We start from the raw sequence: 57,671 nt of genomic DNA, 5'->3' as shown, positions 1-57,671 counted from the left end.
GGATTGGCGGTCTCGGGTCGCCCATTACTTGGGAGTGGACGGTGGCGGACTTGGCAGCCGCTTGGAAGTTGCCCATTGTCTTGGTGGCAACGGTGCGCTTGGGGGCGATCGCCCAAATTGTGGCCAATATTGCCCTTGCGCGGCAGTATAAGCTGGACATTCGCGGTCTGATTCTCAACTGTGTCACCCCCTGTAGCGACACGGATATTGCGCAGTGGACACCACCAGACTTTCTCAGCCGTTTTACCCAAGTGCCCGTGCTGGGGGTGCTGCCCTGTGGTCAACACTCCAATGAGGAGTTGGCGGAAATGGTCGCCGAATGGCCGCTGCATCTGCTTTGGCGTTGAGGACGGTGAGGCAAGCAATCATTTTGAGGCCGATCAAAGCGCATAATAAAAGTGACTTAGATCGAATTGACACACAGATCGCTGAACTGACCTATGCTTAAGCTCTATGGCGGTGCCAAATCCCGCGCCAGTATTGTTCGCTGGTATTTAGAAGAACTGGGAATTCCCTATGAATTTGTGCTGATGGATCTGCAAGCTGGGGAGCAACATCAGCCCGACTTTCTCAAACTCAACCCCATGGGTAAAGTGCCCGTGATCGTGGATGGTGATGTCGTGCTCTGGGAATCGGGGGCGATTTTACTCTATCTTGCCCAAGTCCACGGCAAATTGCCCAAGGATGCGGCTGCCGCTGCCCAAGTTTACCAGTGGGTGCTGTTTGCCAATTCCACCCTGACACAGGCGCTGTTTCCACCTGAAACGCGCGATCGCCAGCTTCCACGACTACTCAAGGGCATTGAGACCGCCCTGATGGGGCAATCCTACATTCTTGGCAATGACTTTTCCGTTGCCGATGTCGCCCTCGGGTCAGTGCTGGCCTATCTCCAGATGCTCTTTCAGGTAGATCTGAGTCCCTATCCTGCGGTGGCAGACTACGTGGCTCGCTTGCAACAACGGCCTGCATTCCAGAAGGGCTTACTGGGGGCTGGAGCATGAATGTCATCTTTCGCGAAGTGGATCCCTTTGATTTATGGATTTGGGTGGAATTTGCCGCACCGCCTTCGTCCGTTGAGCAGCAATACCTTGAGGAAGTCTTTAACTCGTGGTTTTTCCTCGGGAAGTTGGGGGGATTCAACGCTGAGAATCTCCAAGTCCAAGAAACGGGGTTAGACCTCAGTCACCTAGAGTACGATCGCGCCCAAGCCGACAGTTCAATGATGGCCGTGATGCACAACATGGGCGAGTTTGAATACAACGATCGCTGGGCACGCTGCTGGTTTGACTTGGGCACTAGTGACGCTCTCGCCTTGGATGTTCTGATTAATGCCCTCAATCAGTTTAGTGAGGACTATGTGCCCCTAGAAACCCTCGTGATTGGCGGTGACAACCCCGAATGGCCGATCGCCACCAGTGAACAGCGGGAAATGATTGAACAATCGGCGTGGAACTAAGTGCGCGGCGTCTTGCCCTCGATGCCCTAGAACGGGTGGCCAAGGGAGCCTATGCCGATGTGGCGCTCCATCAGGTGTTGCAGCAGCAGTCCCTCAAGGAAGGCGATCGCGCCCTGATTACTGAACTGGTCTATGGGACTATCCGCCAACAGCGCACCTTAGATACCCTGATTCAGGGGTTTTGTCAGCAACTGCCGCCCTTGAAGGTACAGTTAGTGCTGCGTTTAGGCCTCTACCAACTGCGCTATCTGGATCGCGTTCCCCCCCATGCCGCAGTCCACAGCAGCGTTGAACTGGTCAAAGAGATCGGTTTAGGTGGCTTTGCCAAACTGGTGAATGGGGTCTTGCGCCGTTACACCCGCTCCACCACCGATCCCCTCGAGGCTTTCATTGCCCACCTGCCCTTGGTCTCTCAACTAGGGTGTCGCTATAGCTTTCCCGATGAACTGGTTCGCGCTTGGTTGGAGCGTTTAGGAGAGCAGGAGTGTATGGCCCTCTGTCAGTGGTTTAATCACCCCCCCCGCCTCGATTTGCGCCTCAATCCCCTGCGGACAACGGCTGATCAACTGATGGCGGATTTTCAGACAGCAGGCTATGGATTGCAACCCATTCCCCCCTTACCCCAAGGACTGGTTCTGCCCCACTGTGGCCAAGCTATGCCATCACTCCCCGGCTATGCCGAAGGTCACTGGTCGGTTCAGGATCGGGCAGCGCAATGGGTCAGTCATTTGCTGGATCCGCAGCCCGGTGAAGTGGTGATTGATGCCTGTGCAGCACCGGGGGGCAAAACCACGCATATTGCTGAGTTGATGGCCGATCAAGGCCGCGTCATTGCCTGCGATCGCACCCCCAGTCGCCTGCGGAAGTTAGCACAAAATCGCGATCGCCTCGGCCTAAAGAGCATTGAAATTCACACCCTTGATAGTGCGACAGCAGGGGATTTTGCAGCGATGGGCGATCGCGTTCTTTTGGATGTGCCCTGCTCCGGTACAGGTACCCTGCATCGCCATGCCGATAGCCGCTGGCAACCCCTGAGCACGCGCTTAGCTGAACTGGTGCCCCTGCAAGCTCAACTCTTGGCCAATGTTTGCCAGTGGGTGAAACCCCAAGGTCTGCTTGTTTATGCCACCTGTAGCCTAGAGCCAACTGAAAATGAAGCCCAGATTCAGCACTTTCTGGTTCACCATCCCCAGTGGTACATTGAACCACCCCCCGCAGACTTTCCCCTCAAAGCAACTCCCGCAGGCTGGATCACCGTCTGGCCGCAACGGGACGATATGGATGGCTTTTTTATGGTGCGGTTGCGACGCGGTAGCTAAGCCCCAAAGCGACCAAAATTAAAATACCTACTCCCATCAGGCCAGCGATCGGATTGCCATTGATGCCCGTGAGCCACTCTGGCGCTATTCCCGTATAGCTGACTAACTTGCCCACATTCACACCAAAATACGCCCAGACCAAGCCGCCATGAAGTCCCATGGGAAAGCCCAAACGTCCCCCAAAGACCCATTTACTTAAACCAAGAATCCAGCCCAACAGTGCCAAGCCGAAAAACTGCGGCCACGTGGCCAAAATGACCTCCAAGGGATGTAGATAGTGCAAGGCTGCAAAGATCAGGCCATTGAGCACCAAGGCAAACCACGGTTGGTACTCTAGCTCTAGCTCCTGCAACAGCCAGCCACGAAACAACAATTCCTCAGCAAACCCCACAGCGACACCGGTGAGAACGCCATCCAACAGTAGCAGCCCAAAGCCCTCCGGTAGCCCCTGCCAGCTTACCCAACCCAAGAGTCCCTCGATGACAAATAGCAGCGCCACCAAAAACACACCCGCCAGCCACCCCAGCAGGGCATCGCGACCAAAGTTCCAACCACCCTTAAGGCCATAAAACACTAGGGGCGATCGCTGTTGGTGTACCCGCCGTCCCCAGACTCGCAGCAAGAGAATAAAGATGAGGTACAACAGCCCCATATTGACAAAGCTAGCGGCACCGCCCTCTCCCCAGAGAAAATAGATACTTAGGCCAATGGGCAGCCAGAGCAGCACCAGCGTCAGGGCAAAACTAAAGATGCGAATCCAGAAGGGGCGGCGGATCATTTGCCGCCACAATTGAGCGAAAAGTGGCTTATTCAGTGGGTTCAATGGTACTCGTCAGCCCTGCCATTTTCAGGCCTTCACAATAAAATTCAGCATGCTCAAGGGCACAGGTGATCACCAAGGCCACCCCCGTCATGTGTGCCTCCATCATGATATCCACGGCTTGGGGTTGGGTGAGGCTCGGCACAGTCTTCAGCAATACCTCCACCACATACTCCATGGAATTGACATTGTCATTATGAAGGAGCACACGATAGCGGGGCGCCAACTTGCGAACGGTTGCTGGTTTTTCAATGGTTTGCACTGACATTGTTGGCCATGCCTCCATTCAGTGGACATTCAGTATTAGGAATTCAGCAAATATGCTTAAGATTTTAGCAAACGGATCAAACTTGACCACTCGCCGATTCAGGACGCAACAGCGGGAAGGCAATCACATCGCGAATACTCGGCGAATCCGTTAGCAACATCACCAAGCGGTCAATACCAATCCCTAAGCCGCCTGTGGGTGGCATGCCGTGTTCTAAGGCGGTGAGGAAATCTTCATCAACACTGTGGGCTTCCAAATCCCCAGCCGCTTTCCGCCGTGCCTGTTCCTCCAAGCGTTGCCGTTGATCCAAGGGATCCGTTAACTCCGAAAAACTATTGGCGTGTTCGCGACCCACGATAAATAATTCAAATCTCTCCACCAGTCCCGGTTGGCTGCGGTGGGGCTTGGCTAAGGGGGAAATTTCCACAGGATAGTCGAGAACCAATGTCGGTTGAATCAATGTCGGTTCAACAGTCTGCTCAAAGACTTCGTTGAGCACGCGGCCAATCGTGTCACAGGTGTCTAAGTCTTTTACCCCTCCTTTTTCGGCTGCTTGCTTTGCCGCTGCTAGATCGCTCAATTGGCGAAAATCAATCCCAGTGGCTTGCAACACTGCATCGTGCATGGTCACCCGTCGCCATGGGGGCGTCAGATCAATCGTTTCCCCCTGATAGGTGATCTTGAGCGTGCCCAACACCTCCATTGCCGCTGTGGTAATAATCGCCTCCGTCAGCGTCATCATATCGTTGTAATCAGCGTAGGCCTGATAGACCTCAATGGACGTAAATTCAGGGTTGTGCTTAGTTGAGATGCCCTCATTGCGAAAGATGCGCCCCAGTTCATAGACCTTCTCAAAACCACCGACAATGAGGCGCTTCAGGTGCAGTTCTGTAGCAATGCGCAAATAAAGCTGCATCTCCAGTGTGTTGTGGTAGGTAATGAAAGGACGCGCCTCGGCTCCCCCAGCTTCCGCCTGTAACACTGGCGTTTCAATTTCAATAAAGCCTTGCTCATTGAGGTAGCGGCGAATGGCTGCGGTGATCAGTGCCCGCTTGCGGAACGTATCGCGTACGTGGGGGTTGACGATGAGATCCACATAGCGCTGACGATAGCGTTTTTCCACATCCGTGAGGCCGTGCCACTTGTCCGGCAGGGGCAGCAATGACTTCGTGAGCATGGTGTAGGATTCCACCACAACCGAGAGTTCGCCCTTTTCGGTGCGCTTGAGGGTGCCCACAGCGCCAAGGATATCGCCGACATCCGTCAGGTGTTTCAAATCGGCAAAGGCGGCTTCCCCCATGCCTTGGCTAATGGTTTGCTTATCGAGGTAAAGCTGAATTGTGCCGCTGTCATCCTGAAGTGTAAAAAAGGCCAGCTTGCCAAAGACGCGCCGCGCCATAATTCGACCGGCCACACTGACGCGATCGCCCACCGCTTCGCCAGCGGCCAAGTGCGCATATTTTTCTTGCAAAACTGCCGCAGTATGGGTGCGCTCCCAACGATAGGCATAGGGGTTCATGCCCTGTGCTTGCAATGTTTTTGCTTTCTCAATCCGTGTTGCCCGAATTTCGGCTCCCGTTGCCCCCACGTCGGCCATATTGGTAGAAACTCTCCACGATTAGCAAACCTTAACCTTCTCATTGTACGCTCTGGAATCGGTACCAATGCTGCAAAAGGGGAATCGAGTACAGTGGAAGCTAGTGTGACCAATGAACAAGAACAAACGGCTATGCCCCCTGCGAAGTCCCCTCGCCGTAAAGCTCCTGAACCCATTGATCTGCATGACCCGCAATACTACTTCAATCGCTCTTTAAGTTGGCTGGAATTTAATAAGCGGGTACTCCACGAGGCCTATGACCCCCGCACCCCGCTACTGGAGCGGCTCAAATTTATGGCCATTTTCAGTTCCAACTTGGATGAATTTTTCATGGTGCGGGTGGCCGGTCTAAAACAGCAAGTGGAAAGTGGCATTGTTCAAGGGGGAGCCGATGGCATGCCCCCAGCGGAGCAATTACAAGCAGTGCGGCAATATCTGCTACCAATTGTGACTGAGCAACACCGCTATTTCGACCAAGAACTGCGTGCCCTCTTGGCCAAGGAAGCCATTTTCCTCACCCGCTTTAATGAGTTGACCCCTGAGCAGCAGGCCTACCTCAACGACTACTTCCAAGCGCAAGTTTTTCCGGTGCTCACCCCCTTAGCAGTCGATCCGGCACACCCCTTTCCCTATATCTCTAGCCTTAGCCTTAACCTTGCGGTTCTGATCCGTGATCCCGAATCTGGCCAAGAGCGACTGGCACGGGTGAAGGTACCGAATCGGTTTCCCCGCTTTGTTGCCCTGCCCCAACATTTGCACTCGCCCCAAGGTGCCCATTGGCTAGGCGTTCCCCTCGAAGAAATTATTGCCCACAACCTCAGTGCCCTCTTTCCGGGAATGGAGATTCAGGCCTACTTTGCCTTTCGCATTACCCGTAGTGCTGACCTCGAACTAGAAACGGATAAAGCCGATGATTTACTGATTGCCATTGAGCAGGAAATTCGTAAACGGCGCTTTGGCTCTGTGGTGCGTCTAGAGGTGCAGCGGGGCATTCCACCGCTTCTGAGGCAAACCCTGATGGAAGAGATGGATCTCGAGGAGATTGATGTCTATGAACTCGATGGTCTGTTGTGCTTGAATGATTTGTTTGCCTTTATGGGCTTGCCCTTGCCCCAGTTCAAGGATCCGGAGTGGCAACCCCAAGTTCCCCCCAGTTTCCAGCGGGTAGAGGAACGGGAATCGATGTTTGACACCAGCAGCGAAATTACCACCCTCGGCACTGACTATTGGGAAGCCGTGGCCAACGAACTCTTTAGTCTGATTCGCGAGGGGGATATTATCGTTCACCATCCCTACCATTCCTTTGCAGCAACAGTACAGCGCTTTATTACCTTGGCGGCCCATGATCCACAGGTACTGGCAATTAAGATGACCCTCTATCGCACATCGGGTGACTCGCCGATTGTCAGTGCTCTGATTAAGGCCGCAGAGAATGGCAAACAGGTGGCGGTTTTGGTGGAACTGAAGGCGCGCTTTGATGAGGAGAACAATATCCTCTGGGCACGGAAGCTGGAGAAAGTGGGTGTCCACGTGGTCTATGGTGTACCGGGTCTAAAGACCCACACGAAAACGGTTCTGGTGGTGCGCCAAGAGGCGGGACAAATTCGCCGCTATGTCCACATTGGCACGGGCAATTACAACCCCAAAACTGCTGGCCTCTATGAGGACTTGGGGCTATTTTCCTGCCGTGAGGAATTGGGCGCGGATCTTTCGGAACTCTTTAATGTGCTCACGGGCTATTCCCGCCAACGGGATTATCGCAAGCTTCTCGTTGCGCCAACAACAATGCGCGATCGCACGCTGCAATTGATTTACCGTGAGATTGAACACGCCCGTAATGGTCAACCGGGGCGGATTATTGCCAAGATGAATGCGATTACAGATACGCAAGTGATTCGTGCCCTCTATGAGGCGTCCCAAGCAGGGGTAGAAATTGATTTGATTATTCGCGGCATGTGCTGTCTGCGGCCGGGGGTGCCGGGAGTGAGCGATCGCATTCGGGTGATTAGTATCATTGGCCGCTTTTTGGAGCACTCACGGATTTTCTACTTTGGCAACAATGGCGAGCCAGAGTACTACATTGGCAGTGCCGACTGGCGATCGCGCAACTTAGACCGCCGCGTTGAGGCCATTACCCCCATTCAAGATCCAACCATTCAACTGGAACTCAAAGAGCTGCTTGAAATTATGTTGGCAGACAATCGCCAAGCGTGGGAGCTGCAACCCGATGGCACCTACCAGCAACGACAACCAGCCCCCGGTGAACCCGAACGCGGTACCCACAGTGTTTTAATGGCACGTACCCTCAAGGAAGTAGAAGCGAGCCGCTAGGTAGCCCCTGCATACCCTTGTGCCATGGCGCGAAAGTCTGGACTGTTTTGCAGGAGTTCTTGGTAGCTCCCGACAGCCGCCACTTGGCCATTGGCCATTAGGTACAGGCGATCGCACTCCATAACGGTGCTGAGGCGGTGGGCAATCATGATAATCGTTTTCTCGCCACTTAGGGCTTGAATCGCATCCATGACCCCTGCTTCCGTTTGGTTGTCGAGAGCCGCTGTCGCTTCATCCATGATCAGCACTGAGGGGTTGTGATAGAGGGCACGGGCAATGCCAATTCGCTGCCGCTGGCCCCCCGAAAGACGCACCCCCCGTTCACCGACAACGGTATCTAGTCCCTCAGGTAGGGTACGGACAAAGGTGGATAACTGAGCTGCTTCTACCGCCGCCCACACAGCCGTTTCATCAATGGCCTCATCCGGTAAGCCAAAGGCAATGTTGCGCCGCAGTGTGTCATCACAAAGATAAATGGTTTGTGGGATATAGCCAATCTGCCGTTGCCACTGGGGCAGGTTCTGGTAAATACTCTCACCATCCACACGAATATCCCCTTGGCTAGGTTCTAGGAGTCCCAAAATGAGATCGACAATGGTGGTTTTCCCTGCCCCTGAGGAGCCAACAAAGCCAACCATTTCTCCCTGTTTGATGGTGAGAGAAACCCCACAAAGAGCAGGCCGAGAGGCATTGGGATAGGTGTAGTGCAGATCAATCAGTTCGAGGCGATCGCGAAAGAGCTTGATAGCAACAGGTTCTGCCTGCTGAATTTCTAGCGATCGCGCCTCTAAAATGTCATCGTAAATAATATCTACAGAAGCAGAGTAAAAAATGACACTATTCAAACTCACCATCAAGCGGTTAGCCGAGGGCAAAAGTCGAAACGCAGCGGCAGCAAATAGAGAGATGAGGGGCAGAACCTGAGCCATTGACCCCCGCTGAATCAGTGTCAGAATGATGATTAGAATAATGGCTGTAACCGCAAGGGTTTCAAAATAGGAGCGGGGCAGTTGGTTAATAAAATTCAAGAAGAAGTTAGCCTTGCGATCTTCAATCAGATTTTCTTCATAGACATCGAGAAAGACCTGCTCACGCCCCAAAACCTTGACTTCCTTAATACCCCCTAAGCCTTGGTTAATACTTTGCACCACTTTTTGGGCATAGTGAACCCGTTGGGTACCGATTTCCTTGAGCTTTTTACGAAAGAATCTAAAGAAGAGATAGGATAGAATCGCTAGAACTGCAATCACAACTAAGGAAATAAATGGATTGCTCAAGATAATCACGGTAAAGACAGCAAAAACAATCAAAGATTCTGAAATGATAATTAGTAAGGGTAGTAAGTAGCTATTAAAAATGTTAGTGGTTTCATTATTGGCATTTTGAATCAGTTTTGCCGTATTATTTTGCAGGTGAAAAGTATAGGGCTTAAAGAGATAGCTGCGCAGGAGCATCACTGAAAATTTGCGCTGTTTTTCATTCAAAAACTTAAACTGAAGATAGTTGCTCCCTGCAATAAATAGGTTCTTGCAAATAAAGAGGATAGCGAAGCTAATGCTGAGAATGAGCAGCCATTGATACTCTTCCTGTGGGGTCAAAGGAATTGCACTGTGACGCCAAAACAGAAGATCATTGAGGCGACTGGGCTTTTCAATAATGGCGATAAAAGGCAGCACCAAGCCCACCCCCAAGGCTTCCCAAATACTGCCAATGACCATCAAGACACCAATGCCTGCCAGTTGCCAGCGATCGCCCCGATCCAGTAGGCGCCAAATTTTGCCAAGGGAGCGCAGTGCAGGGTGCTTTAACATTCCGTTTTAGAGGTCACAACGCTTTAATCTTAGGCTAGTTATGCCCAAGTCGTGCTTCCCAAATCTGGCGGAATATCTTGCCAGCGACCTTGACCGACCGCGCGAACCGCTTCCCGCAAATCCACTGCCTTGGTATAGAGTGCTTTACCGACGATCGCCCCCGATAGCCCTTGGGGACTGAGGGCAAAGAGACTGAGAATATCCGTGAGGGAACTCACGCCACCCGATGCAATGACCGGGCGATCGGTTGCTGCCAATAACTGCCGCAGTGCTGGAATATTCGGCCCTTGGAGAGTACCATCCCGCTGAATATCGGTGTAAACAAACCCCGCCACCCCCATGGCTGCCATTTTTTGGGCGAGATCTGTTGCCAAAATTGTTGAGGTTTCTAGCCAACCCCGCGTTGCCACATAGCCATTGCGAGCATCCAGCCCTACCCAAATGCGTCCGGGATATTCTGCGGCCAAACTAGCTACTAGCTCTGGATCCTCAAGAGCCACGGTCCCCAAAATGGCACGATTGACGCCTTGGAGAAAGAGATCAGCCACTGCTTGGCGCGATCGCAAGCCACCCCCCACCTGCACAGGAATTTCAAGGGATGCGACAATTGTGGCGATGAGGTCGTAGTTTCGCGGTTCTCCTGTTTTAGCGGCATCCAAGTCAACGACATGCAAACGGGGAGCACCCAACCGCTGCCAGTAGAGGGCGACTTTTAGAGGATCATCATGAAAAACCTTGACCTTACCATAGTCCCCTTGCATTAGGCGCACACATTTGCCGTCAAGTAAATCAATGGCGGGGATAACATCCATTGGCGTCAGAAATCCTTATTGAAAAATTGAAAATTTGAGCGTAACTCCCATCCTAGCAGTCACAAGGGGTTAGGGGTAGAAGCCAAGCTCGAACAATGCATCAATGCGGTAGAGGCCAAGCTGGAGCAACGTATTAGTGCTGTACAAACGCAATTGGGTCAGAGGATTGAGACGGTAGAAGCTACATTACAGGATATTTCTAAGCAGCAAGCTAGAACGGATGCACGACTATGGGGATTCTTGGTCGCCTTTTTGGTAGCTACCCTTGGATTGCTGACCAAAAAAATGGGTACAAGCCCCGCCTTGCTACGCGCGACCTAGCGGTCTATAAGGCGGCTTTTTACTATCATTAATTATAGTCAAAAACAAAGACTATCGTCGGGATAGGGCATTGCCAGACGTTAAAATGAGCATGGAGGAGCGATCGCTCCGTTTTAGGCGGGGGAGTATGTCAAAAAACTCTTATTCTTTGATCTGCCGCTTCCATAACGCTTTTTGAGAGCGGACGATGGGACTCGAACCCACGACGTTCAGCTTGGGAAGCTTGTTGTCTATCAAGCTGAAACCCTGACTGTAAGCAAGTTTCAGGATGAGACTGAAAATCTTTACCCACAATTTACCCACTAACTTACCGTTTGCGGTTTGCATTGTCAGGGTTCGCTTCAAACGATTAACGCCACCTAGGGTGGGTAGGTGGCGCGTTTCGTTTTGGTGTCTGGAACTATTCTACTAGGCAATTAGGGACAATTGGCCATCGGTTCTGTGGTGATGCCCCAGATAATCACTGAATACCGACACCCGTTCAGCTAAATCCTCTAGGTAGTAGTCGGGGTTATAGGGCTTAGTGTTGGTGACCCCATTGCACCCAATCCAGTAGGTGACTTTATCGCCTTCCTTCCCTAGGGCAAGTAACGCTTTTTCACCCTTCCTGATTTTGCGGGTGATAGCTAATTGCTCAACGGCTATTTCCCGTCGCTTGAGTTTGCGGCAAACGCCTTCATAGTAGGCAATGGCGGCTTCTGCACCCTCAAGGGCAAGCCGTTTCAGGAATTCAAGGGTGAATTCCGTTTCCAGTGCGTAGCGATCGCGCTTCCTGAAAACGCCCTTGATGGTGGTTTTGCCGTCGGCTTCCAGCAAAATATACGACTTCGCTTTTGGAGCGAACAATATCGCGTCACGGGTTTCCAGTTCTACCTTGATGCCCGACGGTAAAGCGTTCTGAACGGCTTCTAAAACCGCTTCAGGGTTCTGATGACTGAAAAATATCCCGTCGGTGTCAACCTCGATCAAAGTGCCGCCATTTTCAGCGACAACGCCCATCATTAAATCCAAAATCTTACGGCCATAAGCCGTCACAAGCGACGCCGCGATAAAGTCGTTAAATCCGTACGCCGCTGTTCCTAAAAACCCGTAGGAACCGTTTATCAGTACTTTAAGGGCTTTTTCCTGAAATGCGGCATCGCGATCGCCTTCCTTGGCACGTGCTTTAAGCTCAAGCCGCAATTCAGTTAACCGCTTCAAAACCCCCAAGAATAGCTTGTGGGGGTCTTTTTGGGAGCAAATGCCATATCGCAGCATCACACTTGGGTATAGGCTGGCAACGTCTATTTTGGCGACGTTGCGGTGAATTCCCGCAGCAAACAGTTTGCAGGTACCACCCTCATATTCGAGTTTTTTATCGGCTTGTGGGCAAACTTGAGGGTAAAGCATCTCGTGGATAGCTTGGGCTTTTTTGGCAGGGGACGCGACGGCAATTTCTTGGAAACTTAGTGGCACGTATCGTTTCTGATACCAAACAACTGGCAACAGATAATCGGCCAATAACTGAGTATCTTTCAAGTCGTGCTCCAAGTACTGCTGAATGGTCGCTAAATCGCCACATTCCCACATTTCAGTTATCTGGGAATTACTTAATTCCAAACGTCGCTCCGTTCTTAACCCAAGGGCGATTACTGAATCCTTTAAGCCGTAGCTTTTGAGTTTGGCAGCAGACTTATCCCAGATGGCTATTTGGTGGAAGGTATCGATTATTTCCACCCCACGCCAATAGACGGGATAAAACTTGATGGGTTCACCGTTCAAGCTGGCGGAAGTGATTGTCTTTACTTTTTCAGCTATCTTAAACGGGTGCCGCAAACCGTGAATTTCACAACGTTTGGCTAGGAAGGGCAAATCAAAGTTAAAGAGATTATGCCCGATTAAAACTTCTGGTTTTGACTGAATTTGCTCAAGAAACTTCCCAAGCAATTGGGCTTCATCCTGTTCGGTCAAAATCGTGGTGCTTTTCCCGTCGCTCAAGCCGACCATTAACACGCGATCGCTATCGGGGTTCAATCCAGACGTTTCAATATCGAGATACAGTTTTCGCAGTTCACCGTAGGGCTTTATCTGCAATTCATCGCCCCATTCAGGTATCTCAGCAGGTTCACTGAATAAATCAAGCTGTTGCAGATTGACTTCAATTTTCCCGTCGGTGACTTGAACCGCTTCCCGTGGGTTTTGAACGGTTTTGGTTTTGTTAAACCCTTCAATAAGCCGCTGATAGGTTTCCTGTGGGTTCTTTTCGACTTGGATCAGCAGGGTTCCTTCCTTGCCCGCGATCGCTAACTTATCCCCACGAACTTCAACAGTCTCCGGGGTGAAGCTAAGCTGTTCGGAAACGGTTTGCCAGTCAGCATTTAATTCGGGTATCGCCACTAGTGGGGGCATCGCATTTCCTCTATTAGAAGTGTGCGATTCCTGATTATCTGGCAAGTCTTGTGTGGGTTCGGTTTGCTCAATTTCTGGGGGTGAGGGTTCGGGTGAATCGCCACCACCATCGCCATCACCGCCATCAGGTTTTGGCAATTGGATTTTGATGCTGAAGGGTTTTGGTCGCGACACCGCGAACCCAAGGGCGACTATTTTCTCTAGGAAACTTCTAGCTTCTTTGGCGGTTTTGAATTGCCGTGCATTCCACCTAGAAACTTCTCTGGGGGTTACCCACCCTGAATCTTTGAAGCGGTCAATAAATCGGGCAATTTGGGACGCCTCGGCATTTTCAGCTATCCCTAGTTCCTGATAGACTTTTAAGTTCTCGCGCAACAACCAATAACCGAACTGGATTGCCCGTTCCATTAAATTTTCGTCGATTACTGAAACCCCGTGGATAGCCGCCAAGACAAGGGCAATTCTTGCTACTCTGTCCTTCGCCTTAGGATAAATGGCGGCAATACCCTCACAGGGTTCTTTCAAACGTTTTTCCTCACAAAAATCTTGCCAATTATTCCACGCTTCTAGGGCTTCTTTTGTGACGGGAATTGTGGCCGCAGTTCGCTCACTGAGCGACTTATAGAGGTTTTCGATTGCTGAAAAGTTAATTAGTTCTGAACTTATTGGTGGCAATTTGCGATTGGGAATTTTCAGAAAACTAAAGCGGGCAAATAAGCCGTCAATCTCATCAAAATCGCCCAAGGTTCTTTTCAGTACTGAAGGTTGAATGCCACCAATAATAGAGAAGCTTGAGTTTTTCAGGAATAAATCCTCTCTAGTGACGCGAACTATTGCACCCCCATCACCGTTATAAAATTCAAGCCACTTTTGGCGATCGCTACCATTGCCGCGCTTATATTGGTTTAGCCCATTAAAAAACCCCACAAGCTCATCAACAGCAATTAGAATCCCGTTATTCTCTTGTCGAGATTGCACCAAAGTGACTGCTTCAGTAGTAAAGTCAGTTATCCGATAAAACCGTTTAGCGGGTGGTTTGGGCTTTTTGCCGCGATCTTTTTTGGGTGTATTTTCCCATTTCTGAAGTGCGGTTTCGTACGCTTCCTGCTGCTGTTTGAATTGCTCAAAAGCCGCCAATTCTAAGGGCTTCAGCGGTTTAGTGACTGAATTCATCAGTGGGCTTTTTGCGCTACCAGAAACCCCCACCAAAGAAAACCAAAGTATTGGTGGAACGAAAAAATCCCCGCCCAAAAATAAACGGGTTTCTGTGGGCAATAGGGAAGCGCACACCGCTAAGAAAATCGCGGCGATCGCACCCTGCGGACAGTTCAAACTTTTCGCCTTGGCGGCCAAGGGCTTGGCAATTTCAGCGGGCAAAATTTCAGTAATCGGAAAGTCTGTACTTTCCTCTGACAGTAGATTAAGAACGGAATCTCGTAAATCGTCCTCTAGGGTGGGGATGACTGAAATGCGGTTTTGCGAACCCCGCCACCCGTGTTCCTTGGCGATCGCCCCAAGGGTTGCGACGGTGATGTTGCGATTTTTGTCGTTCTTGATATAGTTCCAAACCTGATTAAAGCCCTTGTCAGTATGCTTCTCACTTGATTTGCTCCACACTAGGGCAATCTCGCGTTCCACCCCGGCGTGGTGTAAGGCGAACAGAACTGTGGAATAGTCGTGCCAATCGAGATCGACGTTCTTAACTGAATTCAGGTAACTTAAAGCCCAATCGCGATCGCCCCACTCGCGACGGTTGGGCTTGGCGGCACTTTCAAAATTTAGGCATTCCCGCAGCGCCCAATAAGGTATTGGCGCGATCGCCACTTCTGAGGGTGGGTTCACCCACCTATAAGAACCCGTCTCCGGGTGCTCACCCGTGAAAATCGAACACTTCCCATTCCACCTAAACTCAAGCTGTTCGCCCTTGGTTTTGGCGGCAATCACCCGACTTCTTAAGTAAGGGTGGAATTCCTGTGGAACGCTGTAAAAAGCCTGCCAATGGCCGATTTTTCCGCTTGTAACGCTTACGGTTTTGGGTAGAGCTTGATGCAACGGCATGCCCGCAATTTCAGTTATTAGGGCTTCCGCCGATTGCCCATCGCAATCCACCGCCAAAATTCCTGAAAATTCTCCCGTCAGTAGGGCAAGGGCTTTTGCCCTTCTTTCCACCCGTCTTAATTGCTCCGTGGTTAGGGGGTTTTTCGCCCAATTTAAGCCGTCGGGGTGGAAGGGCGTCTTATTGGCACCAATCGCGCATATCGGCCAATTTGCAGGAATTTGCTCAATCATCACGAACCCACCTATTTCTTAATCGCCTTCAGAAATTTCTCGCACTTCCTTAGGTGGGCTTGGATATCACGGTTTACCAAGAAATCCACCAATAATTCAGCGTTATAAAGGATTTTTCTTTGGTTAATCCTAAAATAGTGAACGCCTTCTATTAACTTCTTTTCGCGGCGATACTTCTTAAGAGTCTCGCGGCTTAAACCCGCCAGTGAAGCGGCTTCTCGGCAATTCAGCAAATCAATTTTGGGCATGGATTCCTCCTCTAAAACCCCTAAGAAAAGATTAGCTTGACGGCTTCCAAACCGTATCCCTAGGCATTTATTCCTAGAGCAAAATTTATAAGCCGTTTTGTCTAAAAATGGTTTTATTTTTTGTAAAGAATAATTAGCTATAAGTTTGGGTTATTGAATTACTGAAAAGCATTAGAAAAGCAAAACCCGCCAATAAAGGCGGGTTCATTTGAATAGTGGGTTTTTAGAGGAGATATTCCAAGGATACCACGGTATTCAGTCATAATCGTATTAAAGCGTTTGAAGGATTGTAGCCAATGAAAAAGCTCCTTAAGGAAACCAAGCGCGATAGTCGTGCTTTACAGGTTTACGAATATCGTTTGCAGGGTTTTACCCTGAAGGATATTTCAGAGATTATGGGCATCAGCGCGGCCACAGTTCACCGTGATTTAGTGCGGGTGCTGGACAAACTCAGTAAGCACAACATTACTGAAATGGAGAAATTGCGGCAAATTGAATTGGAGCGCCTTGATGCTGCTCAAGTGGCCATCTGGGAACGGGTTCAGCGGGGTGACCTAGATGCCATTGACGTGTTTCTTGGCATCTCAGACCGTCGGTGTCGCCTATTAGGTTTGTATTTGGACACCCGTGTTCAGAAAATGGTTGAGGAAAACATCGATGACTTCATTAGTGCGGTCAAAGGCGTGATGCCACCAGAAGTCTTTCAACGGGTTCTCGCGATCGCAAATGAATTCCGTTCATAATTGGATTGAATTAGTTAGGAGAACGCAATGACTGAATTTCTGGAACCGTTTTATACCAATGAGAACGGGGTGCAGTTCTTTGATGTCACCAAACTTCAGCAGGAATTAAACACTCATCGTTTTAGTGCTGAACGCGCTAAAGCCTACGATGAATGTGTTAGCACTGGAAAATGGGTGTTCATTAAACCGCCACAGGATTACGGTGAACTGGACAAATACCGCCCTAGCAATCGAACCTACTACGGGATGCCGTTGAATGAATACAAGCGTGCTCTAAGCCGATAGCCCACCATTCAGCTAAACATTCAGCTAAACGACGCCGCCACCCAATGGGTGGCATTTTTGTTTTGTATTACTGATGAGGAATGCAATTTTTTAGCGTGCTGTTAGCACAGTACTTTCTTGCATTCCTTGTTAGTAATATATTCAAATGGCCTTGGAATGATACACTTTACTTCTTTTCAAACAAGTGCTCTAGTGTGGCGATTTTGAGCGATCGCCATCGTTCAATTGCCAGTTTGGGACTATCGCAGTTCATGACCGCAAATGCCCGCCTATTGGCCGCAGAATCGGCCAATTCATCGTCGGTATAGATCGGCGTTCCATCATGAGTAACGTGCCACATAAGGCCATTCTAGGGCACGTTTTGGAATCAACCTATAGCCACTATTTGAACCCCGTGGATTACTGAATTAGGGCGATTTGTCATGCGGTGTCGTGCATGCCCTAAAACTGCATGACACTCTCAACGTCGCTCCCAGACTGCATTTCAGCAATACTGTCATGCATAAGTATTTATGCGCATGACACTTTGAAAGTCGCTCCACAAGGGCGTTTTGGGGCATTTGTCATGCAAAACGCCAAAACATAGGTAGTAAGTAGTGCAAAGTCTGGATAGCTGAAATTGGGGGTGGGAATTTGTCATGCAGTCATGCAGATAGTTGTTTTGACACAAATAGTGCATGACACTCTGAAACCCTCACCCAGACTGCATTTCAGCAATACTGTCATGCAACGTCAAAACACCACAAAATGCGCATGACACCCTCAAACGCTCTCTACATCAGGGTTTCAGCAATACTGTCATGCAAAACGTCAAAACATAGGTAGTAAATAGTGCAAAGTCTGGATAGCTGAATTGGGTGCGGTCATAGCCCACCACACTGTCATGCGGCGTCAAAACACCACAAAATGTGCATGACACTCTCAAAGTCTCTCTACATCAGCGTTTCACGGCATTTGTCATGCGGTGTCATGCAAGCCCAAAAAGCGCATGACACTTTCAAAGTCGCTCCACAAGCGCGTTTCAAGCCTAGTGTCATGCAAAACTTCAAAACATAGGTAGTAAGTAGTGCAAAGTCTGGATAGCTGAAATTGGGGGTGGGAATTTGTCGTGCGGTGTCATGCAAGGGCAAAAAGTGCATGACACTTTGAAAGTCTCTCTACATCAGGGTTTCAGCAACACTGTCATGCGGTGTCAAAACACCACAAAATGCGCATGACACTTTGAAAGTCGCTCCACAAGCGAGTTTTGGGGCATTTGTCATGCAAACCATCAAAACCTAAGTATGTATTACTGAAATACCCACCCCACCCCATTTCAGTAATGGATATTATTTTTTGAGAGAAAAAATAGCATTCTATAAGTACTTATACCTACTGAATACCATTTTTCTTTCCAGAGAGAATATCTATTCAGTAATGCCCCATATGGCGGATTTACTACTTATGTTTTGCCAGTTTGCATGACAAACGTTCTGAAACGTGCTCTACAAGCGGGTTCTAGGGTGTCATGCAGATTTAGGGGTGTTTTGACATTGCATGACACTTTGCTTGAAACGTGCTCTACAAGCGGGTTCTAGGGTGTCATGCAGTTTTAGGGCTTAAATCCAAGTGCATGACACTTTGCTGAATTCAGGTATCCACGGTGTTGATGAATTTACTACTTAGGGATTCAGCGGTTTGCATGACAGTAGGCTTGAAACGTGCTCTATGACTGGGTTTAGAAGTGTCATGCAGATTTTGCCCCAAAATTCAAGTGCATGACACCGTGCTTGAAACGCGCTCCCAGACTGCATTTCAGAGTGTCATGCGGTTTTGGGGCTTGCATGACAGATTGCTGAAGTTATGGGTAGATGATGGCGTGATCTTGGGCGAATACCGTGCCACGATTTTGGTCATCAATCTGGAACAGCTTGGTGGGGATAGGCACGAGTTTTGCCCCATTCTCTTGCAAGCTATTCAGTGATTGCAGGTATTCCTCTAACGAGTCATAGGGGATGTCCATGCCGCGATCTGCTGCGGACAGCACCCGTGTTACTTTGACGGTTCGATATTCCAGCATGTTGTCTTTTGCACCGGTCAAGTCAAGGGTGGCACCATTAACTTGAATCATGAATCCATCGTCGTGTTGGTAGATGGTGACGGTGATTTTGCCATTACTGAATTGCATAATGGTTCTCCATTAAATGGGAAACCCACCCCGGAAGGGTGGGTATGGGACATCTGACTGTTTTGTAACCTATTTGTTTATCCTGTAGCGATCGCGCGATTATGCAACGGGTTTAATGGGGTTCCGTTTGAAGTCGGCATAATGTCGCTGGATCATTTCCACAGAAGTATCGCACCATTGGGCGATGACCATTTCAGGAATGTTGTTGATGATTTGCAGGGTGATAAACGTATCACGGCATGAGTAAGGCGTCGTGTTGGGCTTGATTGGGTCAACAACGGTTTGCCATGCCCGACGGGCAAAATTCCCGTAGTTGATGAATCCACCATTGGGCGATGGGAACACAAGGTCATCAGGTTGGGCGTTCTCAGGTTTGATTGACCGCAACAGATTGGCCAAGCGATCGCTGGTGGGAAACCGACGACACTTGTTATTCTTGGAACCCTGAACACGGATCGGTTTGCTTGTGTTGGTATTAGTCACGCTTCCAGTGAAGTCAACATAGCTGAAGTCTTGGGCAACGTTTTTCCATTGCAAGCCGATCGCTTCGCTTGGGCGACACCCCGTAAGGAACCAAAATTCCACCAAGGGCGCATAGTAGCTATAAGAATGCCCGATGAAGCTACGGCCATTCCAATTGCCCTTATGGTTGCGGAATGCTTCAATCACCCGTTCCCGTTCCTCAAGGGTGAAGGCGTCGGGTTTGGGGTTCGTTTCATAACGAAACTTGGGCATCATGTCCACAATCGCTTCATAGGGGTTATCCTCAAGCATTTTCTGGGAGATTGCCCATTTGCAAGCGGCGTTCAATTGCATCATCACCCGTTTCGTTTGGTGAATCGTGGTGATTTTCTCTAACTTCTGCTTTACTGCAACGGCATCCTCAACGGGCATATCCCCTAGCTTTTTCAGTAATGGAATGAACGTCGTTGTGTGGTATGCCGTTGTTGTCGGCTTCCACGATGATTTTTTGAATTCAAAGTATTTCTGGTACAGCGTTAGCGGCGTTAAATCGCTACCCTTGGGCTTGGCCGCTTCACCCTTATACTTGGCTAGCGTCGTGTCAAAATTGCCGCTGGCAATATCCAGTTCAATTTGCCGCGCCCTCATTTCAGCAATACGCCGCGCGGGTTCCGTATCGTCAAGCCCTAGGGATAAATAATGCCGTTGCCCTTGATAGCTGAAATAAAGCTGCAATCGGCCATTGGAAACTTTTATGGATACGGAACCCTTGGAAGCGCGCTTGCTTTTGTGGGTAAAAAGATTCATGTTCATAGGACACCAAAACGAAACTGAATGTCTACCTACAGTTTACCCACAAAGTGTACCCAAACATACCCAAAAATACCCGTCTCAAAGTCTCAAATGCGACAATTAAAGGGCATCCCAGAATCTCTGAAATGCCCGAAAGTACGTAGTTTTGAGGGTTTTTAGAGGAAGCGGACGATGGGATTCGAACCCACGTCGTTCAGCTTGGGAAGCTGACATTCTACCACTGAATTACGTCCGCAGTCTTGCAATCTATGATTTTAGCACGAATTGTCCGGCTGGCGATGGTGTTCGACTGTAATAACGGTATGCACATTGCCACGGGGGGCAAAGTCCCCTTTGATTTTCATGTAGAGGGGGTCGCAGGCGGCCACAAGATCATCGAGGACTTGATTGACAGCTTCTTCGTGGGAAATGTAGCGATCGCGATAACTGTTGATGTAAAGCTTAATGGCTTTCAGTTCCACCACCTTCTCATAGGGAGTATAGCTAACGTAAAGCGTGGCAAAGTCAGGATAGCCAGAAAATGGACACTTACAGGTAAACTCCGGCAGGGTAATCTCAATGGTGTATTGCCGACCGGGACGCGGATTGGGAAATGTAATCAGTTGCCCTTCTTGAATGGCGCGTTCGCCGTACTTCATTTCTGATACTTGCATTGTTTGGTTCCAACAGCTTGAGAACGACTCGGAGATTCTCTTTAGACCATAACTAAAGTTTATCAAGATTTAAGTTCTTAGCCCCTCGATACCAACGTTGCAGGGTGAGAATAGGGTAGAGAGGTTGTTGAGGCGAGAGTGCCATGGAACGTTATCAGCCAAATGGAACCCCTCTCTCAGAGGCCGATAAAGCAGAACTAGCCCAACTCAAACAACTGCTAGAGCGAGCGATCTCCGACGGCGTATTGACTGCCGACGAAATGGCGCAAATCAAGCGACAAATTCGCGCCGATGGCAAAGTTACCTATGAAGAGCTAGAGCTTTACCGCCAGTTTGTAGAGGAGAAAATCCGCCAAGGGCTTTTGGTGCGGGAAATCCGCTAACACCCTAGACTTTGTAGGGGATGTTGGTGTCCTGAAAGGAGTGGGCTGGATTCAGACCCATCAAGATCACGGTGTCAATGACATGAATAATACCGTTCTCCGCTTCAATATCAGCGGCAAGGACAGTGGCGTTTTTGACTTCCAAGGGATTATCGCCATGAATCGGAATGGTGGAACCTTCGAGGGAAGTGACGATCCCCATCTTTTTCAGGTCTGCCGCTTTGTAGGCGCCGGCAACCACATGGTACTTGAGAATCCGCGCTAACTGGGGAGGATTTTGCACAAGGGAGGTAATGGTGCCATCGGGCAACTTGGCAAAGGCATCATCATTGGGGGCAAACACCGTAAAAGGCCCCGGCGATTGCAGGGCTTCCACCAGATTGGCCACCTTGACAGCAGTCACTAGTGTGGAAAAGCCGGGAGTATTCACTGCAATATCAACAATGGTTGCCATAAAAGCGCGCCCCAAAACTGCGATGAGAATGCACAACGATGGTTTGCGATCGCCCCATTCATCAAGAGGATGGGGACTGTAACAAACGCTAGAATTAGCATACTGAACCCACGTCCTAGGCGCTAGCGATCGCTGGCGTCAGCCAGATAGGGAAATTTAATCATGGCAATCGCGTCCGTTAATCCCACAACTGCTGAGGTCTTAAAAACCTTTTCCCCCTTGGGGGCTGAGGACGTGGAGAGGGCCATTGCCCAAGCGGCGACGACCTTTGAGACCTATCGCCTAACCGCCTTTGAGCAGCGTGCCCAGTGGCTAGAAAACACAGCAAATCTCCTGCAACAGCAGCGGGATGCACTTGCTCGCCTCATGACCCTTGAGATGGGCAAACCAATGACAGAGGCGCGGGCTGAAATTGACAAATGTGCCTGGGTGTGTCGTTACTATGCCGAGCAGGGGGCGGCTTTCCTGCGGCCTGAATTAATTTCCACGGAGGCAAGCTACAGCGCGATTCATTACCAACCCCTTGGCATTATTTTGGCGGTGATGCCGTGGAATTTTCCCTTTTGGCAGGTGTTTCGCTTTGCGGCACCGGCCTTGATGGCGGGGAATGTGGCTCTGCTCAAGCATGCTTCTAATGTGCCTCAGTGTGCGCTGGCGATCGCCCAGCTCTTGAGGGAAGCGGGCTTTCCTGCGGGAGTCTTTCAAACCCTGCTGATCCCCGGCAGTGCCGTTGCTGATCTGGTGGCGGATCCGCGTATTAAGGCAGCCACCCTCACGGGCAGCGAAGCAGCGGGCAAAAGTTTAGCCCAAGCGGCAGGTCAGCACCTCAAGAAAACGGTTCTGGAACTGGGGGGAAGTGATCCCTTTATTGTCATGCCCAGTGCCAATCTCCCTCAGGCGATCGCCACCGCTGTCCAAGCCCGCATGATTAACAATGGCCAATCCTGCATTGCGGCCAAACGCTTTATTGTTCATGAGGCTGTCTATGACACCTTTGCCGAGGGCATGAAAGCCGCCTTCGAGTCATGGGTGATTGGCGATCCCTTGGAACCCACCACACAACTGGGGCCTCTTGCCACTGCTGCCATCCGTGATGAACTGCACGCCCAAGTTGAACTTGCCCTGAGTCATGGTGCCAAGGCAGTTTACCGCCGCTCTCTGGATCTACCGAGTCATTGTCAGCAGGGGTATTTCTTTGCGCCGACAATGTTGGCAGAGGTGACGCCAGATAACCCCGTGTTTACCCAAGAGCTGTTTGGGCCTGTGGCGATGCTCTTTCGGGTACCGTCCCTAACTGCGGCAATCGAACTGGCCAATGCCACCCCCTTTGGTTTAGGGGCCAGTGCTTGGACACAGGAGAGCGATGAAGCGGAGATCCTAGTGCGGGATCTCGAAGCGGGTGCCGTCTTCATTAACGCGATGGTCAAGTCCGATCCACGTTTGCCCTTTGGCGGGATCAAGACCTCTGGCTATGGCCGTGAATTGGGACGGGCAGGACTGTTGGAGTTTGTCAATGTCAAAACTATTTGCCAATCTTAATTTTCTAGGATTTGTCTAGGATTTGAGGATAAGCCTCCAAAAACCTAAGGATAAAATTTGGTTAATTCAGAATTTTCGGAATTTACAACAGTGATAAATACCCATTGGTACACTTGGATCGTGTAGGTTTATGACAACAGCTTAAAAACTCTAAGCAATCATCGTTATCGCTGATCTTCCGAATGAAGTTTCCATTGAGTTCTCTTAGGGCAGTTTCCCGCCATCATTTGTATCGAGCTGGTTGGGTACAGATTGTCAGGAACACGCAAAACATCGCTAGAGGCTCCTCGTACCAGCCCCATTTTTCTTTGCAGCACACGTTACTCTCTTGGGTAGGTAGCTTTCTGGGAATCGCTCTTTTAGCCTACCTTTCCACTTATACCCACTATCCTTTAATTGCTGCACCTTTCGGGGCGACAGCGGTCTTGGTATTTGGGGTGCCAGAGAGCCCCCTTGCCCAACCTCGCAATGTTATTGGGGGTAATTGTATCGGTGCAATAGTTGCGATTCTAGCGGTACATTTCTTTGGTACAGCTCCTTGGGTGATGGCGCTAGCGGTTGCCACTGCGATTAAACTTATGCAACTGACGAAGACACTCCATCCCCCCGGTGGCGCTGTGGCTTTGGTGGGTGTGATGGGAGCAGCCTCATGGCAATTCCTAATTACGCCGGTATTTATCGGCTCAGTTCTCATCGTTTTGACAACTGCGTTATTCAATAACCTAGTCTCTGGGCGTCAGTACCCTAAACACTGGTTCTAACAGCCTATCCTAGTGAGTAAGTGTGTGGGGGATGCTAGCGTTATGGGGTGTTGAGTACAGGGTAAAATTTCCATTCGCGATCGCCCTTGAGTTCTAAAACGTATTTGTGGTACTGCATCAGGCTCTCACGGTGGCCAACACTAATGTAGTTGCGGGTGGTGCGCTGAATGTGCTCATAGACCCGTTTTTCATTGGCTAAGTCGAGGGCACTGGTGGCTTCATCCAAAATGGCGTAGGGACGGTGATTCAGCAGCAGGCGGGCGATCGCGAGTCGTTGTTGCTCCCCAAGGGACAGCACATCATCCCACGCCAATTCCACATCCAGACCACCGACGCGATCCGGCAAATGTGCCAAGTTGACTTCCTTAAGGGCGTGCAAAAGCACATCATCTGGCGTCTGGCGATCGCCACTGGGATAGAGCAGTTGAGTGCGCAGCGTACCCAGTACCATATAGGGGCGTTGGGGCAAAAAGAGCACTTCATCTACGGGAGGACGAATAATACGGCCACTGCCACTTTGCCAGAGTCCAGCGATCGCCCGCAGTAGCGAACTTTTACCGACCCCACTGGGCCCCATGATCACCACACTGTCCCCCGCCTCAAGAGCAAATGTGACATCTTCCACCAGCCGCCGTGCCAAATTCGGTGTATCTACGGTCACGTGTTCTAGGGCAATGTAGGACTTTTCCACCAATTCAATTTGCGATTGGGGGGGTACGGGGGGAGTTGTCAGCGCCTCATCAAACTCTGCCAAACGCTCAATGCCCGCAATAAAGCCCGTGAGGTTTGTAAACTGGTTCACAATGATTGAGAGTGCCCCCAGCACCTGCGAGAAGGCAAAGCTGGCTTGGCTAATAGCACCAAAGTCAATGTCACCGGCAAAGTAGCGGGGAGCAACCACCGCCGCTGGCACAATAATCACAAAGTAGTTATAGGCTGTTGTGAAAAAATCAAGATTTCGCTGCCAGCCAATCAAGAGGTTAAAGTTCCGCAGCACCTCGAGAAAACGTTGACGCACCTGCACCGACTCTTGGCCTTCACCGCGATAAAAGGCAATGGACTCCGCATTATCGCGCACATGGACAAGGCCATAACGAAAGTCCGCTTCCCGCCGCAGTTGGTTAAAATTCAGCCAAATCAGGCGTTGCCCAATTAAAACCGTGACAATGGTGCCAACAATCGCATAGCCAATCAATGTCAGGGTCAGGGTTTGCGAAATACTCCAGAGAATGCCACTAAAGGCAATGAGGTCAATAATTTCGCCCAGAATAATCAGCAAAAACTGGAGCGAGGTTTGCGTAAATGAGCGGACATCCTCGGTGATCCGTTGGTCTGGGTTATCAATCTCGCCTTGGTTTTCGATCGTGTAGTAGGCTCGATTCTGGAAATAGCGATCCAAAAAATGACGGGTGAGCCAATCCCGCCAGCGCAACCCTAGATATTCGCGCACGTAGCGATAAATGACGACAATGGGTGTCCCCACCACAAAAACGCCAGCATAGACCCAAAGGAATCGCCAGTAGGTTTCGGCATTTTTCTCCGCCAGTGCCGTCTGGAAGAAGCGCCCGACAAAGCTAATGATCACGTTGAGGCCACTCACGGAGAGGGAAAGCATCAGCAGTAACCCCAAGAGTGCCCACGCCTGCCACCGAGGCAGCAAGGGTTGCCGCAGCAGCGCAAAGACGCCCAAGGGAACAATCACCGTCCCGAGCAGAATACTGCGGCTCAGGGGCTGTGCCCACAGGGATTGAATCATCTCCATGAGGCCGCCGGCAATTTGTCCCATCAGTTCGGGGGCAAGGGTATTGAGGCCAAAGGTCACGGCTGCCGTCAGACCAAAGAGGAAGCCAAACATGAGGGCAATGACTAGAAAAAGCAGCAGAATAAAGATCACACTGCTGCCCCAGCGATCGCGGGGAAAGAAATAGGGTTGGGCAATCCGCAGAAACTGCCCCCAAACACGGAGATTAAAGCGATGGGTCGGCTGCGACATTGGCTTGTTCCTCAACAGTGGCAAGGGGCTACAGGCCTACTATTGTAGTGGGGGCAGCTACGGAGAAGAACGGATGCGCCATAAAAAAACGGCACCCACCACATCTCACATCTCACCGTGGCTCTATTGGGGGTTATGGCCCATTCATCGCCTATTTTTGCCCCTTTACTTTTCGCGGATTACCATTATCGGTCGCGAGCAGTTGCCCAAGGACGGTCATTTCTTGCTTGCCCCCAAGCACTGTAGCCGTTGGGATCCCGTGATTTTGCCCTTGGTGTGGCCTTATCCGCTGCGCTTTATGACCAATGCGATCGAGTTTGGGGGGGTGCAGGGCTGGTTTATCCGCCGTCTAGGAGCCTTTGCCGTGAATCTTAACCGTCCTCAGCCCAGTAGTTTGCGCCATGTCTTGGAGATTCTCAATGCAGGTCAGCCCCTAGTCATTTTTCCAGAGGGGGGGATTGTCCGCGATCAGGTGGTGCGCCCCCTAAAGCCGGGTCTGGCTCGCTTGGTCTTGCAGGCCGATCGCCCCCTGCCGATTTTTCCCGTTGGCATTGCCTACGATCCGCAGCCGCAGTTTCGTGCGCGGGTGGCACTTTGGATTGGAGCGCCCCTGTGGACGCCCGCTGAGCGCGAGGGCAACCTCAAACAACAGGCACAGGAATTGACCCAGCAACTGGAAGCAGCCTTACATGCAGCCGTACTTGAGGCTCGCAAATGTGCGCGATCGCAGGGCTAGTAGACCCAGTTTGTAACTAATCACACAATTGGCCTGAACCCAGAGAATTTTGTAGAATAAAGGCAAGATTGAACAAGTCCTCAAAAGTCTCAATCTTGGTATTTTCCAACCTTTGAGCGCGCGATCGCCCGCCAATAGCAGTGTACTTAAAGACTCTTTATTAAGTTAGGCAACGTTGGCAAACGACCACCAATCCTAAAAGTTAATTAAGACAGCCTACAAATTGTTCTTCTGCTTTTATGCTGAAATTACAGTTTTACCAAGGTGCAGCACTGTACCGCTCTTTTCCCAAGAATGGAGCACATTCAAAATGGCTGTATGACAGATGTCCCCCCTAGGCCATAGGCAAGACTGAGAGAGCAATTGAAAACTGAGTTTTTGTTAAGTGGGATACTTTCTGAAGAGCGATTGAAATTTTAGCGAATTTTTCGGGAGGTGCGCTTTAACCCCATAAACGCTATCTCAAGCAATCTGTTGTCACCGAGGTTTCAATGATGGTTTCCACACTCCCTGAAAAACAACCCGAAAAACAAAAGGTGACAGGTTACATTCACTCCGTTGAGACCTGTGGCACAGTGGATGGTCCCGGCATTCGCTATGTGATTTTTACCCAAGGGTGTCCGCTGCGCTGTCTGTACTGCCACAATCCCGACTGCCGTGAACCCCATCAGGGTAAGCTCGTAACCGTGGATGAACTAATTGCCGATATTCAGCACTACCAATCCTATCTGCGCCAAGGGGGCGTAACAGTCAGTGGCGGCGAACCGCTGATGCAGCCGGAGTTTGTGCGTGAAATTTTTGAGCGTTGCCACGAATTGGGATTGCACACCGCCCTAGATACGTCGGGCTATGTGGTCTTGGAGGCGGCCAAACCGGTTGTGGCGGCAACAGATCTGGTGTTGCTGGACATTAAATCCTTTCTGCCCGAGACCTATCGGCGGGTCACCAGTGTTACGATTACCCCCACCTTGGAGTTGGCCAAGTACCTTGATGAGATCCATAAACCGACGTGGATCCGCTTTGTCTTGGTACCGGGGCTGACGGATGATCCCGAAAATATCCGGGGATTGGCGCAATTTGTGGCGGGTCTACGTAACGTGGAGAAAGTGGAGGTGTTGCCCTTTCACAAAATGGGGGAATACAAATGGCAGCAATTAGGCTTGCCCTATGAACTTTTTGATACGCCGGCGGCGAGTCCCGAAGATGTCCAGCGGGCGATCGCCCTCTTCCGTGAATATGATCTCAACGTTCAATAACCTGCCCATTTAAGAAATTGCTTTCCTAAGGAGTCGCCCATGACTGCCCAAGCCTTAACTCACTCTCAACCTGTGCAAACCATTGCCGATCTCGAAGCACTCATTGAGCGCGTCCAAAGGGCACAAACCCAGTACGCCCAGTTTACCCAAGAGCAAGTGGATCACATTTTCCACCAAGCGGCGATGGCGGCCAACCAAGCGCGGATTCCCCTTGCCAAACAAGCCGTCGCCGAAACGGGCATGGGGGTTGTCGAAGATAAAGTCATTAAAAATCACTTTGCCTCGGAATACATCTACAACAAGTACAAACATGAGAAAACCTGCGGCGTGATTGAGGATGATCCCATCTTTGGCATCCAAAAAATCGCTGAACCCGTGGGGATCATTGCCGGTGTGGTGCCGGTCACGAACCCAACTTCGACGACCATCTTTAAGGCATTGATTGCCTTGAAAACCCGCAATGGCATTATCTTTTCGCCCCACCCCCGAGCAAAGGGTTGTACGGTGGCCGCAGCCAAGGTGGTGTTAGATGCAGCAGTCGCCGCTGGCGCCCCCCCCGATATTATTGGCTGGATTGATGAGCCGACGATTGAACTCTCCCAAGCTTTGATGCAGCACCCGCAGATCAAGCTGATTTTGGCCACGGGTGGGCCGGGCATGGTGAAGGCCGCCTATTCCTCTGGCCATCCGGCGATCGGGGTCGGAGCGGGGAATACACCGGTGCTCATTGATGCCACAGCCGACATTCCAACGGCGGTGAGTTCGATTCTCCTCAGTAAGGCCTTTGACAATGGCATGATCTGTGCCTCGGAGCAGGCGGTGATTGTTGTTGATGAGATCTATGACGCGGTCAAGGCCGAGTTTCAACGGCGGGGGGGCTACATTCTCTCTCCTGAGGAACGGCAGCGGGTGGCACAACTCCTGCTGAAGGATGGTCGCCTCAATGCCGCCATTGTTGGTCAATCGGCAGCCACCATTGCGGCCATGGCCAATATCCAAGTGCCGCCTGAGACGCGGGTACTCATTGGTGAAGTGAGTGAAGTTGGGCCGCAGGAGCCATTTTCCTATGAGAAACTCTGTCCGGTATTGGCCTTGTATCGGGCGCCCCAGTTCCATAAAGGGGTGGAGATTGCCGCACAGTTGGTGAATTTTGGCGGCATGGGGCATACCTCTGTGCTCTACACCGATCCCCGCAATCAAGATGATATTGCCTATTTCAAATACCGCATGCAAACGGCGCGGGTTCTGATTAATACGCCTTCTTCCCAAGGGGCGATCGGGGATTTGTACAACTTCAAGTTGGATCCCTCGCTGACCTTGGGGTGTGGCACGTGGGGCGGTAATGTCACGTCGGAAAATGTCGGCCCCCATCACCTGTTGAATATCAAAACGGTGAGCGATCGCCGCGAAAATATGCTCTGGTTCCGCGTGCCGCCAAAAATTTACTTCAAACCCGGCTGCCTACCCATTGCCCTGCGGGATCTGGAAGGGAAAAAACGCGCTTTCCTTGTCACCGATAAACCCCTCTTTGACTTGGGCATCACTGACCCGATTGTGCACACCCTCGAAGAACTGGGCATCAAGCACGACATCTTCCATGAAGTGGAGCCGGATCCGACGCTGAGTACGGTGAACCGGGGTCTTGAGCTACTGCGGGAATATCAGCCCGATGTAATTATCGCCGTGGGGGGTGGCTCACCCATGGATGCGGCCAAGGTGATGTGGCTGTTGTACGAGCATCCCGAAGTGGAGTTTGACGGCTTGGCCATGCGCTTCATGGATATTCGCAAGCGGGTGTATCAACTGCCCCCCTTGGGTCAAAAAGCGATCATGGTGGCCATTCCCACCACCTCGGGGACAGGTTCCGAAGTGACGCCCTTTGCCGTGGTTACCGACGATCGCGTGGGGATTAAATACCCCTTGGCGGACTATGCCCTCACGCCCACAATGGCGATCGTGGATCCCGACTTGGTGCTGCACATGCCCAAGAAACTCACGGCCTATGGTGGCATTGATGCCCTGACCCATGCCTTGGAGTCCTATGTATCGGTGCTCTCGACGGAGTTCACTGAGGGTCTGGCATTAGAGGCGATCAAACTGCTCTTTACCTATCTGCCTCGGGCCTATCGCTTGGGGGCGGCTGATCCAGAGGCGCGCGAAAAAGTCCACTATGCAGCGACGATCGCCGGCATGGCCTTTGCCAATGCCTTCTTGGGGGTTTGCCACTCGATGGCCCACAAACTTGGCTCCACCTTCCACGTACCCCACGGCCTTGCCAATGCGCTGATGATTTGCCATGTCATCCGCTATAACGCCACGGATGCCCCCCTGAAACAGGCCATCTTCCCGCAGTACAAGTATCCCCAAGCCAAGGAACGCTATGCCCAAATTGCCGACTTTCTTGAGTTGGGCGGTAGCACCCCAGAGGAAAAAGTGGAGCGCCTAATTGCCGCCATTGAAGACCTGAAGGCGCAGTTAGAGATTCCAGCCACCATCAAGGAAGCCCTCAACAGTGAGGATCAAGCTTTCTATGAACAGGTGCAGAGCATGGCTGAACTGGCCTTTGACGATCAGTGCACGGGGGCAAATCCGCGCTATCCGCTGATTCAAGACCTGAAGGAGTTGTATATCCTTGCCTATATGGGATGTCGGCGGGATGCGGCAGCCTACCATCCGGCGGAAGCAACGTCGAGTTGATGTGGCGTTATCTGCCCCCCTTGGCAGCACCGGGGACGGTGCAAATGGCGGTGGATCGGTGGTTGTGGCAGTCTAGCGATCGCCCCTGTCTGCGGTTTTACACCTGGTCACCGCCCGCCATCTCCCTTGGCTACAGTCAGCGGCAAATTCCAGAGCACTGGCAACACCTGCACTGGCAGGGGCAACCCATCGAACGGGTGCAGCGACCCACGGGGGGGCGAGCGGTTTTGCACCAAGGGGATCTCACCTACAGTCTGGTGGTGTGGGGGTTGGGGCAACGACGGCGACAGGTCTATGCCGATCTGTGTCAATTCCTGAGGGTGGGGTTTGAGCGCCTAGGATGGCCACTTCAGTTGGGACAGGAACGTTATCCTTCCCACGCTCCCATCAATTGCTTTGCGCGGGCAACCGTGGCCGATTTAGTTTTACCTAGCGGCGAGAAAGTCATTGGTAGTGCCCAAGCGTGGCGGGGCGATCGCGTCCTGCAGCATGGTTCGATTGTCCTAACCCCTGACCCCAATCTATGGCAGCAGGTATTTGGCAGTGTGCCCCATCGGCAGTCCCTTCCCCCTTTAGAGGTGGTGCAAGCGGCTCTCTTGGACGCCTTTGAGGCGCAGTGGCAGGTGAAACTGATCCCGGAACCCTTGAGCGATCGCGAGTGGCAAGAAATTAATAGAATGTCAAACTTGCCCTGTGGCTTCCCCGCCTAGGCTATGATTGGCTTGTTGTCTTGGGGATTCACATGGCACGCTGGCTGACTGCGCTTGTTTTAGCCCTTACGCTTCTCATTACCGGTTGCGCCCCCACCCCACCCTCTCCCTATGAGCAGGTGCAACAAGAAAGCACTCAGCGCAATGCACCCCCGGCAGTGAATCGCGAGGCCACCCAAGGCAGTGAATTTAATCGCTTCTTTCCGCCGGAGGGGAATGGCTTTGAGCGCATCTATGTCCAAGAGAAAAAGGGCTTTGCCGAGGCTAAGCTGAAAAAAGATGGCAAAGAACTAGCGATGCTGGCCATTTCCGATACGATTAGCACCCCTGAGGCTGCCGCCAAGTTTCAAAACAGTACGATGCAGATTGCCGGCTATCCAGCAGTAGAGGTGGGGACGACACAAACGGCAATTCTGGTGGCCAACCGCTATCAGGTGAAGGTACTCTCCCGTGATCCCAGTTTTACCGCCAGCGATCGCAGGGAATGGATTGAAAAATTTGATCTTGCTGGTTTAGCCCAACTTGCCCCCTAAGGAGACCACCGTGAGCGAAGCTATCTACAAAATTGTTGATCAACTCCCCACTGGGGGCATTACCGTCATGGCCCTCAAGTCCTTGGATTTCATCATTCCCGGCCAGTGGCAAAATATTGTTGGTTTTGATAACACGATCCGCCATGTGACGGGAGAAACGGATCCTGCCTTGATCCGCCAAATTGGCGATCGCGCCGTGCGGCTCTTCAATGACAAATCCCAAGGCTATCAGCGGGCACTGTGGCTCTATCAAACCGTGGACAACACCGATGCGCTTTTAGGGGCGGCTGCCCTTGCCAACAAAGTGGGCGAGAAAATTTCCTTCCTCGGCTTCCTGGATAAAATGACGCCAAAGCCAGAGCGGGCGCAGTCCATTGACCTCAGCATTAAGCTGATTGTGGAAATTCTTGCCTTTTGTCAAATCAATGGCATTCCCGGTGACAGCCTCGGCGACTTCCTGCGTGCCCTTGCCGACTACAGTGGTGAATCCCTGATGCGGATGGCCGCCCTCATCTGCTTTGATGGCCTGATTCCCCTAGGGCCTGACTTTCTTCTCAAATGCTTGGGCACACTGCAAAGCTTGCAACCCAATGATCTACAGGAAAACCCCACCTTCAAAGCGATTGGCAGTGTCGTGCCGGGGGGCAATCCCAGCGGTCAATTGGGCTTTATTATTCAGAGCTTTCATGCGGTGCAGGGGTGGATGAACCAATTTGTCAGCAGCCACGAGTTAACGCCACAAAAGGTGATTAATAGTCTGCAAAGCTTTATTGAACTCTCGAAGGATAACCTTGACTACTTAGGTGCCTTTTTGGACATGAGCACCAACTACTACTACCATACGGGTGTTCAGACCCTTGCCCGCCGCCTGATTGAGCGAGCAGTTGCAGAAATTTAACTGGATAGGGATCATGGGTTGGGGCGATCGCCCGCCGCCGAGTTCCCTAATCGACAAATCAGTGTTCCCAAGTCCACAAATAACTCCGGACTGCGGGGAATCGTCACCGTAAAGGTACACACTTCCCGTTGAAATCGTACTTGCCCTGTATAGTCACCGGGATCGAGCGTATCGAAATAAAACTGCCCCTCACGACTGATGGGAGAGACGACGGTTTCTTGTCCCCGTTGGAGCGTGAACTGCCCAAGGGCTGGAATGATCGATTCATTGTCGCGCTGCAAGATCACTTGGCCAATGAAATTTTGTACCCGCTGCACCATAAAGTGGGCAATCCCACCACCGCGAAAGGGCGGCGCAATCAAGACTGAATCATTCTGGGTGAGAAAATTCTCCGGTACACTGTCGGGGTCAATACTAATCGGGTTGCCGTAGTAGGGGATGAGGTCGGGAATAATGATTTTGCCTTGGGCATTGGTGCGACCAATGAATTGATTGCTCAAACGGGCAGAGACCCCTGGCACATTGCTGGTGTCCACCAAGACAAAGCTATTGCGAATCGGACGTGTGGCAAAGAGGCCGCCACCAATACCAACGATCGCCCCCTCCATCAGCAGTGACGTGTTCTCGCGATCGCCCGTGCGATTGTAGCCCAGTTGGAAACTCGCCCAAGGGGCATTGGCCAAGAAAGTATTTTGAAGTTGCCCTTCATTGTTTTGCTGTTGCACCTGAAGCTGATAGCCATAGCCAACCCCTCGCGGCAGCGATCGCTGAGCCGACAAAACCGGTGCCCCCTGATCTCCCTGTTGTAGCCAACCAAACCGCAAGCTGGTGCTGCCCCCGAGAAAATAGTTGAGATTGACAGACAAGCGGTTGTCCGCTGACTGCGACCCTGTTTGGGCTTGGGATGCTTGAATAAAGAGATTGAGGCGACGATTGAGGCGCACCTGCGCTGTGAGACTAATTTGATCGCGCGCCGCCGCATCCCGCTGATCCACATAGCTGTACTGCCCTGAGAGTGTGAGTTGCGACCCCAAGGGCACAGAGGCGGTAAAAAAACCTTCCAAGCGGGGGCGATCGCCCGTGGGTGTCAGGCTGGTGTTGCTGTAGAAATCGCTATTGAGGCGCACCCCACCACCAAAACCAACTGCCCTTCCCGGATACACGTAACTCAGTGCCACAGCATGGCCAAAAAGCCCTTGATAATTGCTCACAGCCGCCGCCAAATCAATCGTGCCCACAGGCAACGCCGTACTGACGGAGATCCCCGTACTCAGCACCTGATCTGTGGCCTCAACCCGTCCCCCGAGGGTGAGATTCGGCAAGACCCCTTGGCGATACATTCCCAGTAGCCGCACCGTTTCATCGTAGCTAAAGTTCTCTTGGCCAAACTTTTGTCGCTCTGCCCCTGCTGCAATGAAAAACTCCGACAGCCCCGGCTTCAGCAGGCGGGCATCCTGCACATAGCGCGAGTCAAAAACCTGCTGCTTGCCGGCCGCATCCGTCACCACCACCCGCACGTGATTGAACCCAGAGTCGTAGGGCAGGTTCTCTAGGCGAAAGGGTCCCGGCGGCAACGTCAGTGTTTGGATCAGGCGACGATTGAGATACACCTCTGCCCGCGCAGGGGTCTCGACCACCCCAGAGACCTGAAAGCTCGGCTGCCGGATGAAATAGGGACTCAGGCTAAAATTGCGCCCCCAGCGAATTCCCCCCAGCAGACCACCCCCGCCAAGGACATCGGTGGCAATCACGGTATCGCCGAGGGTGAGACTCGTCAGACTGGCTGGATGGTCAATGACCAGATTGGTAATGCCCCGTTGAAAGCCATTCGCCGCATCCACAAACCAACCACTGGCCAAGGAATTGCCACCAAAACTGACCACCACTTCCCCTGCTGCTGAGAGGGTGTTCGAATCCTGCCACTGCACACCGTAGTTGAGATAGGCACTCAGAGGCTGACTATAGACAATGCCACTAGGGGCATTACTGGGATTCAAATTCACCACTGCCGTTTCTAGCGCTGTGGCTGCCGTCCGTAGTCGCAACACCAAGGCAACATCGTCGCGTTCAAAGGTAATCTGGGGGGCCAAGGAGCGCAGAGAAACGTGTTCGACACCAGCAATAATTTCCCGTTCACCGCCAAGATTTTGCAATCCTGCCTTGACCAAATCCGGCCATGGCACCCAGACATCCTCTCCCCGCAGATAGACCACCACTTCCCCCCGCCGCGCTTGGTTCACCTCTAGGTCATAAATGGCGGCTGGATCAAGGGGAGGTTCGACAATTGGGGTCGGCTCCGCAGCAATTGGCGGTGGACTTGCTGACGCCGGCAGAGCATGCCAAAGAATCAGCCCCCTAACGGCAGACTCCCCCCGGTGTAGGTATGGTAGCGGCAGGAGGAGAATTGGTAGTGTCGAGGCGAATTTCCAGACGTTCAACAGCCCCACAGTTCTCTTGCGGCAATGCAACACCACGAAATGAGCGGGTCGCTCCGGGTAATATATAGGCGAAGTCCAGTTTTCTTTCAAAAATGGGACGATTATTGCCGCCGATGCCCGCTAGGGTGATATTTTGACTGTGGAGATGGACATTCCCCGTGTTGCGCAACTCAAAGGCAAGCTGACCCTTTTGCACTTGCGGATTGAGCACCTCTCCCCGCCGTTGAATGGTTGCTGGCTCAATAAAGACTGGCAAACTGTGCTCGGTAATAAAACGCACTTGGACTTGGTTGCCTTGCTCGATATTGGGCGGCGGCACTTCAGAGATCAACAGGCGATAGGAAACCTCAGTCGCAGTGGGGGGGACACGACGACTAAGGCGGATGTTACGTGCCTCGCGGGGAGGAATCGTCAAAACCAAAGGAAAGACAATCAGTTCAGGACTATTGGGGGGGGCAGGGGTGAGTTCATCTTTGCCCTCGGTGGTTTGCTGCCATTTGTTGAGCTTCACCTCAACTTCCACAGGCGCCGTTCCCGTATTGGTGACCGTGATGCTGGCAGAACGCTGCCGCTCAGAGAGAAAAATGCGGGTATTGCTGAGACTAAAATTCCCCCCTTGCTGGGCCAGCAATGGTACGGCTGTGATGGCTATGAGCGCGACTGCCCCTAACCCCTGCCCGATGCTCAATCGTTGTTGCATGGTTTCCTCGTTCTGACTACCCCCATTCTAGGTTGGGTCCTCTGTGGAACATTGAACTAGAAAAGGAGATTGACCACTTCCTTCAGTCATCAATTGCAGCGATCAATCCCCTCTTGCAAAAGCAACCCTAACCTCTGACACCAGAACGCGCAACTCACCCCTTAGTAGGTGACCGTAATCGTCACTGTGTCACTGTAACTCCCCGCTGGCTGGAGGGTAGCGGGTTTTTGGATTTGACCATAGACGGTAACGGAGTCACCATCTGGACTGCTGGGGTTATGGTTAAGGGGTGTCGTGCAAGGCCACAGCGTTGCCTTGCCAGCATCTTTGAATAGTTTGTAGCTCAAGGTACCGCCGCCTTCACGTGTCATTGTTCGCACGTCACTAGTACAGGTATTGGTAGACTCGAGTTTAATGGTGACTTGGTCAGAAGCGTTACATTTTACTGTGAAGCTGGTGTTGCCATCTTTTGCAGTATCTTGGGTAAAAGCACCGAAGTCAAGATCTGGAGCAGCGGTAATTGTACAACTTTGGGTCACACTTGCTGTTACATCAAAATTATCCGTTGCTGTACCCGCTTTTGCTGATGGAATCATTAAAAAGCTCACCCCCGCTAGAGCGGCCAAAGACAAACCCGTAAGGAAGCCTTTCCGCAGTGTAGAAGTCAACATAATATCCCCCTTTTTCCCTTTTTGGGAACACGAAGCCATCCTGCCTTGCAAACCCTTGCCTAAAGGCTCATGGCATTTCTCTAGTGCTTTCGCTTCCTAGAGTGAGTGTCTGAAACGATTAAGGAAAACTAGGTTCTTTCAAGGCATTTGGCGTTGAATCTCTCGGTTGGAACTCACAGTCTCAGTCGTTGCTTTTTTGTTCTGTTCCAACACTTTTATTGTACGCCTTTTTTTCAAGGTCGGTTCATGTTTTTTAGATTGATCATGCCATATTTACAAATGTTTACCATCGCTGGCGTAGGTGCTGCTAGATGCGGGCGTTGCTTGCTATCTTCAAGACATTTCCAGCATGCGTTGGATGGGTTTGAGCGCTGCAAGGCGGATGTCCTCTGGCAGTTCAATCTGGGGCTGGCGATCGCGCATACACAAATAGAGTTTTTCTAGGGTATTGAGGCGCATAAAGGGGCACTCATTACAATTGCAGGTCTGATCCTGAGGGGGCGCAGGAATAAAGGTTTTCTCTGGGTTGCGCCGCTGCATCTGGTGGAGAATCCCCGGCTCGGTGACAACGATAAAGGTATCGTGATCTTGGCTTTCGCTGTAGTTGAGCAAGGCCGTTGTCGAACCAATAAAATCAGCATGGCGGAGTACCGCTTCTTCGCATTCGGGGTGGGCAATCACCTGAGCGGTGGGGTAGGCGGCCTTGAGTTCGAGGATACGCCGCTCTGAGAAGGTTTCATGGACAATGCAACTGCCGTCCCACAGCACCATCTGCCGTCCAGTTTGTGCCATGACATAGCGACCAAGGTTGCGATCGGGGGCAAAAATTAGGGGCTGATCCGCAGGCAACTGCTGCACAATTTTCACTGCATTAGAACTGGTGCAAATAATGTCACTCAGGGCTTTGATTTCGGCAGTGCAGTTAATGTAGGAAATCACCCAATGGTCAGGATATTGCGCCTTAAAAGCAGCAAAGGCGTCCGCCGGACAACTGTCTGCCAAAGAACAGCCCGCCGCCAAATCCGGCAGCAGCACTAGTTTATCGGGGTTGAGAATCTTGGCGGTTTCAGCCATGAAATGCACCCCGGCAAAGACAATGACATCAGCATTGGTACTGGCAGCCTGCCGCGACAGCCCAAGGGAATCCCCAATGTAATCGGCCACATCTTGAATGGCGGGGTCTTGGTAGTAGTGGGCTAGAATCACTGCATTCAGTTCCCGCTTCAGGTCTTGGATGGCGGCAATTAAATCCAACGGCAGGGACGGTTGAGGGGCAGCGAGAGTCGCAAACACAGGCAGTGGGTTCCTTTCGCAATTGGTGACGAGTCTCTCTATTATAGTGATTTTCACCAAAATAGGAATCCCCTAGGCATCATTGGCGAGCAGTTGCTGCACAAGGGCACGGGCACCATAGCTGACACCGGCCGTACCTTCCCCCGGATGCACGGAATCTCCCACTAACCACAGGTGAGGAATCGGGGTGCGGGTGGCCAAGCCAAAGGGGCCAAAGGTGCTCAGGCGTTGACTAATGCCCCCGACAATGCCATCCAGCCGCGCGGTATAGCGCCAGAAGGTGCGGGGAGTCGCTGCTTCACAGTGGACAATGTGCTCAGGCCGCAGATCAAAGAACTCGCCGAGGCGTTCAAGAGCTGTTTGGGTGTATTGCGCCTTGGTGGCGGCATAGTCTAAGTCGGGCTGACGCCAAAAATTCGGTTCAGTAAAGCTGGAGGCAATCAGGGTACGATAGCCACTGGGGGCACGCCCATCCTGCGGCTGACTGACAGAGACAAATAGGGAGTTATTTTCGCCAATGGGGCCTTGGGCATCGTAGAGAAACTGCAAGTGGGGCGGACAACTTTCGGGAATGGCGGCCTCTTTAACGCCAAGGTAAATCACAAAGGCGCCGGAGGCTGGGGGCAGCGTTTTGAGGCGGCGGGCATAGCCAGCGGGAATGGCATCGCCAAGGAGTTGGGGCAGGTTTTGGGCAGGGACGTTGGCCACAATGTGATCCGCTGCAACGCGCTGCAAGGTTTTTGTTTTCAAGTTCTCCACCTGGACGGCGACAGCACGCCCCCGCTCGACTTCGATGTGACGCACCAGATGCCGGGTGTAAATTTGACCGCCATCGCGCTGCAAGGCATTGGCGAGTAAATCGCTGAGAACCTGCATACTGCCGTGGAGATGGTAGAGGCCGTGGGGGGCTTGGGACAGACAGAGGGCGGTGGCGGCGTAGAGGAGTGCGGTTTCACTGGCATCCACTTGGGAGTAGAGCTTGAGTTGGAGATCCAAAAATTGCCGCAGCCGGCGATCGCCCCCGACACCACAGAGCGTCATCCAATCAGTCACGGTCATCAGGCTAAAGGGCACCGTGAGGAGCGTCTCCGGTCGCAGGGCTTGTACCAATTGCCAGAGATCAAAGCCATTGCGGGGGGGCAAAATTGGCTGTCGCTGCTGAAATCGCCAACTAATGGCAAAGAGTTGTTCAAGGCCTTGCCAAAATCGTTCACTGTCGGGAAAGTGGCGTTGCCGTTCTAGTTGCCAGCGATCGCGATCGCGCCAAACATTGATGGGCGTCGTTTCCTGCGGCAGATAGACCGCACAGGCGGGGTCACAGGGGGTCGCTGCCGGCAGAGGCATCTCCAATTCAGCAAAAATCGCGGCGTGAATCCCCCCCGGCTCAAGGCCAGCCACTTGGGTAGCACCAACATCGAAGGTAAAGCCCCGCCGCTGAAAGGTTGAGGCACAGCCCCCCAGTTGTGCTGCCTGCTCAAAAAGCTGAACGCGATAGCCCCGTCGTGCCAACAATGCTGCTGTGGTCAGACCACCAATGCCGCCGCCAATGACGACAACCTGCTTTGCCATTTGTGTAGTTTTGTAAATTACCTCTATCTAGCACTGTAACGACGTTGAGCCAGTGCTGACAAGGAAAACGGCAAGCAACTAGCGCCGCCGCAACTGAAGCTGCTCATAGACCTGCCGTAGGGACACCCCATGATAGGCAAGGGCAACTAGCGTGTGGTAAAACAAGTCCGCCACCTCACCGGCGATCGCCTCTGGATCATCGTCTTTGCAGGCCATGACCACTTCTACGGTTTCTTCCCCCAGCTTCTTGAGAATTTTGTTATCGCCGGCAGCAAAGAGGCTACAGGTATAGGATTGGGCTTGGGGCACATCGCGGCGCTGGCAAACCACTTCATACACCTGCGAGAGGGTATCAGCCGGCGGCGGTTCAATCCATTCGCCCTTGGCACCGTGGCGGTGAAAACAACTGCGCTCCCCCGTGTGACAGGCAATGTGTCCCACCTGTTCTACGGTGAGCAATAGGGCGTCACTATCGCAGTCGTAGCGAATACTTTTGACCCACTGCACATGGCCAGAAGTTTCTCCCTTCGCCCACAATTCCTGCCGCGAGCGACTCCAAAACCACGTGCGACCGGTCTCAAGGGTTTTCTGTAGCGATTCCCGATTCATCCACGCCAGCATCAACACAGTGCCGTCCAAATAGTCTTGGACAATTGCTGGCACTAAACCCCGTTCATCGTAGCGAATCTCATCGAGGGGGAGGCTAAGGGTAGTGGCAGGCATGAATCGTTCGCAATTCTCAAGAGGGTGACCCGGAGATCACGCCTATCACAAGCATCCCGTATTGCTGCTTCCTTCCGGACCTGACAAGGTTTAGGCGTTGCGATCGCATGATTCCGAGCCAACTTGTATCTTAGCACACGGCATCGAACCGCATAAATCGCCCTATTAGGAATCTTTATCCCTAGTTTCTTAAAGAAAGTTTATATTAAAGAGGTAACAGCGTAAGATTTGGTAATGCCTATGACCCTTGCTGCACTGATGGTGACGCAGGCTGAGACTCTCCGTGGTCTCTTTCGGACGTTGACGGCAACCAGTTGTCCCTATCGCTATAACTTTCATCTCCATACCATCTGCTCCGATGGGCAACTGACACCGCAGCAAGTGGCGCAACAGGCAATGATCCACGGTCTCAAGGGCTTTGCCATTACCGATCACCACGCCCTCGAGGGATACTTTCAAGCACGTACCTATGTCGAAGCCTATCCGGGGAGCGATCGCCCCCAAGTGTACACGGGCATTGAAATTACGGCTCAACTCCTTGGCACTGAGGTACACATCTTGGGCTATGGCTTTGACCCCCACGCTCCAATCCTGCATCTCTATGCAATGGGCAGTGCCCCTGAAGGGGAGTTGGCACAGGCAGAACGGGTGATTGCGGCACTCCATGAAGCGGGGGGCTTGGCGATTTTGGCACACCCGGCGCGCTATCGTCTGCCCGCTGAACAATTGATTCCTGCTGCTGTGGCACGGGGCATTGATGGGGTTGAAACCTACTATTGCTACGGCAATCCTGACCCGTGGGAATCGACACCAGAAACAACTGCTTTGGTACACCGGCTGGCCGTTGAACACCAGCTCCTAGAGACCTGCGGCACCGATACCCATGGCCAAGATATTCTTGTGCGTCGATGACAGGGACTGAAATTCTGATCACCGTGGGGGCGATCGCCATCAGTTGGTTCGTGCTCCGCTGGCTGATCACGGTCCTCAAGGTCACTGTCGGTACAGCGCTTAAAATTGCCCTGATTGTCTTCCTATTGCAAATCTTTTTTGGTATTGGTCCCGATCGCCTGTGGGAGCAAGCGCAGCTTCTATGGTCACAAGTGGCGAGTTATTTGCCGACGCCTTCTTGGCCATCCTCACAATAGGAAAAATGTGGGTTTCTGCGCGTGTTGCGCTTTGGTGGGTGTCTTTTGTCAGATCGGCCAGAATCCAGTAAACTGACTGGCATCAAGCCCCTTTTGCGCCAACCTCATGACTCAAGCAGCGTGGTTAGAACTGGTCAAATCCGTCAGTGAGCAGGGCATCCAGTTACCCGCCAGCGGACTCAAAATTGGCCGTGCCCCCGATAATGACATTGTCCTGAATGATCTTTCCGTCTCCCGCTACCACGCCTTTTTTGAGTGGCAAGAAGGGAAAGTTCACCTCGTGGACCTCGGCAGTAAAGCGGGCACCCATCTCAATGGCCAACCGGTGGTGCCCAATACCCCTATTCCCCTCGAAGATGGCGACTTGATTACGCTGGGCAACTCTGCCGTGCGCTTTCGCCTCATCTGGCACTACCACGACTATCAACCCCGTGCCACCGAGGTCAGCAAAGAGACTGAAGTCCCTGTGATTGAAGTGCGCACCAAAACATGGCGACAACGCTGGGGGCTACAGGAGCAAACGACACTTTTGGGAACCCATCCCGCCTGCGATGTGGTGGTGGATATCCCTGAACTTTTGCCCTGCCACTTGAAATTACGGTTTGCGGATCAGCATTTGCAGGTGGTGGATCTCAGTGACCCGCAACCGGCAATGAATGTGCATTTGGGAATCGGGGAGAGTTATGCCCTGACGGAATTTGTCACCCTCACCTATGTGGGGCAGCAGTTGCCCGATCGCATTGATACAGAGCGCCATGCCGTTGTCTTTAGCCCCGCGACGGAGTTGAGCACAGCAACCATACTGGCGATTCCTGAGGCCGATGCGGCATCCACCGTCCCCGTGAAAACGATTTCGCTGGTGGGATACAACACGTTCACAATTGGCCGCGATCCAAATAATGATCTGGTGATTGAGCATCCAACGGTGTCCCGTCACCATGCCAAAATTGAGCGCCGCAATGGCGATTTCCTGCTCACGGATCTGGGGTCGAGTAATGGCACGTTTGTCAATGGCCGTGAGGTGGAGGAACCGACGCTGCTGCGGGTGGGGGATAGTATTCGCATTGGTAGCGATCGCCTTGTCCTCAATGTCGATGAAACCCTGACCCAATATGCCGAATCGGGTCACATGCGCCTAGATGCCATCAACCTCAGTAAGGTGGTGGGCAAGGGAACGCAAATTCTCCACGATATTTCCCTATCGATCATGCCCAAGGAGTTTGTGGCCATCTTGGGGCCGAGTGGTAGCGGCAAGTCAACGCTCCTCGATGCCCTCAATGGCCTGCGGCCCGCAACAACGGGCACCGTACTGGTGAATGGCACCAATTTCTACCGCAACTATCAGGCCTTTCAAGCGCAATTGGGCTATGTGCCGCAGAAGAATATCATCCACGAGGAGCTGACGATCGCCCAAGCTTTGGAATACGCGGCAAAACTACGCATGCCCCCCGATACAACGCCAGCGGAACGCCAACAGCGGGTGACCGAGGTATTAACGGAATTGGGACTGAACCATCGTCGCGATGTGCCCATTTCCCGTCTCAGTGGCGGCCAGCAGCGGCGGGTGTGTATTGGTGCCGAATTGCTCACGCAGCCGAGTCTTTTCTTCCTTGATGAGGCCACGTCTGGCTTAGATCCGGGCACGGAAGCCGACCTGATGTTTTTGTTGCGGCAGTTGGCGGATCAGGGGCGAACGATTCTGATCATTACCCACGCCACCCAAAATATCCGGGAGTGTGATCTGGTGATCTATCTGGCGGAGGGCGGCCGGCTGGCCTACTTTGGCCCCCCTGATCAACTGCTACCCTATTTCCGTGCTACCTTTGGCGATCGCTTTAGTGGCATCAAGCTCGAGGATTTCTCTGGCATCTACCGTGCCTTAGACAAAGAGAAAAACCCCAATGCCCCCACCTCGGCAGAACTCGAGGAAGCCTACCGGCGATCGCGCCTCTATCAGGAATATGTGGTCGGGCGACAGCAGGTGCTGGCTCACATGCCCGATGAAACTCAACGCCGCACCAAGGGCAAATCCCGTCGCAGCAGCGAACCCAAGTCCAAGATCTCCCCTTGGCAACAATTTCTCATTCTCACCCGCCGCAATCTCACAATTCTTGGCCAAGATCGCAGTAACCTGCTGCTGACCCTCTTAATTGCCCCCCTCTTGGGGAGTTTGAGTTTTGTCTCTTGGCAGCGGGATCTCTTTAATCCAGAAACGGGGAATGCGGGTCAAGCCCTGACGATGATTTTTGTCACCAGTCTGATTGCGGTGATGATTGGTGCCATGACAACGATGCGGGAATTGGTTAAGGAGGTGGAGGTTTATCGGCGGGAGCGGATGATTGGCCTGCGGCTGTTGCCCTACATTGGCTCCAAAGTGGCGATCGCCCTTGGGCTGGCTCTTTACCAAGCGGCCACCTACCTTGCGGTGACAAAACTAGCGGTGGATCTACCGGGAGATTGGGGGGTCACCTTTGCCATGTACATCACCCTTGCCCTTGCCATTTTTGGCGGTATGGCGATGGGACTGTTGGTGTCTGCCTTTGCCCCTAGCCAGAACATTGTGCCGCTGCTGGTGCTGATGTTTTTAGTGCCGCAAATTATCTTTAGTGGCGGTATTCAGCCGGTTTCTTCCTTCGGGTTGCCGGGGCAGATTATCAACCATCTGACGGTGATTAAGTGGCCCTTTGAGGCGATGGTGAAGCTCACGGGTATGGGGGATGACATTGCCAATGACCCCTGTTGGCTGGAGCCAGAGGAAGAGCGGGAAAAAATGACCGAGGAGATGCAGCGAGATTTTTGTCTTTGCTATGGTCCCGGTCTCTTTAAGACCTGCAACTTCCCCGGTATCCGCGCCAAGTATGTCCCGGAAGTGGATGAACCCGCACCGCCTCGGCCAGAGTCTCCTGGCGATCCCCCCAATGATCCAGCGGCACTCCAAGACTATCTGCAACGGCTGCAAGCCTATCAGGAGGCCATGGATGAGTGGGAAGTGAAATACGCTGAGTGGAATCGCCAACGCAGTCGCGCCATCAACGAAGCGCAGGGCACCATCAGTCGCTTCCAGCGAGACCAAGGGTATATGTTTACGGTGAATGTGCAACGCCATTGGCGCGATCAAAGCATTCTCATCTTGGCAATGCTAGTGGCTTTGCCCTTCTGCCAAAAACGCCGTGACTTTAGCCGTTGACACGCTGGCATTTTTAGGGGTGGGGTTTTGGAGTAATTTTTTGAATAATGGAAAAGCTGTCCTCTTCACACTCCCATGTCCGCCCCCAATCTCTTGCTTATTGATGGTCATTCCTTGGCCTTTCGTGCCTACTATGCCTTTAGTAAGGGGCGAGACGGGGGCTTGCGCACCTCTACGGGGATTCCCACCAGTGTGTGTTTTGGCTTTCTCAAGACGCTACTGGAGATTTTGGATCAGCAGCAGGCGGATCATGTGGCGATCGCCTTTGACTTGGGGGAGCCGACATTTCGCCACACAGCCGATGAAAACTACAAGGCGGGGCGGGCAGAGACTCCCGAGGACTTTATTACCGATATTGCCAATTTGCAGGCGTTGTTGCGGGCACTGCGTCTGCCCCTGTTGAGTCAGCCGGGCTATGAAGCGGATGATGTGATTGGTACCGTGGCCCATCGCCTGCGACCCCAAGGATGGCAGGTGTCCATTGTCAGTGGCGATCGCGACCTCTTTCAATTGATTGATCGCGAGGGTCAAGTACAGGTCTTGTATCTGGGGAATACCCTTGGCCAACGCAAGCAGGGTCTGGAGGCCTTTGATGCCCGCAAGGTCAAGGAAAAAATGGGGGTTTGGCCCGAGCAAATTGTGGACTATAAAGCCCTCTGTGGGGATGCCAGCGATCGCATTCCCGGTATCAAGGGCATTGGTCCGAAAACTGCCGTGCAATTACTGAGTCAGTATCCTACCCTTGAAGAGATTTACGCCCACATCAATGAGATTACGCCCCCCAGCCTGAGAACGAAGCTGATCAATGGGGAGGCCGATGCCCGCCATTCCCGCACACTGGCTCAAATTGTCCTCGATGTCCCCTTGGAACTCCCCCTCGAGGAACTGCATCTCAGTCCCTTTGACTGGCCAATGCTGGATCACCTATTGGATCAATTGGAGTTTCGTGCCCTGCGGATGCAACTTCAAGACTGGCACCAACGTTTGGGGGGGACACTGCCCGATTTGGAGAGCGATTCAGAGGAAACGTGGTTTTTTGCGCCGACGGATACCCCCGCTCCCTTGAATGTGCAACTCATTGAAACGCCAGAGCAACTGCAATGGCTGATTACCCAGCTAGAAACCTGTACCGATGCGAACCATCCCGTGGCTTGGGACACGGAAACCACGGCCTTGAACCCCCGCGATGCTGCCTTGGTGGGCTTGGGCTGCTGTTGGGGTGCAGCGCCTGATCAGGTGGCCTATCTGCCCTTGGGGCACAAGGAGGGGCAGAACCTACCCCTACAAGAGACCCTCGCCGCTTTGCGACCGATTCTTGAGGGCGATCGCTACCCCAAAGTCTTGCAAAATGCCAAATTTGACCGCTTGGTATTGCGGTTTCAGGGGATTCAATTACGGGGCGTGGTGTTTGACACGATGCTGGCGAGCTATGTGATTAACCCGGAAGCCAGTCACAACCTCAAGGATCTGTGTCAACGCTATCTGCCTCTCCAAGCCCAAACCTACCGCAGTCTTGTCGGCAAAGACCAAACCCTTGCGGATCTGTCTCCGGCCACGGTGGCACAATACTGCGGCCTCGATGTCCATACCACCTATCTTCTCAAGGACAAACTAGAGGCCGACTTGACCCCCCGCCTGCGGCAACTACTCCTAGAGGTAGAATTGCCCCTCGAACCCATTCTGGCGGAAATGGAAGCTACGGGCATTCGCATTGACAGTGACTATTTGCGGCAACTCTCCCAAGAACTCGAACAGCAACTGGCAGCACTGCAACAACAAGCATGGGATGCCGTGGGACAACCCTTTAACTTGGCCTCCCCCAAGCAACTGAGTGAACTCCTCTTTGGCACATTAGGGCTGGATACGAAAAAGACCCATAAAACGAAACTAGGCTACTCCACCGATGCTGCAACCCTCGAAAAGTTGCGGGGAGATCATCCCGTTATTGAACTCATTTTGAGCCATCGCACCCTCGCCAAGCTCAAATCCACCTATGTGGATGTGTTGCCCACCCTGGTACGTCCAGACACAGGACGGATTCACACGGACTTTAACCAAGCCGTAACGGCAACCGGGCGCCTTTCCTCCTCCAATCCCAATCTACAAAATATCCCCATTCGCACGGCGTTTAGTCGGCAAATTCGTCGCGCCTTTATTCCCGAAGCGGGCTGGTTGATGGTGGCAGCCGATTATTCCCAAATTGAGTTGCGCATCCTCGCTCACCTGAGTCAAGAGCCTGCCCTGCTAGAAGCCTACCAAAAAGGGGAGGATGTCCATCGTCTCACGGCTCAGTTTCTCTTAGAAAAAACCGACATTAGTTCCAGTGAGCGACGCTTGGGCAAAATTATTAACTTTGGCGTCATTTACGGGATGGGAGCGCAGCGATTTGCCCGCGAGGCCGGGGTGAGTGTGGCCGATGCTAAGGTGTTTATTCAGCGGTTTTACGATCGCTACCCACGGGTCTTTGACTATCTGCGGCAAATGGAACGGCTTGCCCTTAGCCAAGGCTATGTGGAAACAATTTTGGGGCGGCGGCGCTATTTTGCATTTGAGACTCGCGAATTGCAAGCCCTGCGGGGCAAGCCCTTGGCAGCCCTAGCCGATGTGGATCCCAGTAAACTAAAGATGAGCAATTACGAGCGGGGACTCTTGCGGGCGGCAGCCAATGCCCCGATTCAAGGGTCTAGTGCCGATATTATCAAGTGTGCAATGGTGAAGCTGGCACCCCTGTTACCGCCAGAAAATGCTCACCTGCTGCTGCAAGTTCACGATGAATTGGTGTTGGAGATGACCCCTGAGGCGTGGGAACAACTGCAAACCACGATTCCCGAAGTGATGAGTACAGCAGTGCCCCTGAGTGTGCCCCTTGCGGTGGACATTTACGCGGCGGCCAACTGGCTGGAGGCCAACTAGGTTTGTTGATGCGGCAGCAACGCCACTGGCAAGTTTATTTCTGGCAAATTCTCCTCTGCCTTGTTTTGGGGGCGATCGCCCTCTCCTTGCCGGCGGATGCCCAAACGATTCGCCCCTACATTGACCGTGCCATGGATCAAATTAGTGAATTTTACCTTGACAATGGGATGCACTTCATTATCATGGAGCAACACCAAGCCCCGATAGTGTCATTTCTCACCTACGTGGATGTGGGGGGCGTGGATGAACCCGAAGGCCAAACGGGTGTGGCCCACTATCTGGAACACTTGGCCTTTAAGGGCACCCGCCGCATTGGGACGACGGATTATGCCGCTGAAAAAGAGAAACTCGCCCAACTGGATCGCCTCTTTGCGCAACTGCAAGCCACCACTGATGAGCGGCAACGTCAGGCATTGATCACAGAATTTGCCGCTGTGCAGCAAGCCGCCGATCGCTATGTGATTCGCAATCAATATGGCCAAATTGTCCAACAGGCCGGGGGCGTGGGTCTCAATGCCACCACATCCGCCGATGCCACCCGTTATTTCTACAGTTTTCCCGCCAACAAATTGGAACTGTGGATGTCCCTAGAGTCGGAGCGCTTTTTGGAACCCGTCTTTCGCGACTTCTATCAAGAAAAGGAAGTGATCCTTGAGGAGCGGCGGCTGCGCACTGAAAATTCCCCCACTGGCCAACTCTTTGAGGCCTTTTTGGCCACCAGCTTTCGTCAGCATCCCTACCGCCGACCCGTCATTGGCTACCGTGAGGATATTCAAAACCTGCGCCGCGCCGATGTGGAACGGTTTTTTCGCCAGTATTACACCCCCGACAAAATGACGATGGTGCTGGTGGGAGATGTCGATCCCCAAGAGGTTAAGAAATTAGCCAAGGTTTATTTTGGTCGCTATCCCAAGGGCACGAGCCAGACCACAGCCATTCCCCCTGAACCACCGCAAACAGCCCCTCGCCAGATTACCCTCGAATTGGCCAGCCAACCCCTCTACATCGAAGCCTATCCCTGTCCAGCACTGCGGCAGCCAGCCTATCTCAGCTATGAAATTTTGGCACGTCTTCTCAGTGGCGGTCGCACGTCCCGTCTCTACCGTTCCCTTGTCCTTGAGCAAAAACTTGCCCTTAATGTCCAAGCCTACGTGGGCTTCCCCGGCAACAAGTACCCCAATCGCTTTCTCATTTATGGGGCGCCGGCGCCGGGTCAAACAACCGCTGCCCTTGCCGCAGGCATTGCCCAAGAACTGAAGGCACTGCAAACTGTCCCCGTGACCCCAGCCGAATTGGAGCGGGTGAAAACCCAACTGCGGATGGAGCTGCTGCAAAACCTGATGTCCAATGAGGGCATGGCCAAACTCTTGGCCGAGTATGCCGTAAAAGGCGGTGGCTGGCAGCAACTTTTTGCCCGTTTAGAGGCAATTAATGACATTACCCCTGCTGACATTCAGCGGCTGGCTCAATCCCTGCAACCGGAGCAGCGAACCGTGGCGCAGATTCAAACTCGCCCATGAAGTGCATCTGGATGGAATGGCTGGGGGCGATCGCCTTCTATACCTGTTTGCCCATTCCCCCTAACTGGCCCATGCAATTGGCGGGGGCTGCCAAGTGGTGTCCTTGGGTGGGGCTATTGCTAGCAGGACTTCTCTGGGGGGCGCAGTGGCTACTGGCATTTTTGGGTGTTCCCCCCCTCGTGGCGAGTGTCTTGGTTGTGGCGCTTTGGCTGGGATTAACGGGGGGATTGCACTTGGATGGTGCCATGGACACGGCCGATGGTTTAGCCGCCAGGGATCCACAACGGCGTCTTGAGGTGATGGCGGATAGTCGAGCGGGGGCTTTTGGCGTCATGGCCGCAATTGTCATCCTGCTCTTAAAAGTCACGAGCTTAAGTAGCCTAGAGAAGAGCAGCGTCTTGGTGTGGGTCTTGGTGCTGGGGCGCCTTGCGCAGGTGTGGGCGATCGCCCGCTATCCCTATTTGAAACCCCACGGCACGGGCCAGATCCATAAAGCCAGTGGTGTCTTTCCCCGCGATTTTTGGCCGAGTGGTTTACTTGTGCTCTTCCTCAGCTTCCTGCTACCGCTTCCCCTCGGACAATTCCTTTTTGGCCTGCTCTTGATTCTCTTGATCCCTGCATGGTTTCAGTGGCAGTTGGGGGGTCACACGGGGGATACCTACGGTGCGGTTGTCGAGTGGACGGAAGCCTTGATGTTGGTTGCCTTTACGGTGGGATCGGTGAGTTGATCGGGCAATCCCACAGCCACGGTGATGATGCCCAAAACCTGATATCCCGCATCCCGTAATAGGGTGGCGGCACTGCGTGCTGTTGTCCCTGTCGTATAGATGTCATCACACAGGAGGAGCCAGCGCTGGCGTTGCAGACCCTGCCCAAGGCGAAAGGCATTGTCAAGATTGGCTTGGCGTTCGGTGAGTGAAAGCTGAAACATGGACTGGGTTGCTCTTTGGCGGATTAATCCCCCTGGGGCAAGGGGTAGCTCAAGGGCACGGCAAAACCCCTCAGCAATGAGCGCTGCTTGATTAAAGCCCCGGCTTTGCAATTTATCGCGATGGAGGGGAATGGGCACAATCTGCAAGGGGAGGTGTTGGGCGATCTTCGCTTCAAACCAACTCAGAGCCAACCATTGGCCAAAGAGGGTACCCAGTTCGGGGTGATTGTTGTATTTCATGGTGGCGATCGCCCGCTTGAGGTCTTGCTGATAATACCCCCAAGGAAAAAGGGGGAGACTGCCCCGCCAGTAGCGTTGACGTTGGCGCACTTGCCATGACTTGAGGCGGCGTTCACAATCCCGACAGATCGTTTGGGGACTGGCTCGACCACAACAGGAACAGGGCTGCTGCCCCAAAAAGGAGGTGAGCGATCGCCACACCAGCGCACTCCCTAGGTGCTAACAGTAGGCACTAATATCCTCATGGCACTCATCGGCCAAGTAGCAGAGGGCACGGTAGCGCAACACCATCAACTCCTCATAGAGGGGATTCAGATGGCACAGGGGCGGAATGTGAATGTGCCATTTTGCCACCACAATATCGCGTTCAAAGGGACACTGGGCGGGGATCAAGCGGCACAGACGATGGGCAAGCTGGCGATCATGCACTTCCAGATGCTCTAACCACTGCCGTACCGGCCACAGGAGCGTGCGGAGCAACCGTTGCCCCAACGTAAAAATCGTCATCAACTCAACACCTCAACTCAATCATTGAAGTTGGCAGCGAAAAATCTCCTTCCTCACCTTTTTAAGAAGGCAATTGCAATCAGTTAAAACAATTCCTAAGAAGGGCAAATTTATCGCTGCATCTTATGGCAAAAGGATCGTTCTGATTCACTTTGGATCGCCCTTAGCGAGGCGCAACATCCCAGAGAAATCTCAATGAAAATCGCATCACGATAGACAATCTCCTTGCTTCAGAGAGATTTAGTAGTAGTGGATACATTATTGAATTTAATGCTGATCCTGTATCCATCCTTATTCTAGTGATTCCTGTTGAAGTTGACGATGGGGTTTTCCGAAAAGTTGCCCTCACAGTAGCGCACGTCCCCCTTCCTAAGCTAATCTGCAATTAGAGTCTGGTATTGGGGAGCACTGGCATGTTTAAGAACATATTGATTCCAACGGATCTCCATGATGGTCTCCCCAAACTTACCCACTACCTTGAGGCACTGAAAACCGCGGGTGCTCGCAAATTAATCTTTTTCCATGCCCGCCCCATTGACGAGGATGGTGATAAGCCTCGCCTGCGGGAAGAAAAGCTGCAACAGGCGCGCGAATTACTCAAAATCGATGCCACAACAGTTCCAGCCGATCTCAAAGCAGAGGTGATCATCGAAAACCGTCGCCCTGCCGATGCCATTCTAGACACCGTTGAAAAGCATCAAATTGACTTGGTGCTGGCCAGCCGCCCCATTCGTAATCTCTTGGATGAAAAGCTCTTTGGCAGTACAACCATTGAAGTGCTGCAACGGATTAAAGTGCCAGTGATGATTATGCGCCCGCAAGTGTTGTGGGTGATGACAACCGCAGAACTGAATCTTCGCTGTCAAAATCTCTTTCGCCACCTACTGGTGCCCTACGACCACAGCCCCTCTGCCCAACACCTTGTCCAAAAACTGCGGGAAGGCGTGAAAAAGCCCGATCAAACGAGCATTGCGTCACTCACATTTTGCTGGATTATCAGCGATGCCGGCAAAGGGGAACTGGGAGTTGGCGAACAACGTCCAAAGGCTGAAAAAATTCTTGCCGAGCTGAAGCAAGAATTCACGGGCTATGGCCTCAATGTTGAAACCGAGATTCGCTTTGGTAGCCCTGTGGTTGAAGCCCAACTCGCTGCCCACGATCGCGACATCTATGGGATTGCCGTTTCCTCTGGCTCCGTCGGTAAAATTTGGGAACTATCGATCCCCAGCTTTGCCGGAGAAATCATTCGCCGTTGCGTCTTTCCTGTGATCTACTTTCCGCCCGCTGGTCGCTAATGAACCAAAAGATGGGGCAGCAGAACTACCCCAAAGGCATTTCAGTTAGGCACTAAAAGCAAAACTTAGCTAATCGTCACTTCGCGGGGTTCCTCAGGCGCGGCGGCCTTCGCTGCTTTTTGCTCCATCATTTCTGAGCGGGCTTCGGCAACCAAGTCTTGGAAAGACTCACTGGCTTCGGCGACAGCCGTCTGTGCCTTTTCATAGGCTTCAAAGGCCCACATCAAGCCTGATTTTGCCGCATTGCGAGCTTGCTCTGCCAAGTTGTGACCGGTCATTGAGTCAACGGCACCCACAACGGGGGCAACAGCAACAGCACCCACCCCAAGGGCAAGCACGGTAAGTGGTTCTAAACCAAGTAACAGGGCTTCAAACTCCATTCTGCGGCATCCTCCAAAGGAAAAGAAATGATGAGCACATCGCACCCATGATAGCAAAGGTGCAGGAAGGGCAACGTCCCCGCTGGCTTAATCGCTCCACGAAGATTCTTATGCAGGGCTGAGCCAAAAGATTAGCAGAGCTTAAGGGCAGTACTGGGAACCTCATCCCAAGAGGCCACGGTACGCAGACGCACTTGCCAGCCAGCGGCTTTTTGTTCTGTTGTCAAGTTTTTCTCAAAAGACTGCACACACTCCTTCGCCTGTGCTTCATCACAACAGGCAATACAGGCATAAAGCAGGCCAGAGGGATCAATTTGCTCGCTCACCCAAATCGTCCTCATCACTCACTCCTTGGCACAGTTTGCCGATTGCACGGAACTATCTACAGCCTAGGCGAAATACACGGCGATCGTCAGCGATTTTTAACAGCCCTTTAATAAGGCTCCCAACGCTGCCAATAATTGCGCAATGTGCTCAGGGGTGTGATCGGCTCTTAGGGTGATGCGCAGACGACTAAAGGGCACCGTCGGTGGCCGTACCGCCGCCACCCAACATCCAGCCCCTTGTAATTTCTGACCCCATTGGAGAACAGTGGCTGGATCGGGAGCAGGCAGGCAAAAGATGGGGGTCGGTAGCGGACGGGGCAAAACGGGGCAACCCAATTCTTGCAGTCCTTCTTTGAGTTGTTGAATGCGCTCCTTGAGGGCTTGGCGCAGGGAAGGCTCTGTTTGTAGTTGCTCAAGGGCAGCAAGGGCAGCAGCAGTGTCCGCTGGTGAGAGTCCAGTGCTATAGATCCATGTGCTGGCACGGTGTTGCAGATAGGTGATCAGAGCTTGGGAGCCAGCAATGTATCCCCCTAAACTGCCAAGGGCTTTGCTGAGGGTACCCATTTGAATAACGGTCGGACTCGATTGCCCCAAGGCGGCTAAGGTACCGGCACCATTGGTTCCCAACACCCCTGTACCGTGGGCATCGTCCACCAGCACCATGGCTGTGTAGGCCTCGGCGAGTGCCAATATCTCCTCTAGGGGGGCGACATCCCCATCCATACTGAAGACACCATCCGTGAGGATCAGACAACGGCGGTATTGGCAGCGATGGGTTTCTAGAAGTTGGGCAAGGACAGCGACAGTGTTGTGGGGGTATTCATAGAACGTCGCCTGACTGAGGCGGGCACCTTTTTTTAGACAAGCATGGTTGTAGGCATCCCCAAGCACCAAATCCCGTTGATCCACAAGGGCAGCAATGGTACCGAGATTGGCGGCAGTACCGGAACTAAAGACTAAGGCAGCCTCTGTACCTTTCCACTGAGCGATCGCCCGCTCTAGTTGTTCATGAAGACAACGTTGACCACTGAGAAGGCGAGACCCGGTCGCCCCGGTGCCCCACTGGTCAATCGCCTTAATGGCGGCTGCTTTCACCTGCGGATGGTTGGCCAGACCCAAGTAGTCATTGCTGCAAAAGTTAATCAATGGGCGGGGCGGCTCGCCAACACTCACCACTGCTGCGGGTGCGCTACTGAGAAGGGGTTGACGATACCAATGGGCACGCTGCAGGGCCTCTAGGGCAGGTTCTAGCCACGCAAAGGGATCGCTCATTTGGGAATATGGCAGGGAGACTGAACAAAGTCTAAACCAATACGTGGCGGGGCGATCGCGGGGAATGAGGTTTATTGCCATTCTGCTGGTAGCGCCCATTCAATGGCTCAAGGTGCAGCCGATAACCGACATTGCGCACGGTTTGAATCAGGCGCGGCTGCTGCGGATCCACTTCGATTTTCTTACGCAAAGATAAGATATGCGTATCCACAGTGCGGGGGTTGTCAATGCTCTCTGGCCAAGCTCGCCGCAGCAACTCCTGACGACTCAAAGGCGTGCCCCCCATTTGCGTGAGAACATAGAGTAGGCTAAATTCCTGCGGTGTCAAATCCACTGGCACATTGCGTACCACCACTCGCCGCTGCACTAAATCTACTTGTAACTCACCCAAGTTCAGCACACTGGGTAAACAGGGGCGTGCTCGCCGTGCCAAGGCCTCGACTCGGGCAAGAAATTCCTGCATCCCAAAGGGTTTGGCCAAGTAATCATCAGCGCCCGCCCGCAGCGCCGTCACCACATCCGCTTCATCCTCATGGGCGGAAAGAACTAAAATCAAAACAGTGTTTTGGTAGTGAAGCCAGCGGCATAATTCCAAACCATTACCCTCATTCAAGTCCAGATCGAGAACAACTAAATCGGGATGTCGCAATTGAAATACTTCCTGCCCCTGTTGACAACCACTGGCAAGATGAACAATGTGCCCCACTTGCTGTAGGTGCCAGCCAAGGAGGGAACGCAGGTGGGGGTTACTTTCAATAATTTCAACGTGCATCAACATGAATACATCCCCACAACAACGGCGGAGTAAAGGGAAAAGAGATTTCTTCTATATGTCTGGAAGAAGGTGCAACAGAGTGGCAATGTCTGGATGAATTGGATGCTAATTTAGCAAATTTAATACCAATGATTTCGTAACGACTAATACTTTAGGGTTTTTTCTTGTTCCTGTAATAGAAAATTCTTACTCCGGCTGTAGTGGCAAAATGAAGTGGGGTTTCTCAACAAGCGGTATGGCAGTGCCCATTCTCAACCTTTTAGCGGCTGATGGTTCACGACAGCAAATTCAACTGGGGCGCGATCGCCTGATCATTGGTACCGACCCCCAAAGCCAAGTGATTCTGGTCGGTGAGGGGATTTCCCGCCACCATGCCTTGATTCTTCCCACGGAGACGGGTTACCAAGTGGCGGATCTGGGGAGCGCCAGCGGCACTTTTTTGAATGGTACGAAACTGCGGCCACGCACCCCGGTGGCTCTAAAGGCGGGCGATCGCCTACAAATCGGTGACTTTGAAGCCATTTTTGATCCAGATGGCATGGCAACAACGGAACTGCCGGGCACGGTAGTGATGGGGGCTGCCAGTACGCCGATCTTGCAGGTGGCGACGCCCCAGTGGTTGCAGGAGTTTCCGCTACTCAAGGAGGAACTGATTCTCGGTCGGGATCCGAAGGTGGACATCACCATTGACCATCCCTTTGTGTCCTTTCACCATGCCAAGCTGGTGCGATCGGGAGATCACTACAAAATCATTGACTTGGGCAGCAAGAATGGCCTTCACTGGCGAGGCACAACGATGAGCGAACACACCTTGGCACCAGGGGATGTGATCCATATCGGGGAATCTCTGCACCTCACATATTTGTTGATGCCCGCCACGGAGGTTGTGGAGCAAACACGCCCCCTCCAACTGCGCGATCGCCAGCAGATTCGGATTGGCCGTGACCCCAGTAACGATATGGTGCTGGATCATCCGGTCGTCTCGCGGTTTCATGCCCGCCTCTACCTTCAGGAAGGACAGTGGTACATTGTCGATCTCGACTCTGCCAACGGCACCTTCATCAATAACCAGCGCCTTGAACCCCGCAAACCCGTGCCCTTACCCACGGGGGCTTTGGTGCGGATTGGCCCCTATAGTTCGCTTTTCACCCCCGATGAAACCATTGTTCCCCACAACGACAGTGGTAATCTGCGCCTCGATGCCATCCACCTCAGCAAAACCACGGCCAAGGGAGCGAAGCTCCTGCAAGATATTTCCCTTTCAATTTTGCCCCGCGAGTTTGTCGCGATTGTTGGCGGCAGTGGCGCCGGTAAATCAACACTCCTCGATGCCCTCAATGGCTTTCGTCCTGCTACGGGGGGTACGGTACTCGTCAACGGCTATGATCTGTACCGCTACTTTGGCACCTATCGCACCCAGATTGGCTATGTGCCTCAGGATGACATTATCCACAGCGAGCTAACTGTGGCCCAGGCCTTGGACTATGCGGCACGACTGCGCTTACCTGCTGATTTTAGCGATCAAGAGCGAGAGGAACAGGTGAACCGCGTCCTTGCGGAATTGGAGTTAACATCTCGCCGCAATGTACTGGTGAAACAACTGAGTGGCGGTCAGCGCAAACGGGTGTCGATTGGTGTGGAATTGCTTACCCGCCCCAGTTTATTTTTCTTGGATGAGGCCACTTCTGGCTTAGATCCGGGCACAGAAACCCAGATGATGCGGCTGTTGCGCCAGTTGGCGGATCAAGGGCGAACAATTTTACTGATTACCCATGCCACTAAGAATGTGATGCTCTGCGATTTGGTGGTGTTTTTGGCACGGGGTGGCCACCTTGCCTATTTTGGGCCACCGGATCAAGCCCTCAGCTATTTTGATGTCCAAGATTTTGATGAAATTTACCTCAAGATTGAGAGCGAACCCAATCCAGCCGTATGGCAGCAACGCTATCGCCAGTCTCATCTGTATCAAACCTATGTGGTGGAGCGACAGCGTCCCCTCAATGTGGATACGGGGGCAACCCGACAAGTCCAACCCCAACGCCAAAAAGCAACCATTCCCCAAGTGGCACCGTGGCGGCAGTGGTGGATTCTCACCCAGCGCAACTTGGCCATTTTGCGACAGGATCGGGCGGCACTCATTCTCATGCTCTCCCTCGCGCCGATTTTGGGAGCTTTGGATTTTGTCCTCTGGAAGCCAACGATTCTTGATGCGCATCAGGGGGATGCGGGGCAGGCATTTACGATGGCCTTTGTCACTGTGCTGATTGCGGTGATGGTGGGCAGCCTAGCGACGATGCGCGAAATTGTTAAGGAACTGGAGATCTATCGCCGTGAGCGGATGGTGGGGTTGGGGCTGTGGCCCTATATTTTCTCCAAGCTGGGCCCAGCGGTGGTGCTGGCACTGTACCAAGCAGCCGTTTTTTTGGCGGTGAAGTTTTTGGCGATCGATCTGAGCCTCGGTCTTGGGGCGATCGCTGGCTTGTATGTAACGCTTTTTCTGGCCACCTTTGGTGGCATGGTGATGGGGCTACTAGTCTCTGCCCTCTCGCCGACGCAAACCGTGGCTCCCTTGTTAACGATTCTCTTTTTGGTGCCGCAGATTACCTTTGCTGGAGCGATTATTCCCCTGAAGGATCTAGGGGGCGTGGGCAATCTAATCAGTGATGTGACGTTGACCCGCTGGAGTTATGCCAATGTGGTGTCCCTCTTCGGCTTTGGTCTGGATGTGGCGCGGGATGCCTGCTGGCAGCAATCCAAATCGGAACGGGAGAAACTCAGTCCGGAAGCCCTAGAGCAGTGTCCGTGTTTTGATGATAACCTCTTTCAACGTTGCCGCTTTCCCGGCGTGCGCAAGGAGTACCACCCCGCTGTGGATGAACCTGAACCCCCACAACCCCCCGAACCCGGTGATCCACCGCCACTGCCCAATTCAGTCTTAGAGTTTGATCAGGCTTATCGCGATCGCGTCGAGGAATACAATCAGCGGGTCAAAGACTATCAGACGGCCATGGAGCGCTGGCAAGACCAATTTGCCCTCTGG

General features: G+C 52.5%; 49 protein-coding genes, 1 tRNA gene and 1 other RNA gene (2 of these 51 cut by a window edge). 25 read left to right on the top strand and 26 right to left on the bottom strand.

Annotated features, from left to right (window positions below):
* The 4 genes from bioD to KV190_RS08070 all read left to right on the top strand — a co-directional run.
* Positions 1-347, top strand: partial view of a dethiobiotin synthase gene (bioD, locus tag KV190_RS08085; RefSeq protein WP_460192735.1) — the 3' portion only. It extends 289 nt beyond the left edge of the window; the window shows 347 of its 636 coding nt (coding positions 290-636); its start codon lies beyond the left edge, outside the window; its stop codon occupies positions 345-347.
* 93 nt (positions 348-440) lie between these two features.
* Complete coding sequence (locus tag KV190_RS08080; RefSeq protein ID WP_460192734.1) at positions 441-1,001, top strand: glutathione S-transferase family protein; 561 nt, start codon at positions 441-443, stop codon at positions 999-1,001.
* Positions 998-1,456, top strand: a complete 459-nt coding sequence (locus KV190_RS08075) for a DUF3531 family protein (RefSeq protein ID WP_460192733.1) — start codon at positions 998-1,000, stop codon at positions 1,454-1,456. Before KV190_RS08080 ends, KV190_RS08075 begins: the two co-directional genes overlap by 4 nt.
* The gene (locus KV190_RS08070; protein ID WP_460192732.1) at positions 1,447-2,775 is read left to right on the top strand and encodes a 16S rRNA (cytosine(967)-C(5))-methyltransferase; all 1,329 of its coding nucleotides are present in this window, start codon (positions 1,447-1,449) and stop codon (positions 2,773-2,775) included. Before KV190_RS08075 ends, KV190_RS08070 begins: the two co-directional genes overlap by 10 nt.
* On the opposite strand, the gene KV190_RS08065 is transcribed toward KV190_RS08070, so the two are convergent.
* The 3 genes from KV190_RS08065 to lysS all read right to left on the bottom strand — a co-directional run bounded on the left by KV190_RS08065 (position 2,747) and on the right by lysS (position 5,460).
* On the bottom strand, positions 2,747-3,553 hold the full coding sequence (locus tag KV190_RS08065; RefSeq protein ID WP_460192731.1) for a CPBP family intramembrane glutamic endopeptidase: 807 nt from the start codon (positions 3,551-3,553) through the stop codon (positions 2,747-2,749). The two genes, KV190_RS08070 and KV190_RS08065, sit on opposite strands and share 29 nt — an antisense overlap.
* A 28-nt stretch (positions 3,554-3,581) precedes the next feature.
* The gene (clpS, locus tag KV190_RS08060; protein WP_149820068.1) at positions 3,582-3,863 is read right to left on the bottom strand and encodes an ATP-dependent Clp protease adapter ClpS; all 282 of its coding nucleotides are present in this window, start codon (positions 3,861-3,863) and stop codon (positions 3,582-3,584) included.
* A gap of 76 nt (positions 3,864-3,939) precedes the next feature.
* Positions 3,940-5,460 (bottom strand): lysine--tRNA ligase, encoded by a 1,521-nt coding sequence (gene lysS, locus KV190_RS08055; RefSeq protein ID WP_460192730.1) that lies wholly within the window; start codon positions 5,458-5,460, stop codon positions 3,940-3,942.
* A gap of 132 nt (positions 5,461-5,592) precedes the next feature.
* Here lysS and ppk1 point away from each other — a divergent pair, with 132 nt between their 5' ends.
* On the top strand, positions 5,593-7,791 hold the full coding sequence (gene ppk1 / locus KV190_RS08050; protein WP_460195254.1) for a polyphosphate kinase 1: 2,199 nt from the start codon (positions 5,593-5,595) through the stop codon (positions 7,789-7,791).
* Here ppk1 and KV190_RS08045 read toward each other — a convergent pair.
* The 4 genes from KV190_RS08045 to KV190_RS08030 all read right to left on the bottom strand — a co-directional run bounded on the left by KV190_RS08045 (position 7,788) and on the right by KV190_RS08030 (position 15,660).
* Positions 7,788-9,602: an ABC transporter ATP-binding protein gene (locus tag KV190_RS08045; protein WP_460192729.1), complete on the bottom strand. Its 1,815-nt coding sequence runs from the start codon at positions 9,600-9,602 to the stop codon at positions 7,788-7,790. The genes ppk1 and KV190_RS08045 overlap by 4 nt on opposite strands.
* A 38-nt stretch (positions 9,603-9,640) precedes the next feature.
* Positions 9,641-10,414: a 1-(5-phosphoribosyl)-5-[(5-phosphoribosylamino)methylideneamino]imidazole-4-carboxamide isomerase gene (hisA, locus tag KV190_RS08040; protein WP_460192728.1), complete on the bottom strand. Its 774-nt coding sequence runs from the start codon at positions 10,412-10,414 to the stop codon at positions 9,641-9,643.
* A 729-nt stretch (positions 10,415-11,143) separates the two neighbouring features.
* Positions 11,144-15,412, bottom strand: coding sequence for a DUF3987 domain-containing protein (locus tag KV190_RS08035; RefSeq protein WP_460192727.1), 4,269 nt, complete (start codon positions 15,410-15,412; stop codon positions 11,144-11,146).
* A gap of 11 nt (positions 15,413-15,423) precedes the next feature.
* Positions 15,424-15,660 carry a hypothetical protein gene (locus KV190_RS08030; protein ID WP_460192726.1) on the bottom strand — a complete coding sequence of 79 codons (237 nt, stop codon included), beginning with the start codon at positions 15,658-15,660 and terminating at the stop codon, positions 15,424-15,426.
* A gap of 296 nt (positions 15,661-15,956) precedes the next feature.
* On the opposite strand from KV190_RS08030, the gene KV190_RS08025 reads away from it, so the two are divergent.
* A complete protein-coding gene (locus KV190_RS08025; RefSeq protein ID WP_460192725.1) occupies positions 15,957-16,403 on the top strand; it encodes a LuxR C-terminal-related transcriptional regulator in 447 nt (148 codons plus the stop codon).
* Positions 16,404-16,430: 27 nt separating this feature from the next.
* Entirely contained in the window at positions 16,431-16,688 is a 258-nt protein-coding gene (locus tag KV190_RS08020; protein ID WP_460192724.1) for a hypothetical protein, read from the top strand.
* Between the two features lie 1,840 nt (positions 16,689-18,528).
* Here the strand turns inward: KV190_RS08020 and KV190_RS08015 are convergent.
* From KV190_RS08015 to queF, 4 genes are all read right to left on the bottom strand, one after another.
* A complete protein-coding gene (locus tag KV190_RS08015; RefSeq protein ID WP_460192723.1) occupies positions 18,529-18,855 on the bottom strand; it encodes a hypothetical protein in 327 nt (108 codons plus the stop codon).
* A gap of 99 nt (positions 18,856-18,954) precedes the next feature.
* Positions 18,955-20,130, bottom strand: a complete 1,176-nt coding sequence (locus tag KV190_RS08010; protein WP_460192722.1) for an Arm DNA-binding domain-containing protein — start codon at positions 20,128-20,130, stop codon at positions 18,955-18,957.
* A gap of 163 nt (positions 20,131-20,293) precedes the next feature.
* Positions 20,294-20,365 (bottom strand) — tRNA-Gly (locus KV190_RS08005).
* Positions 20,366-20,384: 19 nt separating this feature from the next.
* The gene (queF, locus tag KV190_RS08000; RefSeq protein WP_460192721.1) at positions 20,385-20,783 is read right to left on the bottom strand and encodes a preQ(1) synthase; all 399 of its coding nucleotides are present in this window, start codon (positions 20,781-20,783) and stop codon (positions 20,385-20,387) included.
* 143 nt (positions 20,784-20,926) lie between these two features.
* Between queF and KV190_RS07995 the strand changes: the two genes are divergently transcribed.
* Positions 20,927-21,166, top strand: a complete 240-nt coding sequence (locus tag KV190_RS07995) for a hypothetical protein (protein ID WP_460192720.1) — start codon at positions 20,927-20,929, stop codon at positions 21,164-21,166.
* A 4-nt stretch (positions 21,167-21,170) separates the two neighbouring features.
* On the opposite strand, the gene KV190_RS07990 is transcribed toward KV190_RS07995, so the two are convergent.
* A complete protein-coding gene (locus KV190_RS07990; RefSeq protein ID WP_460192719.1) occupies positions 21,171-21,620 on the bottom strand; it encodes a fasciclin domain-containing protein in 450 nt (149 codons plus the stop codon).
* A 162-nt stretch (positions 21,621-21,782) separates the two neighbouring features.
* Here KV190_RS07990 and KV190_RS07985 point away from each other — a divergent pair, with 162 nt between their 5' ends.
* Both KV190_RS07985 and KV190_RS07980 read left to right on the top strand, forming a co-directional pair.
* Positions 21,783-23,159 (top strand): NAD-dependent succinate-semialdehyde dehydrogenase, encoded by a 1,377-nt coding sequence (locus KV190_RS07985; protein ID WP_460192718.1) that lies wholly within the window; start codon positions 21,783-21,785, stop codon positions 23,157-23,159.
* 182 nt (positions 23,160-23,341) lie between these two features.
* Positions 23,342-23,920 (top strand): HPP family protein, encoded by a 579-nt coding sequence (locus KV190_RS07980; RefSeq protein ID WP_460192717.1) that lies wholly within the window; start codon positions 23,342-23,344, stop codon positions 23,918-23,920.
* A 40-nt stretch (positions 23,921-23,960) separates the two neighbouring features.
* On the opposite strand, the gene KV190_RS07975 is transcribed toward KV190_RS07980, so the two are convergent.
* Positions 23,961-25,913 (bottom strand): ABC transporter ATP-binding protein/permease, encoded by a 1,953-nt coding sequence (locus KV190_RS07975; RefSeq protein ID WP_460192716.1) that lies wholly within the window; start codon positions 25,911-25,913, stop codon positions 23,961-23,963.
* Positions 25,914-25,986: 73 nt separating this feature from the next.
* Between KV190_RS07975 and KV190_RS07970 the strand changes: the two genes are divergently transcribed.
* From KV190_RS07970 to KV190_RS07945, 6 genes are all read left to right on the top strand, one after another.
* On the top strand, positions 25,987-26,649 hold the full coding sequence (locus KV190_RS07970; RefSeq protein WP_460192715.1) for a lysophospholipid acyltransferase family protein: 663 nt from the start codon (positions 25,987-25,989) through the stop codon (positions 26,647-26,649).
* 491 nt (positions 26,650-27,140) lie between these two features.
* Complete coding sequence (gene pflA / locus KV190_RS07965) at positions 27,141-27,905, top strand: pyruvate formate-lyase-activating protein (RefSeq protein WP_460192714.1); 765 nt, start codon at positions 27,141-27,143, stop codon at positions 27,903-27,905.
* A gap of 39 nt (positions 27,906-27,944) precedes the next feature.
* Positions 27,945-30,602 (top strand): bifunctional acetaldehyde-CoA/alcohol dehydrogenase, encoded by a 2,658-nt coding sequence (gene adhE, locus KV190_RS07960; RefSeq protein WP_460192713.1) that lies wholly within the window; start codon positions 27,945-27,947, stop codon positions 30,600-30,602.
* The gene (locus KV190_RS07955) at positions 30,602-31,312 is read left to right on the top strand and encodes a lipoate--protein ligase family protein (RefSeq protein ID WP_460192712.1); all 711 of its coding nucleotides are present in this window, start codon (positions 30,602-30,604) and stop codon (positions 31,310-31,312) included. Before adhE ends, KV190_RS07955 begins: the two co-directional genes overlap by 1 nt.
* Positions 31,313-31,344: 32 nt before the next feature.
* Positions 31,345-31,845 (top strand): hypothetical protein, encoded by a 501-nt coding sequence (locus KV190_RS07950; RefSeq protein ID WP_460192711.1) that lies wholly within the window; start codon positions 31,345-31,347, stop codon positions 31,843-31,845.
* A gap of 10 nt (positions 31,846-31,855) precedes the next feature.
* Positions 31,856-32,743, top strand: coding sequence for a hypothetical protein (locus tag KV190_RS07945; RefSeq protein ID WP_286668728.1), 888 nt, complete (start codon positions 31,856-31,858; stop codon positions 32,741-32,743).
* 11 nt (positions 32,744-32,754) lie between these two features.
* Here KV190_RS07945 and KV190_RS07940 read toward each other — a convergent pair whose 3' ends face one another.
* The 3 genes from KV190_RS07940 to KV190_RS07930 all read right to left on the bottom strand — a co-directional run bounded on the left by KV190_RS07940 (position 32,755) and on the right by KV190_RS07930 (position 36,402).
* Positions 32,755-35,190 carry a fimbria/pilus outer membrane usher protein gene (locus KV190_RS07940; protein WP_460192710.1) on the bottom strand — a complete coding sequence of 812 codons (2,436 nt, stop codon included), beginning with the start codon at positions 35,188-35,190 and terminating at the stop codon, positions 32,755-32,757.
* Complete coding sequence (locus tag KV190_RS07935) at positions 35,099-35,881, bottom strand: fimbrial biogenesis chaperone (protein ID WP_460192709.1); 783 nt, start codon at positions 35,879-35,881, stop codon at positions 35,099-35,101. The genes KV190_RS07940 and KV190_RS07935 overlap by 92 nt, the downstream gene beginning before the upstream one ends.
* A gap of 161 nt (positions 35,882-36,042) precedes the next feature.
* Positions 36,043-36,402: a spore coat protein U domain-containing protein gene (locus tag KV190_RS07930; protein WP_460195253.1), complete on the bottom strand. Its 360-nt coding sequence runs from the start codon at positions 36,400-36,402 to the stop codon at positions 36,043-36,045.
* Between KV190_RS07930 and KV190_RS07925 the strand changes: the two genes are divergently transcribed.
* Positions 36,296-36,652, top strand: a complete 357-nt coding sequence (locus KV190_RS07925) for a hypothetical protein (RefSeq protein WP_460195310.1) — start codon at positions 36,296-36,298, stop codon at positions 36,650-36,652. The two genes, KV190_RS07930 and KV190_RS07925, sit on opposite strands and share 107 nt — an antisense overlap.
* 233 nt (positions 36,653-36,885) lie before the next feature.
* On the opposite strand, the gene nadA is transcribed toward KV190_RS07925, so the two are convergent.
* The 4 genes from nadA to ffs all read right to left on the bottom strand — a co-directional run bounded on the left by nadA (position 36,886) and on the right by ffs (position 40,257).
* Positions 36,886-37,845, bottom strand: coding sequence for a quinolinate synthase NadA (nadA, locus tag KV190_RS07920; protein WP_460192708.1), 960 nt, complete (start codon positions 37,843-37,845; stop codon positions 36,886-36,888).
* Positions 37,846-37,917: 72 nt separating this feature from the next.
* Positions 37,918-39,414, bottom strand: coding sequence for a C-3',4' desaturase CrtD (gene crtD / locus KV190_RS07915; protein WP_460192707.1), 1,497 nt, complete (start codon positions 39,412-39,414; stop codon positions 37,918-37,920).
* 78 nt (positions 39,415-39,492) lie between these two features.
* Positions 39,493-40,137: a bifunctional phosphoribosyl-AMP cyclohydrolase/phosphoribosyl-ATP diphosphatase HisIE gene (gene hisIE / locus KV190_RS07910; RefSeq protein WP_460192706.1), complete on the bottom strand. Its 645-nt coding sequence runs from the start codon at positions 40,135-40,137 to the stop codon at positions 39,493-39,495.
* A gap of 23 nt (positions 40,138-40,160) precedes the next feature.
* An RNA gene (gene ffs / locus KV190_RS07905) (signal recognition particle sRNA small type) lies at positions 40,161-40,257 on the bottom strand.
* A gap of 120 nt (positions 40,258-40,377) precedes the next feature.
* Here ffs and KV190_RS07900 point away from each other — a divergent pair.
* The 6 genes from KV190_RS07900 to cobS all read left to right on the top strand — a co-directional run bounded on the left by KV190_RS07900 (position 40,378) and on the right by cobS (position 49,633).
* Entirely contained in the window at positions 40,378-41,049 is a 672-nt protein-coding gene (locus tag KV190_RS07900; RefSeq protein ID WP_460192705.1) for a PHP domain-containing protein, read from the top strand.
* Positions 41,046-41,285 carry a hypothetical protein gene (locus KV190_RS07895; protein WP_460192704.1) on the top strand — a complete coding sequence of 80 codons (240 nt, stop codon included), beginning with the start codon at positions 41,046-41,048 and terminating at the stop codon, positions 41,283-41,285. The genes KV190_RS07900 and KV190_RS07895 overlap by 4 nt, the downstream gene beginning before the upstream one ends.
* 106 nt (positions 41,286-41,391) lie before the next feature.
* Entirely contained in the window at positions 41,392-44,472 is a 3,081-nt protein-coding gene (locus KV190_RS07890) for an FHA domain-containing protein (RefSeq protein WP_460192703.1), read from the top strand.
* Positions 44,473-44,547: 75 nt separating this feature from the next.
* Positions 44,548-47,385, top strand: a complete 2,838-nt coding sequence (gene polA / locus KV190_RS07885; protein WP_460192702.1) for a DNA polymerase I — start codon at positions 44,548-44,550, stop codon at positions 47,383-47,385.
* An 8-nt stretch (positions 47,386-47,393) separates the two neighbouring features.
* A complete protein-coding gene (locus tag KV190_RS07880) occupies positions 47,394-48,905 on the top strand; it encodes a M16 family metallopeptidase (protein WP_460192701.1) in 1,512 nt (503 codons plus the stop codon).
* A complete protein-coding gene (cobS, locus tag KV190_RS07875) occupies positions 48,902-49,633 on the top strand; it encodes an adenosylcobinamide-GDP ribazoletransferase (protein ID WP_460192700.1) in 732 nt (243 codons plus the stop codon). The genes KV190_RS07880 and cobS overlap by 4 nt, the downstream gene beginning before the upstream one ends.
* Here cobS and KV190_RS07870 read toward each other — a convergent pair.
* Together KV190_RS07870 and KV190_RS07865 are read right to left on the bottom strand one after the other, a co-directional pair.
* Positions 49,564-50,277 carry a ComF family protein gene (locus tag KV190_RS07870; RefSeq protein ID WP_460192699.1) on the bottom strand — a complete coding sequence of 238 codons (714 nt, stop codon included), beginning with the start codon at positions 50,275-50,277 and terminating at the stop codon, positions 49,564-49,566. The genes cobS and KV190_RS07870 overlap by 70 nt on opposite strands.
* Before the next feature lie 18 nt (positions 50,278-50,295).
* Positions 50,296-50,583 carry a Mo-dependent nitrogenase C-terminal domain-containing protein gene (locus KV190_RS07865; RefSeq protein WP_460192698.1) on the bottom strand — a complete coding sequence of 96 codons (288 nt, stop codon included), beginning with the start codon at positions 50,581-50,583 and terminating at the stop codon, positions 50,296-50,298.
* A gap of 413 nt (positions 50,584-50,996) precedes the next feature.
* Here KV190_RS07865 and KV190_RS07860 point away from each other — a divergent pair, with 413 nt between their 5' ends.
* A complete protein-coding gene (locus KV190_RS07860; RefSeq protein WP_460192697.1) occupies positions 50,997-51,878 on the top strand; it encodes a universal stress protein in 882 nt (293 codons plus the stop codon).
* A 65-nt stretch (positions 51,879-51,943) separates the two neighbouring features.
* On the opposite strand, the gene KV190_RS07855 is transcribed toward KV190_RS07860, so the two are convergent.
* The 4 genes from KV190_RS07855 to KV190_RS07840 all read right to left on the bottom strand — a co-directional run bounded on the left by KV190_RS07855 (position 51,944) and on the right by KV190_RS07840 (position 54,634).
* Complete coding sequence (locus KV190_RS07855; RefSeq protein ID WP_250682287.1) at positions 51,944-52,258, bottom strand: DUF5132 domain-containing protein; 315 nt, start codon at positions 52,256-52,258, stop codon at positions 51,944-51,946.
* A gap of 131 nt (positions 52,259-52,389) precedes the next feature.
* Positions 52,390-52,599, bottom strand: coding sequence for a glycogen debranching protein (locus KV190_RS07850; protein ID WP_460192696.1), 210 nt, complete (start codon positions 52,597-52,599; stop codon positions 52,390-52,392).
* A gap of 81 nt (positions 52,600-52,680) precedes the next feature.
* Positions 52,681-53,856 carry an 8-amino-7-oxononanoate synthase gene (gene bioF / locus KV190_RS07845; protein ID WP_460192695.1) on the bottom strand — a complete coding sequence of 392 codons (1,176 nt, stop codon included), beginning with the start codon at positions 53,854-53,856 and terminating at the stop codon, positions 52,681-52,683.
* A gap of 31 nt (positions 53,857-53,887) precedes the next feature.
* A complete protein-coding gene (locus KV190_RS07840) occupies positions 53,888-54,634 on the bottom strand; it encodes a response regulator transcription factor (protein WP_460192694.1) in 747 nt (248 codons plus the stop codon).
* A 232-nt stretch (positions 54,635-54,866) separates the two neighbouring features.
* On the opposite strand from KV190_RS07840, the gene KV190_RS07835 reads away from it, so the two are divergent.
* A protein-coding gene (locus KV190_RS07835) for an FHA domain-containing protein (protein WP_460192693.1) crosses the window boundary here: on the top strand, positions 54,867-57,671 show its 5' portion. It continues 177 nt past the right edge of the window; the window shows 2,805 of its 2,982 coding nt (coding positions 1-2,805); the start codon lies at positions 54,867-54,869; its stop codon lies beyond the right edge, outside the window.

The sequence above is a fragment of the Thermosynechococcus sp. FA-CM-4201 genome (assembly GCF_054689355.1).
This window is presented reverse-complemented; position numbering and strand designations above follow the sequence as displayed.

Coding starts and splice junctions, on each gene's coding strand:
- KV190_RS08080 (WP_460192734.1), top strand. CDS start 441: ATGCTTAAGCTCTATGGCGGTGCCAAATCCCGCGCCAGTATTGTTCGC.
- KV190_RS08075 (WP_460192733.1), top strand. CDS start 998: ATGAATGTCATCTTTCGCGAAGTGGATCCCTTTGATTTATGGATTTGG.
- KV190_RS08065 (WP_460192731.1), bottom strand. CDS start 3,553: ATGATCCGCCGCCCCTTCTGGATTCGCATCTTTAGTTTTGCCCTGACG.
- clpS (WP_149820068.1), bottom strand. CDS start 3,863: ATGTCAGTGCAAACCATTGAAAAACCAGCAACCGTTCGCAAGTTGGCG.
- lysS (WP_460192730.1), bottom strand. CDS start 5,460: ATGGCCGACGTGGGGGCAACGGGAGCCGAAATTCGGGCAACACGGATT.
- ppk1 (WP_460195254.1), top strand. CDS start 5,593: ATGCCCCCTGCGAAGTCCCCTCGCCGTAAAGCTCCTGAACCCATTGAT.
- KV190_RS08045 (WP_460192729.1), bottom strand. CDS start 9,602: ATGTTAAAGCACCCTGCACTGCGCTCCCTTGGCAAAATTTGGCGCCTA.
- hisA (WP_460192728.1), bottom strand. CDS start 10,414: ATGGATGTTATCCCCGCCATTGATTTACTTGACGGCAAATGTGTGCGC.
- KV190_RS08035 (WP_460192727.1), bottom strand. CDS start 15,412: ATGATTGAGCAAATTCCTGCAAATTGGCCGATATGCGCGATTGGTGCC.
- KV190_RS08030 (WP_460192726.1), bottom strand. CDS start 15,660: ATGCCCAAAATTGATTTGCTGAATTGCCGAGAAGCCGCTTCACTGGCG.
- KV190_RS08025 (WP_460192725.1), top strand. CDS start 15,957: ATGAAAAAGCTCCTTAAGGAAACCAAGCGCGATAGTCGTGCTTTACAG.
- KV190_RS08020 (WP_460192724.1), top strand. CDS start 16,431: ATGACTGAATTTCTGGAACCGTTTTATACCAATGAGAACGGGGTGCAG.
- KV190_RS08015 (WP_460192723.1), bottom strand. CDS start 18,855: ATGCAATTCAGTAATGGCAAAATCACCGTCACCATCTACCAACACGAC.
- KV190_RS08010 (WP_460192722.1), bottom strand. CDS start 20,130: ATGAACATGAATCTTTTTACCCACAAAAGCAAGCGCGCTTCCAAGGGT.
- queF (WP_460192721.1), bottom strand. CDS start 20,783: ATGCAAGTATCAGAAATGAAGTACGGCGAACGCGCCATTCAAGAAGGG.
- KV190_RS07995 (WP_460192720.1), top strand. CDS start 20,927: ATGGAACGTTATCAGCCAAATGGAACCCCTCTCTCAGAGGCCGATAAA.
- KV190_RS07990 (WP_460192719.1), bottom strand. CDS start 21,620: ATGGCAACCATTGTTGATATTGCAGTGAATACTCCCGGCTTTTCCACA.
- KV190_RS07985 (WP_460192718.1), top strand. CDS start 21,783: ATGGCAATCGCGTCCGTTAATCCCACAACTGCTGAGGTCTTAAAAACC.
- KV190_RS07980 (WP_460192717.1), top strand. CDS start 23,342: ATGAAGTTTCCATTGAGTTCTCTTAGGGCAGTTTCCCGCCATCATTTG.
- KV190_RS07975 (WP_460192716.1), bottom strand. CDS start 25,913: ATGTCGCAGCCGACCCATCGCTTTAATCTCCGTGTTTGGGGGCAGTTT.
- KV190_RS07970 (WP_460192715.1), top strand. CDS start 25,987: ATGCGCCATAAAAAAACGGCACCCACCACATCTCACATCTCACCGTGG.
- pflA (WP_460192714.1), top strand. CDS start 27,141: ATGATGGTTTCCACACTCCCTGAAAAACAACCCGAAAAACAAAAGGTG.
- adhE (WP_460192713.1), top strand. CDS start 27,945: ATGACTGCCCAAGCCTTAACTCACTCTCAACCTGTGCAAACCATTGCC.
- KV190_RS07955 (WP_460192712.1), top strand. CDS start 30,602: ATGTGGCGTTATCTGCCCCCCTTGGCAGCACCGGGGACGGTGCAAATG.
- KV190_RS07950 (WP_460192711.1), top strand. CDS start 31,345: ATGGCACGCTGGCTGACTGCGCTTGTTTTAGCCCTTACGCTTCTCATT.
- KV190_RS07935 (WP_460192709.1), bottom strand. CDS start 35,881: ATGCAACAACGATTGAGCATCGGGCAGGGGTTAGGGGCAGTCGCGCTC.
- KV190_RS07925 (WP_460195310.1), top strand. CDS start 36,296: ATGGTGACTTGGTCAGAAGCGTTACATTTTACTGTGAAGCTGGTGTTG.
- crtD (WP_460192707.1), bottom strand. CDS start 39,414: ATGGCAAAGCAGGTTGTCGTCATTGGCGGCGGCATTGGTGGTCTGACC.
- hisIE (WP_460192706.1), bottom strand. CDS start 40,137: ATGCCTGCCACTACCCTTAGCCTCCCCCTCGATGAGATTCGCTACGAT.
- KV190_RS07900 (WP_460192705.1), top strand. CDS start 40,378: ATGACCCTTGCTGCACTGATGGTGACGCAGGCTGAGACTCTCCGTGGT.
- KV190_RS07895 (WP_460192704.1), top strand. CDS start 41,046: ATGACAGGGACTGAAATTCTGATCACCGTGGGGGCGATCGCCATCAGT.
- KV190_RS07890 (WP_460192703.1), top strand. CDS start 41,392: ATGACTCAAGCAGCGTGGTTAGAACTGGTCAAATCCGTCAGTGAGCAG.
- polA (WP_460192702.1), top strand. CDS start 44,548: ATGTCCGCCCCCAATCTCTTGCTTATTGATGGTCATTCCTTGGCCTTT.
- KV190_RS07880 (WP_460192701.1), top strand. CDS start 47,394: ATGCGGCAGCAACGCCACTGGCAAGTTTATTTCTGGCAAATTCTCCTC.
- cobS (WP_460192700.1), top strand. CDS start 48,902: ATGAAGTGCATCTGGATGGAATGGCTGGGGGCGATCGCCTTCTATACC.
- KV190_RS07865 (WP_460192698.1), bottom strand. CDS start 50,583: ATGACGATTTTTACGTTGGGGCAACGGTTGCTCCGCACGCTCCTGTGG.
- KV190_RS07860 (WP_460192697.1), top strand. CDS start 50,997: ATGTTTAAGAACATATTGATTCCAACGGATCTCCATGATGGTCTCCCC.
- KV190_RS07855 (WP_250682287.1), bottom strand. CDS start 52,258: ATGGAGTTTGAAGCCCTGTTACTTGGTTTAGAACCACTTACCGTGCTT.
- KV190_RS07850 (WP_460192696.1), bottom strand. CDS start 52,599: ATGAGGACGATTTGGGTGAGCGAGCAAATTGATCCCTCTGGCCTGCTT.
- bioF (WP_460192695.1), bottom strand. CDS start 53,856: ATGAGCGATCCCTTTGCGTGGCTAGAACCTGCCCTAGAGGCCCTGCAG.
- KV190_RS07840 (WP_460192694.1), bottom strand. CDS start 54,634: ATGTTGATGCACGTTGAAATTATTGAAAGTAACCCCCACCTGCGTTCC.